Source organism: Cocleimonas sp. KMM 6892, from assembly GCF_035798195.1.
GTDB lineage: Bacteria > Pseudomonadota > Gammaproteobacteria > Thiotrichales > Thiotrichaceae > Cocleimonas > Cocleimonas flava.
Genome location: NZ_JAPFBV010000003.1, coordinates 230,686 through 288,356, shown reverse-complemented (window position 1 = coordinate 288,356; position 57,671 = coordinate 230,686). Strand labels below are relative to the sequence as shown.

The 57,671-nt window shown below is 39.6% G+C and carries 54 protein-coding genes (2 of these 54 only partly in view); 25 read left to right on the top strand and 29 right to left on the bottom strand.

Annotated elements, in window-relative coordinates:
* The 9 genes in view from OO007_RS10380 to modC are tightly spaced (at most 25 nt apart) and all read left to right on the top strand, a layout consistent with a single transcriptional unit that may run on beyond the window.
* A protein-coding gene (locus OO007_RS10380; protein WP_325808748.1) for an XdhC family protein crosses the window boundary here: on the top strand, positions 1-103 show its 3' end. 797 nt of this gene lie to the left of the window's left edge; the window shows 103 of its 900 coding nt (coding positions 798-900); its start codon lies beyond the left edge, outside the window; its stop codon occupies positions 101-103.
* Positions 100-735 carry a nucleotidyltransferase family protein gene (locus tag OO007_RS10375; RefSeq protein ID WP_131907531.1) on the top strand — a complete coding sequence of 212 codons (636 nt, stop codon included), beginning with the start codon at positions 100-102 and terminating at the stop codon, positions 733-735. Before OO007_RS10380 ends, OO007_RS10375 begins: the two co-directional genes overlap by 4 nt.
* A gap of 25 nt (positions 736-760) precedes the next feature.
* Positions 761-1,579 (top strand): XdhC family protein, encoded by an 819-nt coding sequence (locus tag OO007_RS10370; protein ID WP_131907530.1) that lies wholly within the window; start codon positions 761-763, stop codon positions 1,577-1,579.
* Between the two features lie 3 nt (positions 1,580-1,582).
* A complete protein-coding gene (locus tag OO007_RS10365) occupies positions 1,583-2,851 on the top strand; it encodes an aminotransferase class V-fold PLP-dependent enzyme (RefSeq protein WP_325808747.1) in 1,269 nt (422 codons plus the stop codon).
* A 10-nt stretch (positions 2,852-2,861) separates the two neighbouring features.
* Positions 2,862-3,284, top strand: coding sequence for a Fe-S cluster assembly sulfur transfer protein SufU (gene sufU, locus OO007_RS10360; RefSeq protein WP_325808746.1), 423 nt, complete (start codon positions 2,862-2,864; stop codon positions 3,282-3,284).
* Between the two features lie 7 nt (positions 3,285-3,291).
* Positions 3,292-3,960 carry a hypothetical protein gene (locus OO007_RS10355; RefSeq protein ID WP_325808745.1) on the top strand — a complete coding sequence of 223 codons (669 nt, stop codon included), beginning with the start codon at positions 3,292-3,294 and terminating at the stop codon, positions 3,958-3,960.
* Positions 3,961-3,978: 18 nt separating this feature from the next.
* The gene (gene modA / locus OO007_RS10350) at positions 3,979-4,761 is read left to right on the top strand and encodes a molybdate ABC transporter substrate-binding protein (RefSeq protein WP_325808744.1); all 783 of its coding nucleotides are present in this window, start codon (positions 3,979-3,981) and stop codon (positions 4,759-4,761) included.
* Positions 4,758-5,441 (top strand): molybdate ABC transporter permease subunit, encoded by a 684-nt coding sequence (gene modB, locus OO007_RS10345; protein WP_325808743.1) that lies wholly within the window; start codon positions 4,758-4,760, stop codon positions 5,439-5,441. The genes modA and modB overlap by 4 nt, the downstream gene beginning before the upstream one ends.
* Before the next feature lie 16 nt (positions 5,442-5,457).
* A complete protein-coding gene (gene modC / locus OO007_RS10340) occupies positions 5,458-6,525 on the top strand; it encodes a molybdenum ABC transporter ATP-binding protein (RefSeq protein ID WP_325808742.1) in 1,068 nt (355 codons plus the stop codon).
* Between the two features lie 228 nt (positions 6,526-6,753).
* On the opposite strand, the gene OO007_RS10335 is transcribed toward modC, so the two are convergent.
* On the bottom strand, positions 6,754-7,752 hold the full coding sequence (locus OO007_RS10335) for a LacI family DNA-binding transcriptional regulator (RefSeq protein ID WP_325808741.1): 999 nt from the start codon (positions 7,750-7,752) through the stop codon (positions 6,754-6,756).
* 130 nt (positions 7,753-7,882) lie between these two features.
* Between OO007_RS10335 and OO007_RS10330 the strand changes: the two genes are divergently transcribed.
* Positions 7,883-8,890 carry a phosphotransferase family protein gene (locus OO007_RS10330; protein ID WP_325808740.1) on the top strand — a complete coding sequence of 336 codons (1,008 nt, stop codon included), beginning with the start codon at positions 7,883-7,885 and terminating at the stop codon, positions 8,888-8,890.
* A complete protein-coding gene (eno, locus tag OO007_RS10325; RefSeq protein ID WP_325808739.1) occupies positions 8,887-10,182 on the top strand; it encodes a phosphopyruvate hydratase in 1,296 nt (431 codons plus the stop codon). Before OO007_RS10330 ends, eno begins: the two co-directional genes overlap by 4 nt.
* A 134-nt stretch (positions 10,183-10,316) precedes the next feature.
* On the opposite strand, the gene OO007_RS10320 is transcribed toward eno, so the two are convergent.
* Positions 10,317-11,201, bottom strand: coding sequence for a DMT family transporter (locus tag OO007_RS10320; RefSeq protein WP_325808738.1), 885 nt, complete (start codon positions 11,199-11,201; stop codon positions 10,317-10,319).
* Between the two features lie 286 nt (positions 11,202-11,487).
* Here OO007_RS10320 and OO007_RS10315 point away from each other — a divergent pair, with 286 nt between their 5' ends.
* Entirely contained in the window at positions 11,488-11,973 is a 486-nt protein-coding gene (locus OO007_RS10315) for an Rrf2 family transcriptional regulator (protein ID WP_325808737.1), read from the top strand.
* Between the two features lie 395 nt (positions 11,974-12,368).
* On the opposite strand, the gene OO007_RS10310 is transcribed toward OO007_RS10315, so the two are convergent.
* From OO007_RS10310 to OO007_RS10245, 14 genes are all read right to left on the bottom strand, one after another.
* Positions 12,369-13,667, bottom strand: coding sequence for a DASH family cryptochrome (locus tag OO007_RS10310; protein WP_325808736.1), 1,299 nt, complete (start codon positions 13,665-13,667; stop codon positions 12,369-12,371).
* Between the two features lie 101 nt (positions 13,668-13,768).
* Positions 13,769-14,389, bottom strand: coding sequence for an SGNH/GDSL hydrolase family protein (locus OO007_RS10305; RefSeq protein WP_325808735.1), 621 nt, complete (start codon positions 14,387-14,389; stop codon positions 13,769-13,771).
* A 154-nt stretch (positions 14,390-14,543) separates the two neighbouring features.
* A complete protein-coding gene (locus OO007_RS10300) occupies positions 14,544-15,218 on the bottom strand; it encodes a nuclease-related domain-containing protein (protein ID WP_325808734.1) in 675 nt (224 codons plus the stop codon).
* Between the two features lie 613 nt (positions 15,219-15,831).
* A complete protein-coding gene (locus OO007_RS10295; RefSeq protein WP_325808733.1) occupies positions 15,832-16,755 on the bottom strand; it encodes a patatin-like phospholipase family protein in 924 nt (307 codons plus the stop codon).
* Positions 16,756-16,765: 10 nt separating this feature from the next.
* Positions 16,766-17,677: a nucleotidyltransferase domain-containing protein gene (locus tag OO007_RS10290; protein ID WP_325808732.1), complete on the bottom strand. Its 912-nt coding sequence runs from the start codon at positions 17,675-17,677 to the stop codon at positions 16,766-16,768.
* 357 nt (positions 17,678-18,034) lie between these two features.
* The gene (locus OO007_RS10285; RefSeq protein ID WP_325808731.1) at positions 18,035-18,772 is read right to left on the bottom strand and encodes an ABC transporter ATP-binding protein; all 738 of its coding nucleotides are present in this window, start codon (positions 18,770-18,772) and stop codon (positions 18,035-18,037) included.
* On the bottom strand, positions 18,765-19,526 hold the full coding sequence (locus tag OO007_RS10280) for an ABC transporter ATP-binding protein (protein WP_325808730.1): 762 nt from the start codon (positions 19,524-19,526) through the stop codon (positions 18,765-18,767). The genes OO007_RS10285 and OO007_RS10280 overlap by 8 nt, the downstream gene beginning before the upstream one ends.
* Positions 19,527-19,538: 12 nt before the next feature.
* Complete coding sequence (locus tag OO007_RS10275; protein WP_325808729.1) at positions 19,539-20,528, bottom strand: branched-chain amino acid ABC transporter permease; 990 nt, start codon at positions 20,526-20,528, stop codon at positions 19,539-19,541.
* A 2-nt stretch (positions 20,529-20,530) separates the two neighbouring features.
* Positions 20,531-21,412 (bottom strand): branched-chain amino acid ABC transporter permease, encoded by an 882-nt coding sequence (locus tag OO007_RS10270; protein ID WP_325808728.1) that lies wholly within the window; start codon positions 21,410-21,412, stop codon positions 20,531-20,533.
* 62 nt (positions 21,413-21,474) lie between these two features.
* A complete protein-coding gene (locus OO007_RS10265; protein WP_325808727.1) occupies positions 21,475-22,638 on the bottom strand; it encodes an ABC transporter substrate-binding protein in 1,164 nt (387 codons plus the stop codon).
* 13 nt (positions 22,639-22,651) lie between these two features.
* A complete protein-coding gene (locus tag OO007_RS10260) occupies positions 22,652-23,455 on the bottom strand; it encodes an alpha/beta fold hydrolase (protein WP_325808726.1) in 804 nt (267 codons plus the stop codon).
* Positions 23,452-25,038: a benzoate-CoA ligase family protein gene (locus OO007_RS10255; protein ID WP_325808725.1), complete on the bottom strand. Its 1,587-nt coding sequence runs from the start codon at positions 25,036-25,038 to the stop codon at positions 23,452-23,454. The genes OO007_RS10260 and OO007_RS10255 overlap by 4 nt, the downstream gene beginning before the upstream one ends.
* Positions 25,039-25,134: 96 nt before the next feature.
* Positions 25,135-26,676: a 3,4-dehydroadipyl-CoA semialdehyde dehydrogenase gene (locus tag OO007_RS10250; protein WP_325808724.1), complete on the bottom strand. Its 1,542-nt coding sequence runs from the start codon at positions 26,674-26,676 to the stop codon at positions 25,135-25,137.
* A gap of 11 nt (positions 26,677-26,687) precedes the next feature.
* On the bottom strand, positions 26,688-27,152 hold the full coding sequence (locus tag OO007_RS10245; RefSeq protein WP_325808723.1) for a 4-hydroxylaminobenzoate lyase: 465 nt from the start codon (positions 27,150-27,152) through the stop codon (positions 26,688-26,690).
* A gap of 147 nt (positions 27,153-27,299) precedes the next feature.
* On the opposite strand from OO007_RS10245, the gene OO007_RS10240 reads away from it, so the two are divergent.
* From OO007_RS10240 to OO007_RS10185, 12 genes are all read left to right on the top strand, one after another.
* On the top strand, positions 27,300-28,208 hold the full coding sequence (locus OO007_RS10240) for a helix-turn-helix transcriptional regulator (RefSeq protein ID WP_325808722.1): 909 nt from the start codon (positions 27,300-27,302) through the stop codon (positions 28,206-28,208).
* Between the two features lie 100 nt (positions 28,209-28,308).
* Positions 28,309-29,583, top strand: coding sequence for a benzoyl-CoA 2,3-epoxidase subunit BoxA (gene boxA, locus OO007_RS10235; RefSeq protein WP_325808721.1), 1,275 nt, complete (start codon positions 28,309-28,311; stop codon positions 29,581-29,583).
* Positions 29,583-30,380 carry an enoyl-CoA hydratase-related protein gene (locus OO007_RS10230; RefSeq protein WP_325808720.1) on the top strand — a complete coding sequence of 266 codons (798 nt, stop codon included), beginning with the start codon at positions 29,583-29,585 and terminating at the stop codon, positions 30,378-30,380. Before boxA ends, OO007_RS10230 begins: the two co-directional genes overlap by 1 nt.
* A gap of 4 nt (positions 30,381-30,384) precedes the next feature.
* On the top strand, positions 30,385-31,887 hold the full coding sequence (locus OO007_RS10225; RefSeq protein WP_325808719.1) for a 3-hydroxyacyl-CoA dehydrogenase: 1,503 nt from the start codon (positions 30,385-30,387) through the stop codon (positions 31,885-31,887).
* Positions 31,884-32,684 (top strand): enoyl-CoA hydratase/isomerase family protein, encoded by an 801-nt coding sequence (locus OO007_RS10220; RefSeq protein ID WP_325808718.1) that lies wholly within the window; start codon positions 31,884-31,886, stop codon positions 32,682-32,684. Before OO007_RS10225 ends, OO007_RS10220 begins: the two co-directional genes overlap by 4 nt.
* The gene (locus OO007_RS10215) at positions 32,681-33,115 is read left to right on the top strand and encodes a MaoC family dehydratase (protein ID WP_325808717.1); all 435 of its coding nucleotides are present in this window, start codon (positions 32,681-32,683) and stop codon (positions 33,113-33,115) included. Before OO007_RS10220 ends, OO007_RS10215 begins: the two co-directional genes overlap by 4 nt.
* 10 nt (positions 33,116-33,125) lie before the next feature.
* Positions 33,126-34,328 (top strand): 3-oxoadipyl-CoA thiolase, encoded by a 1,203-nt coding sequence (gene pcaF / locus OO007_RS10210; protein WP_325808716.1) that lies wholly within the window; start codon positions 33,126-33,128, stop codon positions 34,326-34,328.
* A 166-nt stretch (positions 34,329-34,494) separates the two neighbouring features.
* Positions 34,495-36,150 (top strand): 2,3-epoxybenzoyl-CoA dihydrolase, encoded by a 1,656-nt coding sequence (gene boxC, locus OO007_RS10205; RefSeq protein WP_325808715.1) that lies wholly within the window; start codon positions 34,495-34,497, stop codon positions 36,148-36,150.
* 26 nt (positions 36,151-36,176) lie between these two features.
* Positions 36,177-37,640, top strand: coding sequence for a benzoyl-CoA 2,3-epoxidase subunit BoxB (gene boxB / locus OO007_RS10200; RefSeq protein WP_325808714.1), 1,464 nt, complete (start codon positions 36,177-36,179; stop codon positions 37,638-37,640).
* Positions 37,641-37,731: 91 nt separating this feature from the next.
* Complete coding sequence (locus tag OO007_RS10195) at positions 37,732-38,397, top strand: nitroreductase (RefSeq protein ID WP_325808713.1); 666 nt, start codon at positions 37,732-37,734, stop codon at positions 38,395-38,397.
* A gap of 338 nt (positions 38,398-38,735) precedes the next feature.
* Complete coding sequence (locus OO007_RS10190; RefSeq protein WP_325808712.1) at positions 38,736-39,224, top strand: acyl-CoA thioesterase; 489 nt, start codon at positions 38,736-38,738, stop codon at positions 39,222-39,224.
* Positions 39,225-39,786: 562 nt separating this feature from the next.
* On the top strand, positions 39,787-40,053 hold the full coding sequence (locus OO007_RS10185) for a hypothetical protein (protein WP_325808711.1): 267 nt from the start codon (positions 39,787-39,789) through the stop codon (positions 40,051-40,053).
* A gap of 18 nt (positions 40,054-40,071) precedes the next feature.
* On the opposite strand, the gene OO007_RS10180 is transcribed toward OO007_RS10185, so the two are convergent.
* The 13 genes from OO007_RS10180 to OO007_RS10120 form a co-directional block, all read right to left on the bottom strand.
* Positions 40,072-42,204: a TniQ family protein gene (locus OO007_RS10180; RefSeq protein ID WP_325808710.1), complete on the bottom strand. Its 2,133-nt coding sequence runs from the start codon at positions 42,202-42,204 to the stop codon at positions 40,072-40,074.
* Positions 42,197-43,171 (bottom strand): TniB family NTP-binding protein, encoded by a 975-nt coding sequence (locus OO007_RS10175; protein ID WP_325808709.1) that lies wholly within the window; start codon positions 43,169-43,171, stop codon positions 42,197-42,199. Before OO007_RS10175 ends, OO007_RS10180 begins: the two co-directional genes overlap by 8 nt.
* A gap of 4 nt (positions 43,172-43,175) precedes the next feature.
* Entirely contained in the window at positions 43,176-45,113 is a 1,938-nt protein-coding gene (locus OO007_RS10170; protein WP_325808708.1) for a Mu transposase C-terminal domain-containing protein, read from the bottom strand.
* A complete protein-coding gene (locus tag OO007_RS10165) occupies positions 45,110-45,823 on the bottom strand; it encodes a Tn7 transposase TnsA N-terminal domain-containing protein (RefSeq protein WP_325808707.1) in 714 nt (237 codons plus the stop codon). Before OO007_RS10165 ends, OO007_RS10170 begins: the two co-directional genes overlap by 4 nt.
* A gap of 172 nt (positions 45,824-45,995) precedes the next feature.
* Entirely contained in the window at positions 45,996-46,199 is a 204-nt protein-coding gene (locus OO007_RS10160; RefSeq protein ID WP_325808706.1) for a DNA-binding protein, read from the bottom strand.
* 594 nt (positions 46,200-46,793) lie between these two features.
* Positions 46,794-46,943, bottom strand: a complete 150-nt coding sequence (locus tag OO007_RS10155; RefSeq protein ID WP_325808705.1) for a hypothetical protein — start codon at positions 46,941-46,943, stop codon at positions 46,794-46,796.
* Between the two features lie 34 nt (positions 46,944-46,977).
* Positions 46,978-47,436, bottom strand: coding sequence for a DUF6527 family protein (locus tag OO007_RS10150; RefSeq protein ID WP_325808704.1), 459 nt, complete (start codon positions 47,434-47,436; stop codon positions 46,978-46,980).
* Positions 47,433-48,608 carry a ThiF family adenylyltransferase gene (locus tag OO007_RS10145; protein WP_325808703.1) on the bottom strand — a complete coding sequence of 392 codons (1,176 nt, stop codon included), beginning with the start codon at positions 48,606-48,608 and terminating at the stop codon, positions 47,433-47,435. The genes OO007_RS10150 and OO007_RS10145 overlap by 4 nt, the downstream gene beginning before the upstream one ends.
* Positions 48,583-49,278 (bottom strand): multiubiquitin domain-containing protein, encoded by a 696-nt coding sequence (locus OO007_RS10140; RefSeq protein WP_325808702.1) that lies wholly within the window; start codon positions 49,276-49,278, stop codon positions 48,583-48,585. The genes OO007_RS10145 and OO007_RS10140 overlap by 26 nt, the downstream gene beginning before the upstream one ends.
* Positions 49,279-49,395: 117 nt before the next feature.
* Complete coding sequence (locus OO007_RS10135) at positions 49,396-49,947, bottom strand: DNA-binding protein (protein WP_325808701.1); 552 nt, start codon at positions 49,945-49,947, stop codon at positions 49,396-49,398.
* Positions 49,948-49,956: 9 nt separating this feature from the next.
* Positions 49,957-51,090, bottom strand: a complete 1,134-nt coding sequence (locus OO007_RS10130; RefSeq protein ID WP_325808700.1) for an ATP-binding protein — start codon at positions 51,088-51,090, stop codon at positions 49,957-49,959.
* Positions 51,091-51,275: 185 nt separating this feature from the next.
* Positions 51,276-52,589 (bottom strand): ribonucleotide-diphosphate reductase subunit beta, encoded by a 1,314-nt coding sequence (locus OO007_RS10125; protein WP_325808699.1) that lies wholly within the window; start codon positions 52,587-52,589, stop codon positions 51,276-51,278.
* A gap of 514 nt (positions 52,590-53,103) precedes the next feature.
* Positions 53,104-56,022 carry a ribonucleoside-diphosphate reductase subunit alpha gene (locus tag OO007_RS10120; RefSeq protein ID WP_131907510.1) on the bottom strand — a complete coding sequence of 973 codons (2,919 nt, stop codon included), beginning with the start codon at positions 56,020-56,022 and terminating at the stop codon, positions 53,104-53,106.
* 737 nt (positions 56,023-56,759) lie between these two features.
* Between OO007_RS10120 and OO007_RS10115 the strand changes: the two genes are divergently transcribed.
* Positions 56,760-57,671, top strand: the 5' portion of a protein-coding gene (locus tag OO007_RS10115) for a CDP-6-deoxy-delta-3,4-glucoseen reductase (protein ID WP_325808698.1). Its footprint extends 111 nt past the window's final position; only the first 912 of its 1,023 coding nucleotides appear in the window; the start codon lies at positions 56,760-56,762; its stop codon lies beyond the right edge, outside the window.

The following is a 57,671-nucleotide window of genomic DNA, read 5'->3' as shown; positions in this document are numbered from 1 at the left end:
AGTAGAAGAGGTTATAGCAGAGGAAAAGGCAACAGTAGAGGAAAAAACAGCCGAAGAAGCACCAAGCTGTTGTGGAAGTATGGGAAAAGATACCGTCTCATGAAATCTGTTTCTGCAATTTTGCTCGCTGCAGGTGAGTCTCGACGGATGGGTAAACCAAACAAATTAGAGTTGGATGCGAATGGCATCTCACTATTACGCCGAACAGCAAAAATTCTACTCGAATCTGAATTACAGGAGGTAGTCGTGGTAGTCGGTCATGAAGCCGATAAGACAAAATCACTGATATCCGGTCTGCCGCTAAAGATTGTGATGAATGATGACTATCAAAAAGGACAAATGAGTTCAGTGCATAAAGGCTTAGAGTCCTTAACTCAGGAAAGCGATGGTGTCATGATTTGTCTTTCAGATCAGCCGTTATTAGAATCATCAGACATAAACATCATTATAGAAGCATTTGAAAATCGCAGCAGTGGCTCAGTGCTTGTACCGACTTATCAAGGTCAACGAGGAAACCCGATAATTCTTGCACAAGAGCAAAGATCAGCGATCTTAAATGGTCAAAAAAACCTTGGCTGCAGACGGCTTATAGAAAAAAATCCAGAACTCGTGACATCCTTTGAGATGGATAACAATCACGTCGTTTTTGATCTGGATACCCCCGAAGATTACGCCGCTTTTCAACAAAACTCGAACCAGAAAAGCGATCAAAATAAACAGGCTAATAATAAATAATAACGCGCGATAGAGGATTAACGAAATGGCAAAAGAGATACTAGACGTATTAATAGAAATGAAAGCGAAAGGTGAACCTTATGCGGTTGCCACGGTAGTAGAAACCATAGGTTCAGTCTCCGCCAAGACAGGTTCAAAAGCAGTCATTGATCATGAAGGCGTTGTTGTGGGTGGATGGGTTGGCGGAGGTTGTGCCGAATCCACAAGCTGTGAAGCTGCCTTAGAAAGCATAAAAACCGGTCAAACAGCGGTTATTGATATTGATCTGGATGATGAAATCCTCGGTGCAGGCATGCCATGCGGCGGACACATGAGAGTTTATGTGGAACCTGTGATGTTAAAGCCTACGTTATGGATTATGGGTCATGGTCGGGTTGCCGAATGCTTATGTCATCTGGGAGATTTGGTAGGACTGAATGTTGTCGTCAATGACCCAATCGCAGATGAGGAACATTTTCCCGATGCAACCCAATTAATTACCGATGACATTATGTATGATCAATTGGCTCCTTTGCCAGATGACTATGTTGTTATAGCCACGCAGCATAAGGGTGATCACGAATCGATGACTCGGGCACTACAATCACAAGCTGAATATATCGCACTCATCGCGAGTCGAAAACGGTCTCGACTAGTATTGGACTATATCCGTAAAGAAGGCTTTTCTGAACACGATATAGGGCGCGTAATGGCACCATCAGGTTTAGATTTAGGTGCAAAAACACCAGAGGAAATTGCCTTATGCGTGATCTCTGAGTTAGTCATGGTACGTCGTCAAGGGACTGGTATGCGTATGCGCGATAAACTGGCAATGGAATCTCAAGAGCTGGCGGTAGCAGGATAAAGGATGAGCACTAATCCTTACATCAAACAAACGTTCAACACTCAAAAGCAGAGCGAGCTTATTCGTAAGGATTTTCCGTTATTGAATTTATACTCTGGAGATAATCAACTTCACTATTTGGATAACGCCGCTACTAGCCAAAAACCACAGCAGGTAATCGATGCTATTAGTGATTGCTATCAACGAGTCAATGCACCTGTGCATAGAGGGCTGTATGCGCTGGCTGACGAATCCACTACGACTTATGAAAAATCACGAAAGAAAGTAGCGCAGTTCATCGGTGCGCCACAATCAGAGCAACTGATTTTTACGCTTTCCGCAACCGAATCAATAAACATGGTCGCTCAAGGGTGGTTAAAACATCATTTGAATGCTGGCGATAAAGTATGGGTAACAGGCATGGAACACCATGCCAACTTAGTACCCTGGCAAAGAGTCTGTAAAGAAACAGGGGCTGAATTGTGCTTCATCGAGCTAACAGAAGATGGCAGTCTCGATTTATACAATGCGACAGAGTTGTACGGCGAAAAAACACGTTTCATTGCAATGTCTCACGTGTCAAATGTACTCGGTGTGATAAACCCAGTTAAAGAAGTAACCCAACGTGCTGCTCAAGCAGGTATTCCGGTATTGATCGATGCGACTCAGTCAGTCGGGCATATCCCTGTTGATGTGGTCGAACTAGATTGTGACTTTCTCGCATTTTCCGCACATAAAATGTACGGCCCTACAGGCATAGGAGCGCTCTACGGAAAGGCTGACAAACTGGCAACGATGGAACCCATGTTGCTCGGTGGCGGCATGGTCGATGAAGTGGGTGACTATGAAAGTAGCTGGGCTTCGCTTCCATCAAAACTTGAAGCTGGGTCTCCAAACCTTGCCGGTGCGATTGGCTTTGCGAGCGCCGTGGATTATATAGAAAGTATAGGCTTACAAACCATAGAATCCATTGTTTCTGAGCTCACCGAAAAAGCACTATCTGCGTTATCAAATATCAACGGAATTAAAATATACGGTCCATTAGATCTTGAGCGACGTGAAGGAATCATTTCATTCAATCTCGATGGGATACACCCTCACGATATAGCCCAGATTGCGGGTGAGAGTAATGTCGCCATCCGTTCAGGGCATCATTGTTGTCAGCCGTTGATGAGACGTCTGGGTGAAGTTGCAACGGTGCGTGCCAGTTTCGCACCCTATAATATTGAAGAAGAAATCAATGCTTTGCTCGAAGTTATCGACACCGCTCAAAGCATTTTCATGCCGCGTTGATGGAGGTCCTATGACTACAAATACAGTTTATAAAGAAGTATTGATGGATCATTATCGTAACCCTCGAAATTTTTCTGACGTGAGTCAATCAGAAGCGGTTCATCGCGGCAGTAACCCTCGTTGCGGTGATGATATAAAAATCGGTGTAGATTTTGATGGTGATAACATCGGTAAAATTGTCTTTCAAGGTCGAGGTTGTTCTGTTTGTATGGCATCAGCATCAATGATGACGGAGTCGGTGACAGGCGCTTCAAAAAATGACGTGCTAGAACTTACCGAACAATTACGAGAGTGGTTTGATGAAAAACAAGGCGATACGCCAGCACCGCTAGAGACACTTTTTGCACTCGATGCTTTACGACAATATCCTGCACGCCGACGCTGCGTGTTACTCGCATGGGATGCACTTGAAAGTATTATTCAGGTGGAATGAGAGGACTATGGATAAGCACTTCAAAGTAGGAATAGTGATGCTGCTGGTACTATTGCAAGTTTTTATGTTTTGTAAAGTACTGATGCTTAATACAAGCGCAAGCGTATCTGTTTATACCTTCTTTGGAATACCATTGGCTCTGGCTTGTGCAGCATTGCTTATTTATAAACCACATTTAAAATACCTGGATATGACCATGTCTATGTTTGCAGCAGGTGGTTTGGGAATGTTTATTGGCTATGCGGTCGATATAGATAACCTTGGCCTGAATGGTCCATTCGGCCTAATGTCGATATGTCGTTCTGCCCCTGAAGCACCTCTAAGCGTTGAATCTTTATGGTTTATGCTTGAATCAACACCCTGGATGTATTTAGGGATGTTTGCGGGAGGCAATGCAGGAATGCTTTTATTTATAAGACTGCGACAAGGCTGGAAGTTTAGCCAAAAACAATGCGTCGAATTTGCACTTTGCAATATAGGAATGCTGCTAGGAATGTTATCTGCGCATATACTCTCGATGACCTTAACGAAAAAGCTAGAACTGTTTTGGGGCAATGCGATCATGATATCGTTTATGCTTATAGGCATGATAATAGGTATGCTATCGCTTTTGTATTTATCAACATACGTAAAGAAAGTATTTCAGTTGGCTTATGGCAAACAACAAATAGCTTAAAACGACTTTAAAAGGTAAATGAGACGGATTGAACTAACGATGATGCAGCTGAATATAAAAAACTTACTTTTCACCGTGCTGGTAGTATTAATAACAAGCTCGGCATCAGCCAAAGCAGATGAAATTCTTATTGCGGTAGCTAGTAATTTTAAAAGCCCTATCGCAGAAATTGCCAGAAAATTTGAAGAAGAAACCAATCACAAAGTCACACTCATTTATGGCTCGACTGGAAGGCATTATGCGCAAATAAAAAATGGCGCCCCATTTGATGCATTTTTCTCTGCCGACAGTCACCGCCCAGAATTGTTAGAAAAAGAAGGTTTAATCGTCCCTGGTAGCCGCTTCACCTATGCTTTGGGAAAAGTCGTTTTATGGAGCCCACAAGATGACCTGATAGATCAAAACGGAAGTGTATTGAGCCATGGCAGATTTAAACGTATAGCAATGGCTCACCCCAAGCTTGCCCCTTATGGCAAAGCCGCTTATGAAGTATTGGCAAACAAAGGCGTCTGGGATGCGGTAAAAACAAAAGTGGTGCGCGGTGAGAACATTGGGCAAACCTTCCAGTTCGTTAAAAGTGCCAATGCGCAACTAGGTTTTGTGGCGTACTCTCAATTAAAACAAATGAATGACACCATCACAGGTACCTACTGGGATATCCCGCAGTCGCTGTATTCTCAAATCACCCAGCAAGCTGTGATCCTAAAAAATAATCAGGCGACACGAGATTTCATCCGCATGATGAAGTCAGCATCATCGCATTCCATCATTCACCGCTTTGGCTATGGTACCGAACCATGACATTGAGTGACGCTGATTTAACCGCACTCATAATCACACTTAAACTCGCTTGCACCACTACCGCCATCTTATTACTGTTAGGTACACCGCTTGCATGGTGGCTGGCACGTACGCGCTGGCGATTTAAATTTTTAATCGAGGCGATGGTGGCACTGCCTTTAGTGTTACCGCCTACCGTACTCGGCTTTTATTTACTCATAACACTAGGGCCGCATGGTGCTATTGGTGGGTTAATGGATTGGTTGGGCATGAAGCCCTTAGCATTCACCTTTAGTGGTTTGGTGATTGGCTCCGTTATTTACAGCCTGCCTTTCGTGGTGCAACCCTTGCAAGGTGCTTTTGCCTCAATCGGAACGCGCTCATTAGAGGTCGCATCTACCCTCAGGGCATCACCTATTGATCGTTTTTTTACGGTTGAAATACCACTCGCACGATCTGGCTTTCTTACCGCGGCGGTACTCGGTTTTGCCCACACGGTAGGAGAATTTGGCGTAGTCTTAATGATTGGTGGAAATATTCCCGGTCAAACTCAAGTCGTTTCAATCGCCATTTATGATCATGTCGAAGTACTCGAATACAGCCAGGCGCATTGGCTATCCGGCGGACTATTACTGGCTTCTTTTCTGATGCTAATGATAGTTTATGCGCTTAATCGACGTTTTCTGGTCGCGCAACCATAATGAAAGTTAACTGCAAATGAGTATAGAAGCGCGTTTTCGAATTGATCGTAAGGACTTCGTTCTGGATGTTGACCTGACCTTGCCCGATAAAGGTGTGAGTGTTATTTTCGGTCCATCGGGTTGCGGTAAAACGACCTTATTGAGATCAATCAGCGGTCTGGAACATAGCCCGGAAGGATACTTGCGTGTCGGAGATTCAGTATGGCAAGACAGTCAGCAATTTGTCCCAACCCATAAACGCCCGCTTGCTTATGTGTTTCAGGAAGCCAGCTTATTTGCCCACCTCGACGTTCAAGCCAATCTTGAATATGGTATGAAGCGCGTTCCGAAAGCGGACCGCAAAGTATCCCTGGAGACCGCGGTAGAATTACTCGGCATTGGTGCATTATTAAAGCGTAAGGCAAATCAACTCTCAGGCGGAGAACGCCAGCGGGTCTCAATTGCCAGAGCCTTAGCAGTAAGCCCCGAGCTGTTACTGATGGATGAGCCACTAGCATCGCTCAATCTAGAGCGTAAGCAGGAAATTATGCAATACCTTCAATCCCTGCATAATGAGCTCGATATCCCTATCATTTACGTCAGTCATTCCTTGGGTGAAGTCGCAAGGCTGGCTGATCACATGGTGCTATTGGATGACGGTCGCGTAACCGCTTCAGGCAATGTCACCGAGTTATTTTCGCGGCTTGATTTACCGATAGCGCAAAGTCATAAAGCCGCCGCTTTTATACAGGCAACGGTTGCCGAACACGATGAAGCGTTTGGATTAACCTACCTTGATTTTGCAGGGGGGCGTTTATCCGTATTGCAAAGTAATCTGGCAATCGGGAGTACGGTAAAATTAAGGATAGTGGCGCGTGATGTAAGTTTAACGCTCAAGCATCAAACCGAAACCAGCATCTTGAATATATTCCCTGTCATTGTTGACGAAATCATATCCGAAAACCATTCGCAGGTGATGGTGAAGTTAATGGCAAACGGCGTCCCCATTTTATCGAGGCTTAGTTTGAAGTCAGCAACAGTGATGGATTTAAAGCCTGGCAAACAGGTTTATGCACAAGTTAAAACGGTTGCTTTACTGTCTTGAATATATGCCTGGTTTTGCTTAATCATGAATAAATCGAATAAAGCTAACAAATAAGTTAAGCTTAAAAAAACCGCCTCAAAGTAGGGGGGTGATTGTTTAGAATATAGCTTTTTCTACTTTAGTTAGAAATTGAGAGATAAAATTTTGTATACCCGGTATGTCCTCTCGATTTAAGCATTAGAAACACCCAGTTTGGTAAAACTAAGTAAATGATCAACTGGACCTGAACTATTTAGTTAGTGAACCACGGTTTAGAAAATGAGCATCGAATAGGTAAGTCTCGTCGTTATGGCTGGAATTAGTTTCGTCATGCAATATATCTACCGCCTTATGAGCCAGCCTTTTGACTGGTACATGTACGGTTGAAATGCCTCCATTGACCCAAGCATAGAAAGAAGGATCGCCGTATCCTATAAAATCACAGTCTATATCCAGACGTACATGCTGCTGCATGAAAGCATTGAGAATCCCATTCGAAATTTCTACACCACCACTGATAATAGCCCCTGCATCACCACGTTCGAATATCTTGTGTGCATAGTGAGAACCCATGTCAAAAGAAGGTGTGTCAGTGAAATATAGTTCAGGTCGAATTTCCAGTCCTGCTTCAGCTAATCCCTGTTTAAATGCTTTGAGGCGGGAACGTCCTGTGGATAGTGCTTCGTCAGCACCGATATACACGATACGTTTATGTCCTTTTTCTGCAAGATGCGCTACAGCCTTAATAATGGCGTCAGAGTCGGCAACACCCACTGAGGCAAACGGGACTTGCATCGGTTGTTGACGAATTAGCTGAATCACTTTCATATCTTGCAAATGCGTGGAGTTCAAATGAGAGTTTTCTGGCGTGGGAACCATAACGACAGACATTGCTTGTACTTCCCTCAGTCGTTGGATAGCTTTGTGTTCCAGTAGAGAGTCGTCATTGGTGAGATGAATGATTAAGTTATATGAATGTTCTTCACAGGCTAATGCCATTTCATTGGCGAAGAGTGCGTAAAACTCATTAACTATATTTGGCAGTAAAAGGCCAACAATTTTTGTGCTATCACCACGCATGGCAGTGGCAGCAGCACTTTTCACATAGCCAAGTTCTTCGGCTCTTTTAATGATTTTTTCACGGGTTTTATTGCTGACATTAGGGTGCTTTGACAAAGCACGAGAAACCGTCATATGGGAAATCCCCAGGTCCTGCGCAATAGATTTTATGGTTACAGATTTTGCCAAAATATAGTGTTGTCATGTTGAGTCAAGGTGCTGTTATAACACAATGAACAGAGTTTCGTCTTGACATCTTTAGGCTGAAACTAATAATATGTTCACGTGAACATTTATGATAAATAATGAGTAGCCACAGATGGAATTATCAACAAATTGCAAAAAACTGATGTACGAATTGGGTTTGGCTAAGGAAAATAGTCCATTGGATGTGAGCCCATTAACAGGAGGCGTTTCCTCAGATATAGCTCGTGTCGAAGTGGATGGTCGTGTCTATTGCGCTAAATTCGCGTTATCAAAATTAAAGGTTAAAGAAGACTGGAATGCCCCCGTTCACAGGAACAAAGCGGAGTATGAATGGTTGAAGATTGCCGCTGCGATAGCACCTGAATCCACAATGAAATTATTTGGTCGCTCTGAAACCTTGCATGGCTTTGCTATGGAATTTTTATCAGGGGATGACATCTATCTTTGGAAAACAGCCTTGCTTGAAGAAACATCAAATTGGGATGAATCTGTCAAAGTAGGTGAGTTGATCGGCCGCATTCATTCAGAGTCAGCTCTTAAGGGGTTTGATAAGAGTCAGTTTTATCATCGCGATGACTTTTATGCACTGCGTATTGAGCCTTACTTGGTCTTTACATCAGAGAGCCATCCAGAGGTTTCTGTGATCTTAAAACGTCTGGCAGATCAGCTCTATGAGGCTGAGAATGTATTGGTACATGGTGATGTGAGCCCAAAAAATATTCTATTTCGCGATGGCAAGGCGATCATTCTCGATGCAGAGTGCGCTACGATGGGAGACCCTGCATTTGATGTTGCCTTCGCTTTGAATCACTTATTACTCAAAGCTATTCACATTCCAACATCCACATCGCGATTGTTGGAATCAGTACTCGATTTCTGGTCTGCATATCACCCTTCCATCCATTGGGAGACCAGCGCAGATCTAGAAGAGAGAATCTGCCAGTTATTACCCGCTTTAATGCTGGCACGTGTCGATGGTAAATCGCCAGTGGAGTATCTCTCAGAACACAATAGAAAACGGGTCAGAATGATGTCCCTTAATTTGATTCAACAACCCGTACAAACATTGAAACAGTTTGTACGCACAATCGCCCAACAACTTGAGGAAAAACAAACGTGAGTTCTATTAAAACCATAAAAAGTCGCCGAGTCTGGGACTCAAGAGGAAATCCTACAGTTGAGGTCGATGTCATACTTGATTCAGGTGAAATGGGCCGAGCAATTGCACCCGCTGGAGCTTCGCGTGGAATGCGAGAAGCTATCGATTTACGAGATGGTGGCGATCACTTGCGTGGTATGGATGTTTCCAAAGCGCTAGATAATGTTAATCGCATAATAGCGCCCGCGTTAATAGGTCAAAATGTGGAAGATCAGGAAGCGGTAGACAACATCATACTTTCTCTCGATGATTCAAAATTGAAGTCAACCCTAGGCGGTAATGCCACCGTGGCGACTTCACTAGCTGTATTGCACGCGGCTGCTGCAGCTGCGAAAAAACCACTGTGGCGTCATATTGCTGATCACTACGATTGTACTCCTTCGATTCCATTGCCAGAAATTCAAATTTTTGGTGGTGGAGCCCACGCTTCTGGCAGAGTCGATATTCAGGACTTTATGATCATGGTGCCAGGAGCGGATTCATTTGACGAAGTTATGGAAGTCACCAGCGCAGTCTATTTTGCAGCGGGTGAAATCATGGAGTCACGCGGAAAACTTGCGGGTATTGCTGATGAAGGTGGCTGGTGGCCGTTGTTTGATAGCAACGAAGAAGCATTAGAAACACTAGTGCAAGCGATAGAAAAAGCGGGTGAAAAACCAGGCGATCGTGTGGTGATCTCACTTGATATTGCGGCCTCGGAATTCGGCACAAACGATAACTACCGACTTGCTCTAGATGAGCATCAAATGAACAGCGAAGAGCTGATCGATATGCTCGGCGGATGGATAGATAAATACCCGATTGCATCCATTGAGGATCCGGTAGGAGAAGATGATACGGAGGCCATGCAAGAATTCACGCGTCGTTTTGGTGATCATGTACAAATAATAGGCGATGACTATTTAGTCACTAATGCAGATTTGGTCGAACAAGCGGTTAAAGATAAAGCTTGTAACTCGGTTTTGGTAAAGGTCAATCAAGCAGGAACTGTCAGCGAATCGATACAGACTTTTCGTGCTGCCCAAAAAGCAGGTTGGGGAGCTGTGGTGTCTGCGCGTTCTGGAGAAACGGAAGATATTACAATCAGTCATCTGGCCATTGGCTTGGGTTCTGAACAGCTCAAAGTGGGTTCATTCAATCGCTCAGATCGTATGGCGAAATGGAATGAATGTTTACGTATTCAGGATGAATTAGGTGCAGATACCTTTGTCGGTGGCAGACCAATGCAATCTACGTGGTGGGGGAGAAGCTAAGTTATTCTAAGGCAAGCACGCCCTTACTTTTAAGTGACTAGAAAAACTACCTAAAAGTAGGGGGGTGATTGTTATAATAATCAGAGAATAAATCTTACTCTGACAACTAATCTATTTATTGACCCATATCCCTATCACCCTCGACGAATAATAAACAAACCCGCAACGATCAATGCCAGTGAGACCAATACATTCAGCGATAAGTGTTCTCCCAAAAATATGACGCCTAGCACAACACCAAACACCGGAATCAAATTCAATCCGGTCGCAAAAGCAGACATCCCGATTGTTTGAATCAAGTGATAGCGCAAGATATAACCCAGCGCAGTAGGGAAAATACCGAGGTAAAGTAAACCTATCCACGTATCTCGTGCAAAAGAAACGACTGGCATACCGACCATTAAACCGGTAACAAAGAGTAAGCTGACTGAGGCTAAACCCAGTATAAAAGCGGAAAGTTGAATCGGTGGGAAACGATTTAATCGACGAATAAGTAAGCCCGAAGTCACATAACAGGCAGCCCCCAGAATTGCAGCACCCTGTCCCAGTAAATTATCACCCAGCCCCTTCACAGAACTCCAGCCCACCAGAACCAAAATGCCAGAAAATCCCAGTATCGCGCCTATCAGCTTATTACGGGAAAGCCGATCATCCTGCGTTGTAAGGTGACTTCCCAGCAACGCCATAAAGGGCCCGACACCCATTAACATCGAAGCCATGCCCGCATCAATTTTAGTCTCAGCCCAGGAGATCAGGAAAAAAGGGATCACCACATTTAACGCCGCTACTAACAGCACCAGACGCCATTCCCGCAGAGTGTTCGGCCAGATAAAGCCTTTGTACATGGCAAAGGGAAGTAACACCATAAACGCCACCACAACCCGAATGGTAGCCAGCCACAACGGTCCGGTATCAACAACCGCAACCTTGATAACAAGAAATGAAGACGCCCACATCATGGCTAATAAAATTAATAAACCAAGGTCTGCGCTTGTGGGTTTTCGGATAGTCGCTTGCATAAAAATACCAATGTAATGTGTGCGCAGCTGAGTGTCATCTGCTACTTCAACGAGTGTAGTTAATCACTAAAAAAGTGCTCAAAAGTAGGGGGGTGCCATAGTAACAAGTAAACAGTGGGAATGTATTTAACCGCATACTCAAATCATCGATAAAATCAGCAAAAATCTATCGTATTATATTTGTACAGTTTTAATAGAGTATTTGTATGATTTTCACAAATATTTTACATATACCCTTGTATCCTAGTTAAAAAATGACGAGATGAATTAAAACGAGGATATAAAAATGAAGATATCAACAAAAGGACAATACGCTGTAAAAGCCATGATTAACTTGGCAATAAACTTCAATAACCCAGTATCGTTAGTCGAGCTTTCTAATTCTCAAGCTATTTCAGTATCCTATTTAGAACAACTCTTCTCAGTACTCAGACGAGCAGAGCTAGTGCAAGGCGTTCGTGGCCCGGGTGGCGGATATCGATTAGGCAGAGCGCCGGATCAAATCAGTGTTGCAGATATCATTACCGCGATTGAAGAGTCGGCGAATAATGCCAATCTCAAAAAACATTTGAATGCCAGACAAGGCCAAAATATTCTAGCGAATAACTTATGGAATGGTTTTAGCGCGCAGTTGACAGACTATTTAGGTTCGATTTCGTTAGCGGATATTCTTAAAGATGAAATCGTTGTGAAAGGTCAATATCAGCTGGATGAAACGACACGTCGGATTTCTACGATGTTTCCTGTGACTGCAAAAATGATAGCGGCGTGATAGTTGGCTTATGGCTGTTAATTAAAAAAGTGCCTATAAGTGGGGAGGTGGCTTTTCTAGGCTCACCAGGAGCCAGAAATGACACGTCAAATAATCGAATTATCCGTTTAAAAAACTAAACGGTAAGTTCGCTAAAGTCCGTCGTAGTTTCCGAAAGGAAACGTCGACGTACAGTGTTCGAACTTGGGATGATATTAACTATTAGATCTGAGAAGGTTTTCGAATTCGCTTGGCGCAAACAACGAAAACCTTAATCGATAATTTTCTACGTGGCTCGGCATATCTAAATGGGGTTTAACCAGTGCCAGATTCAAGTATGAGTGAAAGAAATCGTAAGCTCTTTATATAGACCAAATATAGACCAAAATACGAGATAGACCCAAACACGAGTTAGATCAAAACTCATTCAAATAGTGATTAATAAAATCTCTATCAGGGTCGTAAGTCTTTCTTTGTTTGTCGATATTAAATGCACGTCGTCCTCTAGGATCAACCCCTACGCCTGCCAGATATTGCCAATTGCCCCAGTTATTAGCGGGATCATAATCTATTAATTGTTGCTCAAACCATGCGGCACCATAACGCCAATCTAGTCCGAGTTGATTGATAAAATAACTAGCAACGATTTGACGTCCGCGATTCGACATCCAGCCAGTATGTTTGAGCTGAAGCATAAAAGCATTGACGAAATCATTGTCAGTAGAACCATCTTTCCATTGGTCAAAGGCTTTTTGATCAAACTTAAGTTGGGGGTCAATATCTTGAATGCCTCTTTCTAAATAAAGATCAGCGCCGTATTTTACTTGATGCCATTGATAAAACTCACGCCAAAGCAATTCAAAATATAACCAGTAAGTCGATTGATTAGCACCAAATTGATTTTCATACTCAACAACCGTTTGCATTACTTGTCTGGGTGATAAACACCCCTGTGCGAGATACGCTGACAATTTACTGGAAAAGTCCCAGCCATCTAGCCCGTTTCGCGTTTCTTTGTAATGACTGAGGTGTTGAGTTTGATGGCAGTAGTAAGCTAATTGCTGTCTGGCCGCTTGTTCGCCACCGTGGTGTTTCATGGATGGAATAGGATGAATGAAGTCATCTATAGTTGGTAAACTATCTGATGCAATTGCATTGATCGCAGCCGGAAAGATATTCGGTTTAGAAACCGTTTTATCTATGATTTTCTCTACCTTAATCGCTTTCTCAATATGTTTGCGAAAGGGGGTAAAACCATCGGGCATTTCATCTAAAATAAAAGGTAATTCAGCCTGATTAAACAGGGTGAACGATTCATCACGATGCCAATTCAGCCGACCTTTGAAAGCCTCATCTAATGATTGAATATCGCGTTTTTCATAAAACCCCGTTAAAGGCGTTACCCCAAATTCTGTAATGTCATGTTGATTGATGAGAGTTGATAGTACCTCAGTAGGTTTTCCCACTTTGATAATGAGTGTTTGCTGGTGGCTTTCTAACTGGTTATTTAAATCGAGCAAACTTTCATAAATAAACTGCCAACGTGGCGAACCGAGTCGTGATTGATCAAAGTGATTTTTCTCCAGTAAATTAGGGTCAAAAATATAGACAAACACAAGCTGATCGCACACATCAACAAGAGAGTTAAGTGCAGGGTTATCTTCTAATCTAAGATCATTTCTAAACCAGAAAAGACCTTTAACGTTATTTTTCATAAGTACAATAGTCGGATAGGGTTTGTGTGATTCTTTAGGTATGAAGCGCTAATGTACTTCAAAGTAGGAGCTGTTTTTTCAATAGAAAAGAGATGAGTTAACTAACGCTTTAATAATAGTTTTGCCATCTCCCGACCTAATAAACGGTGTGACTGCGCACTAAAGTGAACGCCATCGACTGGGCTCGATTCAATAACACTGCCAACATCGAAAAACTCACAGCCTAGTTCATCTGCTATTTGTGAATAACAGGCTGCGAAAGCACGCGACTTTTCATAACCGTTTTGCCGTAACCCCAGTCCATCTATGCCTTTTTCTGTCGGCGGTGGAGCCATCAAGATTACCTCAGGTGCTTTACCCTCTACTCCAGCATCACTTGCCTGAATCATCTGTACCAAGCGCCCCGCTGATTTTGCAATTTCCGCTGCTGAAACACAAAAACGATCTTTAAGATCATTGGTTCCCAACATCAGCAGCACTATATTCAGAGGCTTTTGTGAAAGCAGGCACGGCTTTAAATAAGAAAGACCACTCATTAATCCATCAACGGGATCATCCCAAACGGTCGTGCGACCATTCATTCCCTCTTCAACGATTTCATAATCTGCACCTAGTTCGCTTAACATCACTTGTGTCCAGCGGGTTTTGTTATCAAACCGTTGAGACGTTTCGGGATCATATCCCCAGGTATTAGAATCGCCAAAACAGAGTATTCTGATCATTGTTGTTTCCTCAAATGTCTTAGAAAGAAGGGGGAGGCTTTTTTAATTAGATTTTAGACGGATTTAGTTGTTTTGTGTTTGTTTGTTTTCTTTCTTTGGGGGAAGGGAAAGGGATTAAAAAAGTGCCTAAAAGTAGGGGGGTGACTTAAATTCATTAAAAACTAGGTTCTTTTCTGACTTTAGAATGGCTTTGTTTCAAGTGTTTCACATGTTCTCTATTCGTCTTATAACCTCTTTCATAACGATCAGATTCTATTTGTTCGATGACTTTCTCAACTTCGTTATCTGTAAATAAAATCGTATCCTTCGATTTAATATAATCTGTATATCCTCCACTCAATACATTCTCGGGCATTTTTGTTTTAAATGTGGAATCACCTATGAATACAACTATTGAATGAAATTTATCATTACTTAAATCGAGTAGATTTTCTAATGTCTTTATATGTTTGTAGTTTTGATGAAGAGGGTTTTGGAATTTATTTTTATTTTTATAAATACTTTGAGTCCATGTCTTCTGATTCTTGCCACCGAAAATCCAACCTTTCATGTTTTTGGTTTCAATCACGAAAATGCCAAATTTAGACACGATGATGTGATCAACTTGCGTTGTTCCATCCGGGGTTGGCAATGTCGCATCTTTGATTAAATGGTATTGCGTTTTATCTAACTTACGATTGATTGCTGAATTGACAAAAGCTTCACCCATTTTTCCTTTGAAGTAGCGCGACTTAAAGAAAGCTATGACAAAGAATAGCGGTATCAGATACCAGAGATTCATAAAGGCGTTAATGATGCCAGAGTTTAATTGTGAAGTGATATCAGGCATTTGATTATGGTTGTGGTTGTTTGCCTAATATTTTATGACACCCCCCTACTTTAAGGCGTTTTTTCTGATAATTGGTTATTTAAAAAAGTGCCTAAAAGTAGGGGGGTGGCTTTTCTAGGCTCACCAAGAGCCAGAAAAGTCTGTCGTAGATTCTGAAAGGAATCGTCGACATACAGTGTTCGCACTTGGGATGCTATTTACTATTAGAGCGGAGAGGTTTTCGCTGCCTCGTGGCTGTTTCATTTCCTCGGATTGAGGAGAAGGGCAACGAGATACCTTTTTGTCTACAGCAACAAAAATGTATCCGAAAAAATGCCGCCCAACAGATATGCCGCAAGCGGTTCCCTCACTACTCAAAAATTGTCGCGGTTTTCGAACTCGCTTTGCTCAAACAGCGAAAACCTTAATCGACAATTTTCTGCGTGGCTCGGCATATCTGAATGGGATTTAACAACAGCGCAAGATTTAACTAATGGAGAGGGATAAATGAAAAAGTGACTGAAAGTAGGGGGGTGACTTAAAACAATCAACAAAAATAAGATCAATCAAGTCTGACCCCTTTGATGTAATAAAAATCAGCGTGGATTAAAACAAATGAAAATACCGCGCAGTGTCATCCGAATAAAGAATCAATATCTTTTTCGTATTTAGCAAAAGATGTGCGACCAAGTTGGATTAATTTTTTTAATTTTTTATTATTAGTCTCAATCATATTAGTACCGTACTCAGGCTCAGAATAAGTATCACTTATTCTAAGAGATTTTAATTCAGAGAATAATAGCTTAGAAAGTAATACATTAGTGTTAGTGCTAGCAGTTATGACTCTCTCAATAAATTGTACTAAGTTAAGCTTTTTTAAAAATTTGGATTTCCATCCCATAGGCTTTTCAATATATTGACCTACACCAATATTCAATATCCTTATTTCTCTTTCTTCTATTTTGAGAGACTTATGCGCATCAATGAGAGCAAATAAAGTTGCATTATTAGCTATGAATCCACCATCTATAACTGTCAAAATACCTTTATTTGTCGTTTCAATTATTTTCTTATCAAAAACAGGATATGCTGAACAAGATGATTGGACAGCATCAGATATAGTACAACCAAACCCAGCTTCAAATGAGTGTTTCATTCCGTGGCTCTGGGCTATGTCTGATTTAAAAATTAGCGGCTCTTGCGTATCGTAATTTAATGAAACAATTCCAATATTGGTTTTAAATGAATCAAATTTTGTACTTTCCCCAAATACTTTATCGGCTTGGGTTTTCAAATTTTCACTCTTTTTTGATTTTGACTTTGGGCTCATTATTTCTGGAATTATATCCAAGTATAGACTTTGTATTGTTTTAATATCCCTTCCAAGTGCTATTAATGAACCAATTATAGCTCCTGTACTTGTGCCGTAAATCAAGTCGAAATGCTCGTGTAATCGTCCGCCTAATTTTAATTCTAGTTCTTGTAGAACACCTAAAGTATAAACACCTTTTGATCCTCCTCCATCTAGAACCAAAATATTGAAAGTATGTTTATCCATATATATTTAACTAATGATTGTTCCAGAGTTGTATCAAGCGAGCGACAAATACTGTTGCATCTCCAGTGTTCCATTGCTGGTTTCCATCACCAAAAAGTTTGCATTGTTCGTTTTGAACTAAGTAGTTATTAATTTCTCCAGAATTAACGTCCCTTGCAAGTTGATTAATAATATCTGTGATAATAGGTATGTATGTATTCTTTCTAAAATGATTGTTTTGAGCATTATAGATTAAACACTCCAAAAAATATGATGGTGCTAGATCGGAGTTAATTGCTCCATTATCTACCATCCTAGCTTTTAGATTTTTTAGTATTCTTACTATTTTTTTGTAATTCCCATATGTTTGAGGGTACTCGTTTTTTGTTACCCCATTATCAAAATGATTCTTTGGATAATTAATAATTTTCTCATTTGTTAATTCAGTTCTAAATGTGATTCCTTGAATATAATTAGAGGTTCCATCCTCGTTATATGATGTATATTTTCTGTATGGATTACAAACTACGACATCTGCATCCAGTCTTGATCCATTACCTTTAACTAAAATCGCTTTATTATTAACTTCGACTGCATCGTTTCCGTAACAAATTTTTAATCTTTCAATAATTGCAGTTTTGAAGCTTTTCAAAGTATAAGTTGCAGCTATTTTATCTCTTTGATAATAACTTTTTTGTAAAGGGTTTAAGTTTTCAGTTGAAGGCGTATATATGCTATTGAATTGCATAATAATATCCACATCACTGTTTCCGTAAATATTAGTTGAATTTCTATAAGACCCTTGTAAATAAATGTCATAGGAAACATCATCTTTCCAGTTCCCATGTTCAATGCATCCTTTAATACTTTGATATGTTGAGGCTGAGCTTTGTATAGGGCCTTGATGTGACCATGTTTCTAATTGATGCTCAGATATACTCATTTCTAATCTCTATTATTTACTTTTCTCATTCTAGCTAATCATTAGCGTGCTAAGTATTGATGGTTAAAAAAACCTGAATGTCTATCAGGTTTTCTTAACTTACTATTTTTATCTATATAAACGTGAGGCGACACATAAAGTGAGATTTTGAAACTTAGATATCAATAATTTAGAAAACATTAAGACACGTAAGTTGAGATTTTAGGACGAATATATTGAGATTTTCTCTCTTTTAAGACGCATATATTGAGATTTTCTCTCAGCGAGTTCTTATCAAAGAAGAAGAGAAATAACTCATAACGAATAAAGGTAAATGCGCTCGCTCGATTTGTGGATAATGTTTCATATATTTAGAACTTAAACACCCAGATATTCAGCTAAAGAATCACTGTTTTTTATGTCATTTGCATCACCAGAAAGAACTACTAGACCCTTTTGCATAACAATAGCTTGGTCGCTGTGTTTCAAAACTTTACGATAGTCTCTGTCGACTATTAAAGTTGCGATACCGCTTGATTTTATTTCTTTTATAACTTTCCAAATTTCTTCCACAATTAAAGGTGCGAGACCTTCTGTTGCTTCATCTAAAATTATCAATTCTGGATGTGTCATCAAAGCTCGTCCAATGGATAACATCTGTTGTTCGCCACCTGAAAGTTCTCCACCTAGGTTTTTAAGTCGTTCCTGTAAACGAGGAAAGGTTTCTAAAACACGTTCGTAAGACCATTCGTTACGACCATCTCGACCACGACGAGAAGCCATAACAAGGTTTTCGTAGACACTTAGATTGGTAAAAATGCCTCTGCCTTCAGGAACATACGCGACACGTCGTTGAGCTACTTCATGTGGTTTGCTCTTTGACATATCTTGACCAAATATCACAATATGACCTTCGCGTTTTTTTACATGACCGATTAGGGTACGGATGAGGGTACTTTTACCCATTCCATTACGACCGAGTAAACCTATGGTTTCACCACGATTAAATGTGAGATCGATACCTCTTAGGATATGGCTGGAATCGTACCAGGCATGGATGCCTTCAGCATCTAAGATAACGTCTTTTTCTGCTGTTTTTGTTCTCGCATTAGACATCTTGTCTATCTCCTAAGTAGGCGGTTTGAACATCAATGTTAGTGCGGATAGCATTTGGTGTATCAGTTGCGATAACTTGACCATTGACCATCACAGTTATTATATCCGCAATTCTAAATACCGCATCCATATCGTGCTCTACTAGAAGTATTGCGTGGGACTCTTTTAGTTCTGTTAACAGCGCTAACATACGGTCGGTTTCTTCAGCCCCCATTCCTGCTAATGGTTCGTCGAGTAACAGTATTTCTGGTTTGGTTGCTAAGCACATGGCAATTTCAAGTTGGCGCTTTTGGCCGTGAGACAACATGCTCGCGATACGATCTAAACTGTCATCTAAACCTGCTAAACTTGCTGCCTCATGAGCATCGGATAAACTTGCTTTGCAACGTTGTGCATTACACCAACAAGCCAATGGGTGTTGGTGTTTAGCTTGTGCTGCTAAACGGCAGTTTTCTAATACGGTAAATTGTGGATATATAGTGTTGCGTTGATAACTACGACCTAAACCCCCACGTGCACGTTTGGGTTGTGTCCATTTAGTAATATCATTCCCCAGCATATTAATTTTCCCACGAGAAGGAGGAAGTTCTCCAGAGAGAATATTAATCAGTGTTGATTTACCTGCACCGTTAGTACCAATCAGTGTATGAACAGCACCACGTTCTAATTGAATTGAGACATTATCAAGAGCTACCAGTCCACCCCATTCTTTGGTTATGCCTTGAGCATCCAATAGTATTTCATTGTTTTTCATTGGTTATGCCTCCTAATTAGCGTCATCGTCATTACGACTTGTTTGCGTACCTAACATTCGATCCCGAAGTTGCTTTGGGATTCCTACTAGGCCATTAGGGAGTAACGCTACACTTAAAATAATTGTTAAACCTAGTCCTAGATGCCAGTGTTTTGAAAATTCTTGAAAAATAGCATCAGATTTAAAGAACTCTTCTAATAAGGTAAAAGCAAATGCCCCAATTAGTGCTCCTCTTAGATGTCCTAATCCTCCAAGTATTATCATTACTAATACCGAGCCAGATAAATGCCAGCTCAACATTTCAGGATTTACAAAACCATCTTTTACTGCAAATAAGAAACCGGATAAGCCTGCAATACCTCCAGAAATAACGAAGGCCGCGAGTTTGTATGGGTATGTTGAAAATCCTGTGGCGCGCATTCTTTGTTCGTTAGCATGAATTCCCGCTAGAGCACGACCAAAACGTGAACGAAGGATAAATGCCAATAAAATAAATATTAAAATGAGACTAACCAGTATCAAGCCATATAAATCTAAAGATTCATTTAGATCTAAGCCTGAAATTTCAGGTCTAAAGTAGAGATAGGCACCATCAGTACCTCCTCCTACATCTGTATCATGCACTACGTAATAAGCCATCTGGGCAAAAGCCAGAGTTACCATAATAAAATAGACACCTTTTGTGCGTAAAGATAAGGCTCCTACAAAAAGGGCATATAAGGCAGCTAAGCCGATAGCTATTGGCATTGTCCAGAATAGTGAAGTAGCCTCCGATTCAGAAGAGAGTATAACTACTGAGTATGCGCCAATCCCAAAGAATGCAGCTTGACCAAAACAGATTAACCCTGTGCTACCTACTAATAATTCTAAGCTTAAAGCAAGGATGGCATAGATCATGATTTTAGAAACTAAATCTAAGCCGTAAGTACTGGAAAAAAAAGGATACAGTGCGAGTACGGTAAAGAAGGCACCAACAAAAAAGTATTTAGATGAATTTTTCATGGTTACCCCACCTTAAATAAGCCACTTGGCTTCCACAATAAAATAACCGCCATTAGTACATAGACCAATACGCCAGCGGCTTCAGGAAGAAGGACCTTGCCAAAGGTATCTACGATTCCAATTAATATAGCTGCTAAAAAAGCTCCTTTAATTGAACCAATTCCACCAATAACAACTACCACAAAACAAATGATTAGGACTTGGTTGCCCATGCCAGGATAAACTGAAGAAATAGGTGCGGCTACCATGCCTGCAATCACTGCCATCGCAACACCTGCTGCAAAAACTATACGGTAGAGTAATTTAATATCAATACCAAGCGACTGCACCATTTCGCGGTTGGTGCTACCAGCACGTATCATCATACCTAATCTTGTTTTTGTGAAAACTAGATACATTCCTAGGGCTAGAATTAGACAAACTGCAGAAACAAACAATCGATAAACTGGATATGTCATTACATCACCGAGTGGAATAGTGCCTGAGAGAATTTCTGGTACTTGGACGCCATAAACATCGTTACCAACGAGAATGCTACGAAGCTCTTCGAATACTAGAATCAAGCCATAGGTCATAAGGACTTGTTGTAAGTGTTCCCGATCATATAGAAAACTAAAAAAGGCCCATTCTAAAAAGTAACCAAGAAATATAGCTAAGATAAAACCAACTACTAAGGTTATAAAAAAACCACCACCTACTGCACTATCAACTATAGGAGCAAGTGCATAAGCCATGTAGGCTCCAATCATATAAAAACTGCCATGTGCTAGATTGATAACTCCCATGATTCCAAAAATCAAGGTTAGTCCCATGGCAACAAGAAAGAGCAGCAGGCCATACTGTAATGCGTTTAAGCATTGAATTAAAAAAATGGATGAATCCATATGAAGCCTCCTAGGTCCGCCACAAAAAATGTGGCGGATGACACAACTATTTTGATAAAGTATTATTTACGACGACAACCACGTGCAGGATCGGCAAGTGCTTTACTAGCCATGCCTATCACTAAATTTTCATTTCCAACGGCTTTTCTCAAATAGATGTCTTGTACTGGATTATGTGATTTAGATAGTTTGAATTCTCCACGCGGACTAACGATTGTGGCTGCCTCTAAGGCTACAGACATTTCATTCGTTTTAGATATATCACCTTTTACAGCGTCTAAACCTATGGCTAAAATTTGTGCCGCGTCATACCCTTGTACAGCATATACATCCGGCTCTAAGCCATCAAAAGTTGCTGTATAGCCTTTACGAAAAGATATATTAGTATCTGTATCAAGACCGTCAGCATAATGTAGGGTAGTTACGAGGCCCTCACCATCTCCACCTTGAGCTTTTAACGTGCCGTCTGTTAGGAATCCTGAGCCATATAATGGAATGCTGTCTTTTAGACCTGCTGCTGCATAATCTTTAACGAATTTAACCGCACCTCCACCAGCAAAAAAAGTGAAAACAGCATCGGGTTTTGTTGCTGCAATTTCGGTTAGTAAGGCCTGAAATTCTACACTTGGAAAAGGAACCTCAAGTTCTTTTACCACCTTTCCACCTGCTTTTTCAAATGACTCTTTGAAGCCATTCACAGACTCTTTTCCTGCTCCGTATTTCCAAGTAATAGTTACAACTTTTTTATGACCATCTTTAGCTACAGCCTTACCCATGGCATAACCGGGCTGCCACATAGTAAATGAGCTACGGTAGATGTTTGGTGCGCACATTGGACCGGTAATAGCTGCAGCACCAGCGTTAGGGACAATTAACATGGTGCCGGTTTCTTTTGCTACTTTTGCCATTGCCATTGCGACACCTGAATGGACCGTTCCAACAACTACATCAACTTTATCGCTGTTTATTAATTTCTTCATATTGTCTGTAGCTTTTGATGGGTCAGATGCGTCATCAAGTTCAATAATTTCAATAGGTCTATTACTCAACTTCCCTTCGTTCTCAGTTATATAAAGTTTGAAACCGTTAGTGATTGCATTTCCTAATTTTGCATAAGTTCCTGTCGAAGGTAACATTAAACCAACTTTAATTGGATCTTCCGCGGCAATTGCAATGGGGGATGAAAATATCGCTGTTGCGATTATGGCTTTTTTAAATATGTTCATATATGTTTTCCTCCTAGGAATAGTTATGGATAAAGTGATTAGTCGCTATGATTAACGCTTCTGGTTGGTCTCTATGAGGTGAGTGTCCACAATTGGATAACTCAAGTAGTTCTGTTTGCGGTAGCCGACGTTTTATGCCTTGAATCTGCTCCATTGTTCCATACTCATCATCAAAGCCCTGAACAGCCAAGAGTGGACAAGTAATCTTTGTAATTTCAGTTTCGATATTCCATTTTATAAAATCAGGGTTTAGCCAGATATCGTTCCACCCCCAAAATGCAGAATCCACATCATTATGATATTTGGCTAATTTTTCATGTAAGTTTGTGTTTTTATAAGCAGAACGTGCTTGTTTAATGTTGCTGATTGTTATGTTTTCAACCAAAATATGCGGAGCTAAAACAATTGCTCCAGCTAATAGGTCAGGATATTTTGATGCATATAAAAGTGCAATTGATGCACCATCGCTATGCCCAAACAACCAAGGTGGATTTTTTCTCGTATCAATGGACAACTCTGAGAGAAAATATGGTAATACCTCATACGCATGTTGGTGCATGAAATTAATATCCCACTTTTCATTAGAACGCCGTGGCGTAGATTGACCATAGGCAGGACGTGAATACACTAATCCTCTGCACTGGATTGCGTCACATAATTGTTGAGGAAATTTTTTCCACATAGAAAGTGAACCCAGACCTTCGTGTAAAAAAATTACAAGAGGGGTGTCAGATAATTCAGGATTCAGCCATTGATACTCTATTGTGGTTTCCAGACTGTTAGTAGACAGTGAAATGAACTGAGGGTGACTGCTCATTTTTGAGTTAAATTCTCAGTAGTTAAATTCTCAGTATCACGTAATCTAAATCTTTGTATTTTACCTGTTGCAGTTTTAGGTAGATCATCAACAAACTCAATAAAACGAGGGTATTTATATGGGGCTAAATGAGACTTTACAAATGCTTTTATTTCAGCTTCATCTGTAGTTTGACCTTCCTTTAATACGATAAAAGCTTTAGTTTTAATTAAGCCATCAACATCTTCTTTACCTATAACGGCAGACTCTAATATGGCTTGATGTAAAGCTAATGTTGCTTCTACTTCAAATGGAGATACATAAATCCCACTGACCTTGAGCATGTCATCACTACGACCAGAATATGTGTAAGTGCCATCATTATTTTTTATATATTTATCACCACTTTTAATCCATTCTCCTTGAAAGGTTTCGTTAGTTTTTTCGCGATTACGCCAATACATTATTGCGGCGCTTGGTCCACAAATGTACAAATCACCCGTCTCACCATCTGCAACTGGTTGTTTGTCTTCATCGAGTAATTTAACGTCATATCCTTCTACAGGCCATCCTGTAGTCCCGTAACGTACTTTACCGGGAATATTTGATAAGAATACATGCAGCATTTCAGTTGAACCAATTCCGTCGATAATCTCCACGCCATATTGTTCAGTAAATTGATTGCCAAGTTCTGCAGGCAAAGCTTCACCTGCAGATGAAGCAAGCCTTAGTGAAACTTGTTCTGGAATAGGGAGGTCAGGAGAGGCTAACATACCGGCAAAACCAGTAGGGGCACCAAAAAAGACAGTTACTTTATGGTTTATCCAACGCTCGAATACGGCTTGAGGAGTTGGTCTACCTGATAATAGTACAACTGTAGCACCGACGCTTAAAGGGAAGCTTAGAGCATTACCCAACCCATAAGCGAAGAACATTTTTGCTGCTGAAAAGCAAACATCATCAGAATTGATTTCTAGTGTTCGTTTACCGTAAAGCTCAGCAGTCCAGTATGGATTACCATGGGTGTGAACAGTTCCTTTTGGTTTGCCGGTAGAGCCCGATGAATATAACCAAAAACCGAAATCATCAGGTGAAGTTTTTGTCGCGTGTCTTAGAGGAACAGATCTGTCGATTAAGGCTTCTAATGAAAGGTTTGATTCTTTTAAAGTGTTATCAGGGTGAGAAACAATAATGTTTTTAACATCAGCATTACTTTCCTCGATTGCAGTTAGTAGTGTAGGCAGTATACTTCCAGAAACTAGAACGGTTTGCGCCCTGCTGTCGGTTAACATATGACTGTAATCATCAGCTGTTAGCAATGTATTTACAGCAACAGGAACTATACCCGCATACATTGCTCCTAGAAAACAAACAGGCCAATCATTACAATCTTGCATCAGTAGAAGTACACGTTCTTCCCGATGTACGCCAATTTCCTGAAGACCTGCTGCAACGCGCCTAATGCGTTCTTCTAATTCTCCATAGCTTAATTTTCCTGAATCATCAATATAGGCAGTTTTATTTGGGTGCCCTGTATTGCGATCTATAATATATTGAGCAAAATTAAACTCAGGTCCTATTTCTGGAACCGATTCTTGAGACATGAAGCTTTCTCCTTAAGTAATTTGTTTTTATTATTATTTTTTATGTAATTGATATGACTTATCTAAGTCTATTTGTTTAAAGGTTAGTTACGCGCACTATAAGTGTTCAAGTACAGAATGACTGGCCTGTATAGCGCTACATTGATGGTAAAAATGTAAGGCTCGTTCACTACCTAGTTCTTGTCCGCCGCCTGCTCGTCCGGGGCCACCATGTATTGATTGAGGCATAACATTACCGTGTCCTGTTTGTTCGGCAGCTATATCAGTTGAAATAACATGTACACGACCGTGATAACTTGCCAGTTCAATAGATAATGCGGTTAAAGTTTCATTAGTGTCACCATAAAGTGAAGTTACTAATGATCCTTTGCCACGCTTTATTAATTCCATAGCATGATCAATGTCACGATAGGGTATTAAAGTCGCCACTGGACCAAAAACTTCAACATCGTGAATAAGAGTATTTGTATCTGGAGTTTTAGTACCCAGTAATGTAGGTGCTAAACAGCAATGATTTGTTTCTACTGATATTAATTCACAATCAGAGCCATCATATAAAACATCGGTGCACTTTTTTAGGGTCTCTATGCCACTAACAACATCATCATATTGCGTACTATTAACAATAGCGCCCATTCGTACAGACTCGTCACGAGGGTTACCTACTATGGTTCTAGCTAAACGTGCACTGATTGCCGTAGCGGTTGAATCGTACATCTCCTCAGGGACGAAAATTCGTCTAATAGCAGTACATTTTTGTCCTGATTTAACTGTCATTTCACGGCAAACTTCTTTGACCATCAATTCAAAAGCAGAGCTTTTGACAGTCTCTTCTGGAAGCAAAAGTGCAGAGTTTAAGCTGTCAGCTTCAATGTTTGCACGAACAGATTGTTCGGTAATAGCAGGATGAGAGCGTATTATTGATGCTGTTTTTGCAGAGCCCGTAAAAGAAACAACATCAAAGGCTTCTAATTGATCCATTAATCCAGCTGAACTACCACAAATAACAGATAATGAACCGACGGGCAAAATACCTGAATCGATCACGTCTTTCACCATTCGTTGTGTTAACCAAGCAGTTGAAGAAGCGGGTTTAACAATTACTGGGACGCCGGATAATAAAGCAGGTGCAGCTTTTTCCCACAAACCCCAACATGGGAAATTAAATGCATTAATAAACAGAGCAAGTCCCGGTCTCGAAGTGAAAATATGTTGCGATTGAAATTCTGAGCTTCTGCTAAGATCAAGGGCTTCACCGTCTAAAAGATAGCTTTTATCACCAAGCGTATCCCCCATTTTTGCGTAATATCCTAAAGTAAATAATCCGCCTTCGATATCCACTGCAGAGTCATTTTTTACAGTACCGCTATTGGCAGTAGAAATTTCGTAGTATTCGTTTTTATTTTCTTTAAGGACTGTAAGGATATCTTTAAGTAATTGTCCGCGTTCGCGGTAAGTAAGAGCTTTTAGTTGTTTGCCACCACTTTCACGAGCAAATTGAAAGGCTTCTCCAAGATCATGTCCGGTAGCATCAATACGTACTAGTTCGGTTCCTAATACAGGATCGTAAAGTGATGTTCCTTTACCTGAACCTGTTTGCCATTGACCATTAAGAAAGTTTGGGAGTAATTTAGACATAGTTTTAGTGCTCATCGAGTGAATTCAATTTTTCCGTCAGGCAAAAGATAAAGAACTAATGCGCGGCCGTTTGTTACAGTTGGTTTATGGCTACTAGCTGGAGGATGAACTTTCCATCCGGCAGAGTGATTATCGAATAAAGCATTTCCTTCCAAAGGCATAATTAAATTAACTTCTCCATTTGGGTGAGTATGATGAGGACCAGCAATATCTTTCATATCTACCACGTCAACAGAAAATCCTGCTATATCATCACTAGGTTCAAAGACGCGACCGTAACGAATACCAGCACCTTCATATTGACAAAGCCAGCCATCAGTTACGCCTTGCTTACACTGGTTTTTTAGTTGTTGGTATGTATGACTATCTGTGCCATGCTCTAGATTTAGCCAGGTCTCGAGGTCGGTATCTATGGGCCTACCTTGAATCTGTTTAGTTAGACTGGCAATCTGTTGTTGAAAGTCTGCGACTGACATTCTTTGGGACTCCTCATCAAAGTTGTTAGTTTGGGAATAGTCAAAAGATGAATTATTGTGCATCTTTTGACTGATGATGCTGTCTAGTCCATAATCTGTCAAGCATTATATTGCTTGTTTGGAGTATTTAAAGATGAGGTATTCTCTATGTCTAAGGCTACAAAGCTAAAAAACATGTCTGAGGTCGGTGTGAAAAAAACAGAAAAGAATCTATTTCTGGTTTCATTAGGGCAACGCATTCGGTCATTAAGATCAAGGAGGGGGGTAACACGTAAAGCCCTCTCTGCCAGGGCGGGTGTTTCCGAACGTCATTTAGCTAACCTTGAAACAGGGGAGGGAAATGCATCTATTCTAGTCCTGTCACAAATTGCTAATGCCTTAAATTCATCGTTAGCTGAGCTAACTGGGGATATAACTACAAGCTCACCTGAATGGCTGTTAATAAGGTCTTTATTGAAAAATCAAGATGAAGCAAGTTTAAAGAACATTAGGACTAGTATTGGTAAAATGCTGAATTCTAATAATAACAGCAGTAAAAATACGCTTTGTATTGCACTAATTGGGTTGCGTGGTGCGGGTAAATCAACTCTCGGGAAAATGTTAGCGGATGAGTTGGACTTTCCTTTCATAGACTTAAGTAGTGAAATTGAAAAACTAGCTGGCTGTGAAGTGTCAGAAATTCAAAATTTATATGGATTAAATGCTTACCGACGTTATGAAAGGAGAGCGCTTGAAGAAGTAGTTCAGATACATCCTGAAGCCGTTATAGGTACTCCAGGGGGGTTGGTGTCTGAGCCAGATACATATAATTTTTTACTTACTCATTGTACTACGGTATGGCTACAAGCCAAGCCAGAGGACCACATGAACCGAGTCATTGAGCAAGGTGATATGCGCCCTATGGCAGGAAATCAAAAGCAAGCCATGGAAGACTTAAAGCAAATCTTGGCATCCAGAAAAGACTTTTACTCTAAGTCACAAATTACCATTGATACAAGTTCTCAGTCTTTGGAAGAAACATTCAAATTATTAAAAGATAAAATCCAAAATATATGAACTAAATTTCATTTAAATAATAATGAAATGAATTTTAGTGCTTGACCATAATTTAAAAAATGAACTATAGTGCACCCTAAGTTTTGTTAGAGGGTTTACTATGTCCACAGCTACAACCATTAAGCAGCATTTAATCGATCCTGAAATATGCATTCGTTGTAATACTTGTGAAGCAATTTGTCCTGTTGATGCAATTTCTCATGAAGATAATTATGTCGTTGATGCAAGTAAATGTGATTTGTGTATGGATTGTATTAATCCATGTCCGACGGGTTCTATAGACAACTGGCGAATTGTTGTTAGTAATCAGGCATACAGTGTAGATGAACAGCTGGAATGGGATGAATTGCCTAGTGAATTGAGCTCCGAAGAATTAGCAGAAGCTGCTGGGGGAGAAGTTTTTCTGGAAGAGCCTTTAGGTAAAATAGATCCTTCTGCTCTTTCGTCTAATGATGCAGAAGGTAAAGTGAATCATGCTCAATATGGTTCTATCTTGCCTCCTTGGTCTGCGGCTCATGCTTACACCAATCTATATTCTCTCAAATCTCAAGAGTCTTTTATTAAAGCAACTGTCGTAGGTAATGTACGTGTGACAGAAGTGGGGAAAGAATATGATACTCACCATATTGTATTGGATTTTGGTTCTAATACTTTCCCGGTTCTCGAAGGGCAATCAATTGGTATTCTACCGCCAGGAACTGATAGCAAGGGCAATCCCCATCATGCTAGGCAGTACTCTATAGCTAGTCCTCGTAATGGTGAACGTGCAGGTTATAACAATATTTCTTTAACTATAAAGCGTGTACTTGAAGATCAACAAGGTAATCCCGTTCGTGGTGTTTGTTCTAATTATATGTGTGACCTCAAAGCGGGTGATGAAATCAAAGTAATCGGCCCCTTCGGTTCTAGCTTTCTTATGCCTAATCATCCGCGTTCCAATATCGTAATGATTTGTACGGGTACTGGAAGTGCTCCAATGCGAGCAATGACGGAGTGGCGAAGACGTCTTCGTGCTTCAGGTAAGTTTGAGGGTGGTAAATTAATGCTGTTCTTCGGTGCTAGAAGCCGCGCTGAATTACCATATTTCGGCCCATTGCAGAATCTTCCTAAAGATTTTATTGACATCGAATTTGCTTTCTCCCGTGAAAAAAATCAAACCAAGGAATACGTGCAAGATCGTATGCGTGAAAGAGCATTCGATCTAGGAATACTTTTAGATAACCCTGATACCTATTTCTATATTTGCGGGTTGAGAAGTATGGAAGAAGGGGTGTTGCTCGCTTTGAGTGATATAGCCAAACAAGCTGGATTGAACTGGGAAGATGTCGGTTTAAACATGAAACAAAAAGGTCGTTTACATTTGGAGACTTATTAATGAGAAATTGGAAAACCTTAGTATTATCAAATAGATTGGCTGGAGTTGCGCAAATTACTATGTCTCGCCCAGATGTTTTTAATGCTTTTGATGATGTAATGATCAAAGAGCTGGGTGAAGCATTTACCGAAGCAGAAAATGACGACTCAGTACGAGTAATAGTTTTGTCAGGAGCTGGTAAACATTTCAGTGCAGGAGCTGACTTACAATGGATGCGACGTGCTAGCGAAGCCACCGAGGAGTGGAATCTCTCTGATGCGCGTATTTTTGCCAATGTTTTAGTAAATATTGAAAGATGCTCAAAACCTACCGTAGCTAGAATACAAGGTGCGGCTCTAGGTGGAGGTGTAGGTTTAGCCTGTGCTTGTGATATCGCAATTGCCACAGATGATTCCCGTTTTGCCGTCAGCGAGGCAAAATTTGGTATTTTACCTTCGGTTATTGCTCCTCATGTTATTAATGCAGTAGGAAAACGTCAGGCGAAACGTCTTGCTTTGACTACGACTCAAATTAGAGCTGAAGAGGCTTTACGTATCGGTTTGATACAGCAAACTGATACCCTCGATTATCTCGATGAAACTGTTGATAAAACACTAAAAGAGTTGCTTTCTGGTAGCCCGAATTCGCAACGAGAGATAAAAAAATTATTTGGACAATTGTCAGTAGGTCCGATTAATGACGAGGTTGTGGAGTTGACCGCTAAAACAATTAGTCGCGTTAGAGGAACAGATGAAGCCAAAGAGGGTTTTAATGCCTTCTTATTAAAGCGCCCTGCTAAGTGGATTCCAGAGGAATAAAAATATGAGTCAAACATCAAAAGAAATAGGGGTGCTGGTTGTTGGTGCAGGAATTATGGGCGCAGGTATTGTGCAAATTGCTGCTCAGGCAGGGCATCAGGTGTTGTTATATGATGTTGTTGAAGGAGCTGCGGCCAATGCTATTGAAAAACTAAGTGCTACCTTTGATAAATTAGTCGGAAAAGGGAAAATAACGGCAAAGTCTGCGGAGCAGAGTCTTGCTAACATTAGCATTGCAGATAGCATTCAAGAATCTGCTTCTGTGGGCTTGGTAGTAGAAGCTATTGTTGAAAATATTGCCATAAAGCAAAAACTGTTCTCTGAATTGGAGAGTGTTGTTTCAGAGCAATGTATTCTAGCAAGCAACACATCTTCTATCTCGATTACAGCAATTGCGAATGGCTTGAAAAAACCAGAGCGTTTAGTGGGTATGCATTTCTTTAACCCAGTGCCATTAATGAAACTTGTAGAAGTGGTTTCGGGTCTACAAACTTCTAAAGATGTCGCGCAGCAGGTTTTTGATATATCTAGTCAATGGGGAAAAGTTCCGGTTTTCGCTCGTTCTACTCCTGGTTTTATCGTTAATCGCATAGCTCGTCCTTTCTACGCCGAGACACTTGCACTTCTGCAAGAACAAGCCAGTACACCAGCAGTACTAGATGCTTGTATACGAGCGGCTGGTTTTAGAATGGGGCCATGTGAATTAACCGATTTAATAGGTCATGATACTAACTTTGCAGTGACTAAAAGCATCTATGAGGCTAATTTTTACGATAAGCGTTTTATGCCTTCATTGGTTCAACGTGACTTGGTTGATGGAGGCTTGCTGGGTAGAAAATCGAAGCATGGTTTTTATGACTATCAAGAGAATGCAATTAATGAATCATTAGAAGAGATCCCCCCATTAGTGCAATTGCCTATTGCAGAATCATTGAAAGTACATGGTAAAGGAGTAGTTTCTGATTATTTGAAGTCAGCTCTAACTAAACATGAATATAAATACGAATTCATTGCAGATAGTAGTTGGCAAGGTTTGTCTGTGGATGGTGCATCTCTTCGTCTATGTGATGGTCTTACTGCGACAGAGCTTGGTGAAGATGTTGCTGTTTTTGATTTGCCAGTGCGTTTTGAAGACAATCAAATAATGGCTTATGCCTGCTCTAAGCGAGCTTCAGAGTCATGGGTAAAAGCAGCACCAAGTTGGTTGCAAGTATTAGGTTTTTCTCCACAAGTTATTGCTGATGTTCCTGGGTTAGTGGTTGCTCGCACCATTGCGATGCTTATTAATGAAGGAGCAGATGCTGTTTATCAAGGTGTTTGTACTGAAAAAGGGGCTGATGATGCTATGAAGCTTGGAGTGAACTATCCAGCTGGACCTTTTGAATGGTTGTCTGTTTGGTCAGCTAGTGGGGTTGCGCAGCTCCTAACTAATTTGGATGATTTTTATGCTGGTGAGCGTTACCGCGTAAGCCCTTGGTTAAAGCAAAAACAATGGTGTGAATTATGATCAAAAGAATCGATTTTACAGAGAATATGCATGCAGAGATTCTTGATAACGGAGTCGCTGAATTAATTTTTGGACCTGAAAACCAAATGCCAATGACTGATGCAAAAGGGCATGAGGTATTAGGAGTAGTTTGGGGGGCTTTGGCTGCAGAAAAAGAAGTACGTTGTATTTTGGTGCGTAGTCTAGGTAAAGGTTTTTGTGCGGGTGGAACTCCTGAACTTGTTGAGTCCATGTTGAACGATGGCTCCGCTAGATTACGAGTTATGCAAGAAGGACGAGCTTTGGTTCAAGGTATGATTGAATGCGATCTGCCAATAGTATCCGCCATCAATGGAGCTGCTGTTGGAGCAGGAGCAGCTGTTGCTTTATTGGCGGACGTCTCAATTGCAGGTGAGCGAGCAAAAATTATCGATGGTCATACTAAAATTGGTGTAGCTGCAGGTGATCATGCTGCCATTATCTGGCCTTTATTGTGTGGTATGGCAAAAGCCAAGTATCACTTATTAATGTGTTCTGCCATAAATGGTACTGAAGCGGAGCGTATTGGTTTGGTTAGTTTGGTTGTTCCTGATGATGAATTATTGGAAAAATCACGAGAAGTGGCGCATACATTAGCTCAATCTAGTCCAAACGCGATTACCTTCACCAAGCGCAGCTTAAACCATTGGTTGCGAGCTGCATGGCCAGCATTCGAACATTCTTTAGCCTTAGAGATATTAGGTTTTGAGCATGCGGATGCTCATGAAGGAATGGCTGCTGCAAAAGAAAGACGCACTGCAGAGTTTAGTAAACGATGAAGTTCTCAGAATATAGCATAGGTCAAGTTCATACCTTTGGTGCATATCTTATAGAAGAAAATGAAATACTTGAGTTTGCTAATCACTATGATCCCCAGTGGTTTCACACTGATTTAGAAAAAGCAAAAACAAGTCCTTACGGAGCTTTAATTAGTAGCGGTTGGCAAACTTGTGCTATCGCAATGCGCTTAGTATTTGATGAATTTTTGAAAGACTCTGGAAGTATTGGTTCTCCGGGGTTGGCTTATGTCAAATGGCCTAAGCCTGTTTTCGCTGGCGATATACTATCCGCAAAAGTCACAATATTAAACTCTAGGCAGTCTCGTAGTCGTCCCAATATTGGTATTTTACGTTGGCAGTGGCAGTTATTAAATGCTCAGGGTGAAGAAGTACTTGATCTTGAAGCAACAAGCTTTTTCGATTTAACTTAAGGAATTATTTATGATTGACGCTTATATCTGCGATGCAATACGCACACCTTTTGGTCGTTATGGTGGCTCTTTGTCAACTGTTCGAGCTGATGATTTAGGTGCGATTCCCCTCAAAGCCCTAATGAAAAGAAATCCTAACGTTGATTGGTTAAAAGTCACTGATGTATTGTTAGGTTGTGCCAACCAGGCCGGAGAAGATAACCGTAATGTAGCCAGGATGTCCGCTCTGTTAGCAGGCTTACCCATAGACTTACCTGGAGGAACTATAAATCGTTTATGTGGTTCTGGCATGGATGCACTTGGCACCGCAGCACGTGCAATTAAAAGTGGTGATGCGCAAATGATGATTGCGGGTGGTGTTGAGAGTATGAGTCGCGCGCCTTTTGTTATGCCTAAAGCAGATGCACCATTTAGTCGTAACAATACAGTTTATGATACTACTATTGGTTGGCGCTTCGTAAATGCACTAATGAAGAATCAATTTGGTGTGGATTCAATGCCAGAAACTGCCGAAAATGTGGCAGAAGATTTTAATATTGAACGTGAAGCACAGGATAGGATGGCGCTTCGCTCACAGGAAAATACGGCTAAAGCACAAGCAAACGGTTTTTTTGATGCCGAGATTACTCCTGTAACTATTGAACAACGAAAAAAAGAACCCTTGATATTTAGTAAAGATGAACACCCTCGTGTCACTTCATTGGAAGTCTTGTCAGGGTTACGCAGCATTGTTCGTCCTGGTGGAACAATAACAGCGGGTAATGCTTCGGGAGTGAATGATGGTGCATGTGCGCTATTATTGGCAACAGAGGAAGCTGCAAAAGAAAATGGTTTAACTCCCAAAGCTCGTATTTTAGGAATGGCTACAGCTGGTGTCGCGCCTCGTATTATGGGGTTTGGCCCTGCGCCTGCTTGCCGTAAAGTTCTCGCTTTAACAGGTTTGGGTTTAGAACAAATGGATGTAATTGAATTAAATGAAGCATTCGCCGCACAAGGACTTGCAGTAATACGCGATCTTGGTCTTGAGGATGATGATCCAAGGGTCAATCCCAATGGTGGTGCCATTGCTTTAGGTCATCCACTAGGTGCTAGTGGTGCACGTTTAGTTACTACAGCTATGAATCAATTACATGCTAGTGAAGGTCGTTATGCTTTATGTACTATGTGTATCGGAGTTGGGCAAGGAATCGCTATGATTATTGAGCGTGTCTAGCTAAAAAATCCCCTTTTGTATTTAATTCCTAAAGGTTTATAAGGAATACTGCTCTCAATCAAAAAAATGCACTAAAATGCTTGTTAATGAATAATAAATGCACTATATTGCATCCATGAGCTCATGGAGCTCACTCATATAATTTAATAGTTAGGAGATTTATATAGTGATTAATTTTCAAACAAACCCAGCACACTACAAACATTGGAATTTATCTTTTGACGGTTCAGTTGCACGGTTAGAAATGGATGTAAATCCAAATGAAACGTTGGCAGAAGGCTATGAACTAAAGCTGAACTCATATGATTTAGGTGTTGATATAGAACTATATGATGCGGTTCAACGATTACGTTTTGAGCATCCTGAAGTTAAAACAGTAATTTTCGCATCAGGAAATGACAAAATTTTCTGCGCAGGGGCCAATATTAAAATGTTAGGGGTGTCTTCTCATGCCCATAAAGTTAATTTCTGCAAATTTACAAATGAAACTCGTAATTCTATAGAAGATGCTAGTGAGTTTTCTAAGCAGCGTTATTTATGTGCGGTAAAAGGAGTAGCAGCGGGTGGTGGTTATGAATTAGCACTTGCTACAGATTACATTATGCTTGCTGATGATGGTAACTCAGCAGTATCACTTCCTGAAGTTCCGTTATTAGCCGTATTACCTGGCACAGGTGGTTTAACACGAGTATCTGATAAACGTAAAGTTCGCCGAGATCACGCAGACGTATTCTGTTCAATTGAAGAAGGTGTTCGTGGGCCAAGAGCAGTTGATTGGCGCTTAGTTGATGAAGTTATTCCAGGATCAAAATTTGAACAGGCTGTTAAAGATAGAGCAGTAGAATTCACGACAGCTTCAGATCGTCCAGATGATGAAAAAGGTGTTATTTTCACTGAATTAAATCGTGAGTTTGTGAGTGATACAGTGACTTATGACTTTGTTAATATCTCAATTGATAGAAAACTTCGCGCGGCAACTGTCATGTTAAAGTCACCAGCAGAGTCAACTGAGTCTGGTTTAACGATTGACGAAGCTGTAACACTTGGGGCTGAGTTCTGGCCGCTAGCCTTATGTCGTCAACTTGATGATGCAATCCTACACTTACGCACTAACGAAACAGATATTGGTACGATCATTTTCAAAACAGAAGGTGAATTAAATACGGTTGAATTCTATGATGACTTTATTCAGAAAAATGGTAACAACTGGTTTATGCGTGAAGTGTCTTTGTACTGGAGACGCACTCTGAAGCGTATTGATTTAACTTCTCGTACAACTTTTGCTTTTATCGAGCAGGGTAGTTGTTTTGCTGGCATGTTAGCTGAGCTATTGTTCTCAGTTGATCGTAGCTATATGTTAGAAGATCCTATGGAAGGAGATGAGCGTCCAGCTCCTAGAATTCGTCTTACTGAATCTAATTTCGGTGCATTCAATATGTCGAATGGTATTACTCGTTTAGAGACTCGATTCTTGGGTACTCCAGAGCAGGTGACGAAGTGCAAAGCAAAAGTAGGTCAAGATCTAAATGTAGAAGCTTGTGATTCACTGGGTCTAGTCACTTACGTCATAGATTCATTCGACTGGAATGATGAATTACGTGTGGTATTGGAAGAACGTGCTAGTTTCTCACCTGATTGTTTAACAGGCATGGAAGCGAATCTTCGTTTCGCTGGACCAGAAACCATGGAAACTAAAATATTTGGTCGATTGACAGCTTGGCAGAATTGGATTTTCCAACGGCCGAATGCAGTCGGAGAAGGTGGCGCATTAAAATTATATGGCACTGGAGTTCGAGCAGAATATGACATGAATCGTGTATAAGACTATATTGAATTGAGGTAATAAAAATGAGTAATGAAACAGCAAATGATGTAGTGGTACAAGTAAACTACGACGAGTTAATTCCTAATAATGTTGATTTAGCAACTGATGCTCAATTAAAGAAAGCACTAGAAAAATGGCAGCCTAAATATATAGACTGGTGGAATGATGCAGGCCCAGACCAGACAAAGGATTTTGATGTTTATTTACGAACAGCTGTAGGTGTTGATCCAAAAGGATGGGCGCAATTCGGTCACGTAAAAATGCCTGAGTACCGTTGGGGTATTTTACTTGCACCTAAAGAAGAAGGTCGAACTATCCCATTTGGTAAACACAAAGGTGAGCCAGTATGGCAAGAAGTTCCAGGAGAGTATCGTGCATTATTACGTCGTTTAATCGTGATACAAGGTGATACTGAGCCTGCGTCAGTTGAGCAACAACGTCTGTTAAGTGCCACGGCTCCATCGCTTTACGATATGCGTAATTTGTTCCAAATTAATGTAGAAGAAGGTCGTCATTTATGGGCAATGGTTTACTTGCTTGTAAAATACTTTGGTCGCGATGGCCGTGAAGAAGCAGAAACATTACTTGAGCGTCGTTCTGCTCACGAAGATAAACCACGTATTTTGGGGGCGTTTAATGAAGAAACAGGTGATTGGCTAACGTTCTTTATGTTTACCTACTTTACTGATCGTGATGGAAAAATGCAGTTGGAATCTTTAGCCCAATCAGGTTTTGATCCATTAGCACGCAGTTGTCGTTTCATGTTAACTGAAGAAGCTCATCATATGTTTGTAGGTGAAACTGGCATCGGTCGTGTGATCCAACGAACTTGTGAAGCAATGACAGAAGCAGGCATTACCGATCCAAATGATGTTGAAGCTGTTCGTGCTTTAGGTGTTATCGACTTGCCAACACTTCAGAAGAAAATTAATTTCCACGTATCCGTAACTTCCGATTTGTTTGGTGCAGAAGTATCAACTAACGGAGCCGCAGCATTTATTGCAGGAATCAAAGGTCGCTACAACGAAACTAAGATTGATGACGATCACCAATTAAATGATGATACATACCCAGTAAGTCAAGTTGTTGATGGAAAATTAGTAGATGTAGAAGAAACAGCACACAGCTCGATTAATTCACGTTTATTAGATGAATATCACAAAGACGCAGCGGGCGGACTTAAGCGCTGGAATAAGGCAATTGAAAAAGCGGGTTTTGATTTTACTTTCGAACTTCCATTCAAAGGCTTCTCGCGTAAAGTGGGAGTCTTTGCAGAAGACTTCATAACACCTGATGGGCAAGTCGTCACAGAAGAAGAGTGGAGTGCAAAACGTGACGATTGGTTGTGTACCGATGAAGATGACGCATACATCAAGTCATTAATGATTCCTTGTAAGGAAAAGGGTCAATACGCCAACTGGATCGCTCCGCCTCGTGTAGGAATCAACCAACAACCTGAAGACTATGAATACGTTAAGTTGCATTGATCTGACAAGTTGTTGAAGCTTGTGATTATTTGATTGGAAGCTCTGCCTAGAGTTGGCAGGGCTTTTTTACGAATGAAATTTAAAGAAATCTATGAATATTCTTGATACGTTGAAAGCTCGGAAGTCTGTACGTGGTTATATTGATAAACCTGTCGAAAGAGAACAAATTATATCATTGCTGAATGCTGCACGCTTGGCTCCTTCCGGGAGTAACATTCAGCCTTGGCAGGTTGTAGTTTTGACGGATGAGAAGAAGAATCACCTCCAACAAAAATTGGAAACAGCTTTCCGTAAAAATACTCCGATTCAACAGGACTATATTTATTATCCGGTTATCTGGAAGGAACCTTATAAAGGTAGACGAAAAGATTGTGGTCTTCAGCTTTATCAATCCCTGAATATTACCCAGGATGACAAACAACGTCGTATGATGCAGTGGATTGCAAATTACCATTCTTTTGATGCTCCAGTATTACTGCTGTTTTTCATGGATAAGGAAATGGAAACTGGGTCCTACATTGATTACGGAATGTTTATGCAGTCGCTAATGTTGGCTGCTGTGGAGCAAGGACTTGCTACCTGTGCTCAGGCCGCATTGTGCGACTATTCCGACATAATCCGCGAGTTTCTTGGTTTTGATAATGATAAAGTGCTTATTTGTGGTATGGCACTAGGGTATGAGAATCAGGACGCTGCTGTAAATCAATATCGTACTCCACGTGAGGATGTGGAAGTCTTTACTTTGTTTGTTGAGTAAATAACAACGATCAATAACGGTGTATTAAATTCTTCAAGAAATATAGATAGATGCAAGGAAATCTCATATTTAGATATACCCTCATAAGTACTTATTCTTCTCCCTCAGTTCACTCAATCACTATCAACGAATTATAAGTGCAGTCCTTAGGTAGTCTATCAAAAAGCAGTATGTTAGCAATTAGCAATCTAGGAAGGGTTGCCTGTAAATCAAACATACTTCACTCATATAAACAGTGTATCAAGGTCTTTTAGTTACAACCACCATGTTTTATTTATTGAACAACAGACATAAAAATCAAGGCAAAAAATAATCTTCGTAAAAACAGAGAAATTATAATGGAACAACTCAACAGTAAATTCTTAGATGATCATCGGCAAATGGAACAGTGTGATTTTCGTTTTTTCTTTAAAGAAAAAACACGCTGGGGAGATGCTGATACGTTGGGTCATATAAATAATGTCATGTATGCTCGTTATTATGAGTCTACGAGAGTTGCATATTTTGAACAGTTATTAGGTTTGCAATTTGTGAGTAAAATGCCAGTTGGAGTGATAACGGCAGATATGGGGATTTCTTACTTAGAACAGTTACATTATCCCGCAGAGATGATTATTGGGGCACGCGTGAGCCGTATAGGTAAAAGTAGCTTTTCTTTTGATTCAGCGATATTTGTCGGAGAAAACACAAAACCAGTAAGTACTTCGCGAACAACACAAGTCTGGTTTGATTTTGAGCAGAATCAGAGTAAAGAGATTCCATGTGAAGTTAGAACTAAAATGATTGAATATGAAATCATTGCGCCATTACAAAGTCAGAAAACTTAGCTCGGGTTAACTGCTAGATTTTATTCAATATAAATTCACATAAGTCTAAATTATGCGCATAGCATTGGTTAATTATTTTAAATATGTATTCTTTCTCTATATTAAGGCCTCTGGAACTATACGTTAATGAAGGGTCAACATAATCCCATCGCTGTTTGAACTCAGAATAAACAACCATTTTTGGTTTGTATGAGGGCGGGTCATCAAATGTTGAGCATTGGAAAAAATTCAGAATGGTTTGACGTTTTTCATCACATGACTATCAAAATTACTACAACAAAAGCTATTTACAGTATTTTCGTCATCTTATAATGATTCATAGAATGACACATCGTCCTTAATCACAGTAAGGTTTGTTTTTACAATAAATTAATTTGAATGCATTGTTTCAGTGAATTTTTAAAAAGTCTGCAATAAGAGTTTATTGAAAATACAGATCTAACTTGAGTTAATATTTAATCGATTTATTAGCATAACCACAAGTATTAATATTTTATTAAAATATTCTCTCAATTAAGATCTATACTTAACTTTAAACACTGCGAAGTAATAACATAAACAAATGTTTTATCTCACAATTAATCAATATATTGAGTCTAGTAATACTAATCTAACCAATTACTATGATTTTGAAACTGAATCATTGTTTCTTGAAGAATATAATGCAACAACATGTATGGGGGCTTTGAAATCGATTAGAAAAGCTTGTAATAACTACTTTATAAAAGCTTCTTTTAACAAGTATAACGATTACGATTATTGTTATTTGATTCAAGCAACAGCCAAACAGAAAAAAGAAAGAGTATCTGCTCAAAAAAGTAGAGGATAAATATTTAATACAACTAACCTATCGGGTTAATCGTTTTTTTAAAGCAACTATTTCACTCCGACTATAGAAAGAAATTTTACGTGATCCAAGACTTAGTTTCTTAACTGGTTTTATTTTGTTGGTTCTTTTCAAATTGTTTAAATATGAGCTATTCACTTCAAGTAGCTTTCCCGCTTCTTTTGAGGTTATGCATAGCTCATTAAAACTTTTTGCTTTGTTAAATTCTTTTTCAGAAAGATAGAGGCCTCTACCTGTCTGTATTGATTTTACAAGTTTTGTACTGATGTAACGTAATGTGAATTCTCTTTCTGTTTGATTAAGTGCTTGAGCTGCAGCAAAAAGAGTTTTTGAGTTTGGGTTACTTAAGATATCAAAAATACGATGAAATGATTCGTACGTAACTGACTTCCTTCGATATTTGTCTTCGTATTCAATTAGGCACCCTTTTTGAATTAATTGTGAGGCTTTCTGGGTACTAATATCTAGCATATTAGCTGCAGATGCTAATGATATCGAGTAATCAACATTTGAACTGTTTGTTTTACTTTTACGTCCTGTGTTGGTGGGATACTTTCTAAGTGCATCAACTTTCTTAAGGTTTATACGGTTAATTTCCTCTCTACGAAACAAATAGGTTAGTCCACCATCAATTTTAGGGCCTGAAACCGGCCTTATTCCGCTTGCTATGAGCTTTTCTGCTAGTGTCCTAGAGTTACACACATGTTTCAAGGCAAGAGCGCCAGAGAAAACGTATAACTGATTAAATTCATAGGCTTCTTTTTTTTCAATAAAAATCTGTGTACCTTTAGTTTTTCTACAATCTACTCGATTTAATACTCCACATTTAATTGCAAAACGAATATTTTCATAGTGTACATTACATATTTGAGCCGTTTCCAAAATTGAAAAATACGTACTATTTTCTTCAAGCCGTTCTTTCACTGGTCTTCTTATCAGTGATATTCCCATTATTCCTCTAGAGGTTAATTGATCAACAGAATACTTTGTTTCTCCTGATAGAAATTTAGGGATAACATCGTATATCTTTTCATTAAAGCCTCTGGGAAAACTAGTTAAAAGATCCGAAGTTTCTTTTTCACCACCTAATGTAAGCTTATTTAAAAAATTATTAATTGTTTCTAAAGTTATTCTTGAGGGAAGGATTTTTCCGTCAATCTTTTCACTGTATCTGTCTTTATGGAAAATTGTTTTGGTTGCATGATCAGTTGCTCCTAGGATGGCTGAAGCCATTGTTATATGTATACTTCCTCTAGGTGTAGAACTTTTTGTAGGAACTTCGTGTCTTTTCAAACTTTCAAGTATTTTATTTACGTTACTTAATATTATTTTGTTTTTAGAGAGAAGGAATGGGCCAAGTGTAACTCTTGGATGAAGGGCATGAGACTTGATATATTTCTTAATATAAAAATACAGGGTTTCTTGCATATATTTATTATTTTCGGCTGAAAAAGCTGACATAGTTGCAATTAAATGATCATCGATAGGCTCATCTAGTAGCTTTAGAAATTCTTTGTAGATTTCTGCATATTGGCAAAGTAGTGAAATGTTACTGCAGTCTTTATTTTCTAGGAAATGCTCGATACATGCTGTTCCCTCGTTATCAATAGTTTCTGTTGGACTATCTTCTAAGTTGTAACTGCAATCACAGAACGATATTTTTTTTCGATTCCATCCTATTACCTTTTTACAACTTGGGCATGAATTGATTAATTTAACGCTATGCTTTGAACATGTTGTTATTAATTTAAAATCCCAAATACGCTTTTGGTAGTGTGATTCACTGATACATTTAGGGCAGATAGCTGGTGCCTTTAAACGTAGCATTTTCCAGGGTATGACTACTTTCATAAAAGCTACGTTAGATCTTTTGGATATTCCACTTCTCCAGTAACAGTTGCATAAATACGCATTATTTTGCTTGTTGTATAATTTCCATAAGTTGATCCATTTTTCTTTATCACAGAAAATACTTTCAAGGTTTAATGCTGACCTATTTGAATACTGATATTTTAGTGTTGTAAGTAAAGCAGAAGAAGATTTCCATCCATTGTATTCAGTTGTTCGAAGTAAAAGGCTGCCAGGTGACTCATCATCATACGGAATGGGAAGGTGTAATAACCTTCTATCCACTATTACCTGCCTTGATACTGTTGATAACAACAGTGTCTAACTCTTCTGGATTTAGAATAAATGGATTAATTCTTTTTTTTACCGAACCTAAACTTAGAGAGTTTGGTAATACCAACTCACTATAAGCTAATTCGAAATCGATCAGTTCTAGCATTTCCTTTTTTTCTTCTAGTGCATTTAAGGCTGCGGTTTTAAATAGTCTTGTAGTATCTGCAGGGTTCCCACCTGTGGCTGCATAAATGATTAAACTATTTTGTCGATTCTTGAAGTCAGGGACACTTTGTAGTTTTAATTCATGAGTAAATGTTAAAGCTAATTGCTCAACAAATTTTCTAAAATCTCCTTTCCTTTCATTTCCGAATTCCAGATTGTTGAGATTAAACCGGTTGGTAAACCGTCGAGCTAATTGGCTGTCAGTATTTATGATATCAATGCACTCAGGGGTTCCAACAATTACTATTGGAACTTTAAATTCATTGATTATAGATTTAAGCCAGTCTTTAACATTGTGATTATTGCCGTAGCTATCATGCTTCAAAAGATGCTGTAACTCATCGAGTATGATGACTTTTGTTTCACATCTACGTAATAACTCTTCGAGTCTATATGTTAACTCCAGCGAAGTTCCTCTAGTCGGATTACTATCTCCTAAAGACCGAAGAAGGGCAGAAGCAACTCCTTTTGTTGTTACTGGACTAGGAATTAGTGAATAGAAAGCAGGAATGATTGTGACTTCACAATTATTTCGAACTTCAAAGCTTCTTTTATGTTTAGAGACAACAGCATTACATGCTGTTGTCTTTCCAGTACCCGCATGCCCTGTTAAAAGTACATTTACAGGTTCTTCAGAGCCTTCTGATATTAAAATACTCTTTTCAATTCCATTTATGGCACTTTTTATCGAGGTATGCGGAATAAATCCAGAGTCAACTGTGTTGACTCTGAAAATGATTTCTCTACTCAACATGACCTTAAAATCTCTCAAATGTAAAAGAGTCAGTATCATCAGAGCCATTCTTATTCGAATTAACTGTAAGCTTAGATTGTATATGAGAATTCTGATCTGGCTCTGAGATCTTATTTAGATTATTTATAGTTTTGAGTTGCTCAATCTTGGTTTTGAGGAGTTTTGCCTCCTTAAGCTTTTTATTGGTATCCTTTATTCGTGCAATCTGTTTTCTAGAATATTCCTTTCGATGAGAACCAATATCTTCATATAATTTCCAACGAGTAACTTCTAAATATTGTTCACCATAAGAAGCTTGATCTTCTTTACCTTTTTCTTTTAGCTTTTCCTTTATTATCTTGTGCTCATAAAGGCTGAGTCCATCAGCGTAGTCTGGGAATACTGAATCAGCTTGAATAAAGACAGAGCTCTCTCTTGGGTCTCGAATATAGACTTTTCCAAGGTCTATTGAATCTACATAAACATCTACCTGCGCAGGTATCCCTTTGTTCTTATAATCTTGCTCAAGCGTTGCTAGTGCATGTGAAAACCATTGTAGATTGTGAACAGTGACCCGTCCTTTATTAATTCGTCTTTGATAAACCTCTCTTGCAATGGTATCTAGGTCTTCGATGGGGTACGTTGTGATTGGATAGTCTTTAATACTATCTCTCCATAACATCTCTGGTGCTCTACCATGCCCACGATGTATTGTTTTATGATAAATAGTTTCAAGCCATTGTTCGATAAATCTATTTAAGTCTTCTAACGTAAGGCAAGCATACTTTTCAGACTTATAATCCCCTTTATCGATCGGATTAGAAAATGTTGTGCCAGGTAAACTATGGACGAGTTGTTTGTTGAGAGTGCCAAAAAAACGTTCAACATGAGGTTTAGAATTAGGATCACGTGGCGCACCGTGCTCGATTCGTATCCCAGTATGATTGCAAAAGTTACGAACCGAGCTACTAATGTAATCTGATCCATTATCAACAATCATTGTTTCAAATAACCCGCCATGTTTTTCATTGTTTCCACTGATTGCTATTTTTAAAGCTTTCAATAAAGTAGCGGAAGAAAAAGGAATCATGGTTATTACGAAAGAAATAATGCAACGTGAGTATTTGTCGATGAGACATGTACCGTATGGTCGGCCCATAACCTCTCCGGTTTCATCATCAACAATCAAGACATCTAGAATATTTCCATCTGCTTCAATGGTTTCCAGTATTCTAGTAGCGATAGTTCCTTGTCCTGCTGCTTTAAATGTTTTGATCGCTTCATAGTTACCATGTCTTTCTTTTTTAAGTTTATGAGGGTCAATTTCATCAATTCTACGGTTTATAGTTCTTTCTGAAGGAATATATTCAATTCCAAACATTTTATGAACATCATTGTGGATCAAAACATATACTGCTCTAGCAGATAATCTTTGCTTATTGAGATAACTTTGTTGAATATGCTTTTTTATTATTTTTTCAATACGTAGATCTAATAATTTTCCTTTGTTACCACGGTTTCTTATATTAGGAGCAAGAGACATCGGGTTTCTATCAGAATTAACATAAATTTTGATCCATCTTGCGACAGTAGAAAAGCTGGGCGGTGATTTATCTTCAATTTCCTTTGATACTTCAATGATCAAAGGTAAAACATGTTGTTTAGATGCCCAAAAATTACTAAATTGTATTACTGTTCTAACATAGTGGAGTTTGCGGGATAGTTCTTTAGTCTCTTCTTCAGTAATGTTACTCGGGAGTTTTTCTTTGATATGACATTGTTTGATAAGTGAGATACTTTTCTCTTCTATTAAGGTTCTATACTTATCTAAAGGTAGGTGATGTATTTTTCCACCTGATACACTCATGTACCTTATTTGATTGGAATTAATTGCGGAAATCTCATACTTAACTCCACATTTAGAAAATCTATCACCGATATGAATATTCTTGTATGAACTCATGCTTCACCTCCTGCTATCCAAATCTGGGAATTGGGTGAAAGAACCTGATTTTCATCATAGTCAAGAAGTCTAAGAAACAATAGTGTGTCGGCAATAAGGGGGGGTAGATGGCATCTATTACATTTGTGGCGAAAACCGTTTAGGCTTCGTGGAATAGGTAGCTTGTCAAATAATTCCAGAGCAGAGTTAATTTGCATCTCATCAAATTTCTGATGAGAACATCGGTATAGAAATTTATAATTTCTATTTTTTGCAGGAAGTTGTAGACTTTTTTCAGTCAGTATTTGAAATGTTATATTTTGTTTAGAAAATAAATTTCTAAGATAATCTAGCCTGTCACGTAACTCTTCTTTTTCAAGCGCGCCAGAGAATTTTACTTCTCTTGCAACAAGGTTGCCAAGTTTGTCGAGATGGATAGAATCTGGTGTATAAGATTGCTTACGGCTTAAATCTATCGTGAAAGGTTGGGTTCGGTATGAAATTACAGATGTATCAAATTCTAAATCTAGACAGTTATCTGCTTCTAACCTGCTTTCACAGGGCATCAGTGCTTTATTTTTCTTACTAGGAAAGAAAACAACTCGTTTTCCTGAAAGCCCCTTTGTGAGTTTTCGTTTTCCCTGCAAAACTCCATTAATTGGAATGCTACTAAGTGATTCGTGTAACGATTTGTTGAGTGATTCATAACAAGTTTTTGAATGTATAGACATGGTGTCTCCATTTATTAGCCCAGCTATGCCTTTTCCTAGGAACACTAGTTCCTTGGACTATTTGACAAAGTCTTAAGAAATTGAGAGACTTTTAAGCGCGACCTTGAGTCTCTCAGAGATTTATGGTGACGGGGAATGCCTTCTGGCGTTCCCCGTTTTTATTTGTATTTCTTCATTTTTCCTCCGTTTGCTTTTTAACATCTGGTTTTAATCCTAGACGTACAGCTATTTTATGTGCTTCGCCTCTTATTCCACGACTTCTTCCTGAGATAACGGCATATACATTTCTTTTATCAAAACCTTCTCGTTCAGCCCATTCTGAAATTGTTTCTCCACGTTGTTCAAATTCTGTCTTTAATTTTTTTAATTTGTTCATGATATTTGAATAAGCTTTTATAAAGTTTAAAAAGTATATTAAGTGAAGGGGTAGGTCAATGATTAATTTCTCTAAGTTATTGATTAATTTACATATTTGTGTCTTATTTACCTTGTGTGTGGTAAATAAGACACGTCTATTTAAAGAAATGAGAATAAAATTACTGTTAAAAGAAAGGTATATTAAGAAAAAAATCTTTATTTGTCTTAGGGTTACTTAGGTTATTTATAGTAAATACATTGTAAGGAAATACATGTTCTGTGAACTTCTATCTTTTTATTTAGTTACCTAATTTAATGTTGTTATTTTTCTAATGACTATGAGTAAATAATCCCTCGAATTAACTATTTTGTTATCCTAAATAAATCATGAACAAAAAAGTCAATAGAAAACATCTTAGTTCTTTAGATATTTTGTTTTCGATATTCTATTTTTAGGTCGCCGGCACATATGAGCATTATTTTTTTTCTGTAACTTTTTCATCTGCTCCAAACCACAATACCAAGTAGACTCCTTCCTATAATTTTCATTATTTTTAATGAAAGAGGGTTTACACGTTTACATATTGGATTTTTCATCTTTTACATTTTTGTTTTATTTGTCACCAGCCATATTGTCAAAATTATTTCCTTTGGCACCATCTGGATTAGTTCTTAAGTGAGTCTTTGTACCTTTTCTTCTAACTGCATGTGTGATGTCACCATCGCTATTAGCTTTTGCATCTATAATTGTTTTCTTAGCCATAATGTTAATCCTTCAAAATATGTGGTTTTGTAAGTTATTTGCAGATAGAGTTGATCGAATTCCAAAGTCGCTTAAATATTGATGGTTGTTCGGTTGTTTCTTTTGGAATTGGTTGAGATATTGGAATCTCAAGTTTTTGGGATTGAGACTTTTTCACATATTGCTTTTCTTTAGCAACTCTATCTTGCATTCGTATTTCTTTGATTCTGCTTGAAGACATGTCACTTGCCCAATTCACACTGTTTCGTGTAATCCAGTAATGTGAGCGGCAAGGAAAGCTCCAATTTCCAATTGATGGAGATAAAGAAACGGAATCACCGTTGAAGTTTAGTTCCCAATCTGTAGATGAAAACGGAGTTACTACTTCTAAACCACAACCACAGCAGCATAAATGCACTGCCGTGGTGTATGGGATAGATATATAGAGAATACCGTCATCAATTACTTCTGGGATATTCTCAACAAACTCATGGGTTAGGGCTTTAAGCTTCATGAGGTTTCATCGCTAGTCATTTGATTGACGTTGGTTGAATAGGTCGAGTTATGCTCATTCTCAATATCTTGATAGAACCCACAAATCTTCTTCCACTTTATTACTGCCATCGCTGCGTTCAACATATTCATATCAGCAATTTGTATATTTTGGCTATACGCATCGTCTTCTAATGGTGCCGCAAATGATATTCGATCGTTTAAGTGGTCAGATTTTTCATTTGAAATACTGGTTACCCGACATGTACCTAGTAATTCATTGTCAACTAAGTGCAATCCCATGCCAACGTCAATAAATGGAATGTTATTTTTCATCATGTATTCAATGATTGGCTTTTTTGCCAAGCCATTGTCGATACAAAGAAAAATAAAATTGAAATCAACTAACTGCAGAAGATCCGATTCATTCAAATACACGTGATGAGCAATAATTCCTTTATGCATGTGTGAATATTGTTCTTTCAGATAATCTACCTTACTTAGTTTTCTCTTAAGGTTTTCTAATGTTGCTGCACCTGGTGATCGAAAGGCATTGTGTTGTTGATATTCATCACCATCGAATAAATGAATTTCTCTGATTGGAGTTTTCGCCAATAGATCCAGTATATAAGAGCCTGTCCCACCTAAACCGATGACTGCTATTTTGTTAACAGCAAGCTTTTCTGATAGAGCACTTATCCCAGCTCTACTAGAGGCTGTATCTTCATAAGCAAAAGGAGAATCATCATTTTTAGGTTGAATTACCTTAAAAGTACAGGCTGTAATCTTAGGATCTATTGCTTTTGCAGGAGCACTAATAATTTCAATATAACGAGTTATTTTCTCATGATAATCTTTGTACCCGGTTGGTGGTTTATTTGAAAAAGAATGGTTTGTAGTAATTTCTGGTGTAAGTTTTTTTATTGCAGAAGAATGACTTATTGCCATAATTATTGCACCACCCTTATCACAAGGGTGGTCTCCAATAAAATGAATTACATGAGTTGCTGGTCTTGTGGTGATATCACCACTTAAACTTAGATCAGATACCAATGTTCCAATTGCTATTTCACTTTTCGAATTAACATAAGGAACAGAATTAACAATTAGATGGCCTGATGTAATTTCAATTTCATAACCTTCATTTTGTAAGCGCTGGAGGTCTGGGCTATGATTTATCAGTAGCTGTGACATTGAACACTCCTCCATCTTTAATGCATACACTTTCGCCTTTAACTAAACTTCCTTCCGGGCTACAGTCGCATCCGCGTTTGTAGGTAATTGTATAAGCTGTATTCGGATTTGTCGGTTGATTTGGAAAAGCTAGTTCTACAAGTTCAGAGAACGATAATTCACTAGAGTCTACGGTTTTGGTTTTACCATTTATGATGATTTTCACTGATGATTGTTTGGAATAGATTTTTTCAAGACCAGAATCATCCAGATTAACGCAGATGTCACCGTTTATTTCAATATCTGCCTCTGAACGTTTCTCAAGCCATAAGTTATGATTTTCAGGAATGTTTCCTATCATTTGTAAAGCTTGTTTGTTTATAGTATTGCTACCCCAAGGGTATCTTCGGCCATTTAATTCTAAGTTAAATGTACGGTCATTTTTAAAGAGGTAGAAACTGTGATCGTTTGTAGATATATCGACTAATTCACGCAGGTTGATTTCTTCTAGCATTCCGTCTTGCTGGATGTGTAAAAGAATATATTCCTCTGGTTGAAGTTTTCCAGTTTTTTCTATTATTTGCTCACCAGTGAGTTTGAAATCAGTTGTGGTTAATTGTTGAAGTTTGAATTGCTGGTTAATGATTGTGAGTGAAAAAGGTTCATCACATTGGCTGTTGTTAGAGTGCATATAATTATTTCCGTTTAATTTAATCTGATTAATCAGATTGGTTAAAAAACACACTTCTGTGTGGTTAATGAAATTATAGCACATTAATTCTGATTAATTCAATCCAATTAATCAGAATTAATTAATTGGTTGATAAACGAACTCTTTGCCTCCTGTTTCGGATGATTCTTCTGTTCGAATTATAAAACCTTGATTAAAGAACTTTTTCAATTTTGCACTGGCGTTTTGAACTGATATTTTCAAATCATGAGCGACTTGTGAGGTAGTTACTTTCTCTCTTTCATAAATATATGAAATTAATGGCTGTGTTGAATCTTTTAATTTTGGACCAATAAATTCAAATTTATTGTCATTCCAAATAACAAGAGGTTGATCTTTAACATCAGCTGCATAATTCCAATTATCAATTAAATCTCTATTCTTTAAATCTGAAAGGAAAAACCATTTTTCGCCACGATAATGTTTTGCTACCGATACAACACTTTCACGGGGAAAAGAAGCATCAGTGGCAACAATACCTTCTAAAGAGATACGAAAAACACTTATTGTAGGATTGTTATCTATATAATCCACAAGCTTTCTAAATGCTTCTTTACCTTCTTCGCTACCAATAGGGCGTGGTTCTTCAGTGACTTCGAGAAGTTTTATTACGTTTTTATTCTGTTTCATGATGTTAATTTAAGGAGAATAAGTGTCATTAGTCAAGCTGAAATCAAAACAAATATGAGTTCCTCTGATCAAAGGCATACCAAATTTACATGTGTTTTCTATTATTTTCTTGCTTGAATATTTAAATGTAAGTTCAAAATTATCCTGTCTAACTGTTATTTGAGCTCTATTATCTTTAGCAAAATTAGAAGCTACTTTAGCAGCACTTTCGCTACTTCGGTGAAGACCTGATCCATCGCCTTTACCATTTCTGGAAATTTTACCATTTTTGAAAGCCTCAATAACAAGAAACGCTCTATCCTTGCTTTTAGTCAAATCATATTTTGCCGCTAGTTCTGGGTATTTCTCGCTAAGAATAGGTTCTAATGTTCCTGCAATCCCTTTTCCACTATCTGAAATGACAGCTTGGATTCTAGGATTGTTCTTATCGTAAATTTGAAGAGCGGCAAAACCTGGTATTGGAGACTCAGAATGTTTATTCACATTCCCAATTAACTCACCTAAAATAGTAAACATTAAAACTTCATCACCATTTTTTATATTCTCGAGATAATTTTTGTTAAGTTGGCGAGTGATTTCTTCACATGAAGATTTATGGTTTATTTCACGAAATTCAACAAGTCTTTTATTTCCACCCATATATTTCTTTGATCTGGAGTCTTTGGGTCTTTCTGGAAATACCTCTACATTCGCATTTAGTAAGTGAAAAAAACCAGCTCTATCTAGGTAACTAAACACTTGAGGATCTTCAATTCTTAAGGCGATTGATTTGTTTTCATATGCAAGTTGATTTGTAAGAGCCAGTGTTTTTGATATTGCTTCTAAAAGGATTTTACTTTTTTTTGGAATTACTATGATTATATTATGCGCTTGAAGGAGGAGAGGAGAACCAATTTTTTTGAGGTTTCTTTCAAAAATCTCTGATGATATCCATCCAGATGTAGATAGTGTTAATTCTAAAGTCTTTATAATATTTGTAGGGTCTATTAGAGACCATTTATGTTCAGAGCACTGACTAAAAATATTATCTTCTTCTCTTAAGAAAACACTAATTTTAGATCTTAGGAAACCAGTATGTTTAGCTATCTCTCTTGCTTTTAGTCCAGGTTTGATTGTAAGAAGCTTGGTTATTTCATTTAACATATGGAGGATGTCAGGCTTAATTGTTTTATTAATATTTTAGCTATTATTTTTATTTAGATGATGGTTTCAATTAAACGAGATGGTAACTGAATAATAATTGTTATCTCAATAAATGTGTCGCAAGAATCTCACCTTATGTGGCGAGATTCTCACTTTATGTGTCGCTCCACGATAAAATTTTTAAATCAACCCCAATCAAGCGCCCCACCAGTCTGATACTCAGTAACCCGAGTTTCAAAGAAGTTCTTTTCCTTCTTCATATTCGCTTGCTCGTCTAACCATGCTGAGCGATTTTGTGCGCCTGGGAAAGGCTCTTCCATGCCTAGCTGGCGTGCGCGACGATTCGCAATAAAGCGGAATTGCTCGATGTGGTCTTCTGCTGTGTAGCCTAGGATTGGGTTCTTTAAGATGTAATGCGAGTAGGCTTGTTCTGCCGCTTCTGATTCATCCCACATTTCACGTATCGCTTTTGGGTCTAGTGTTACGTTGTTTTCTAGCATGATCTGCTTTACAACGCGGATACCGAATGACGCATGCATGACTTCGTCACGCATGATGTATTGCAACTGCTCTGATGTACCTTTCATTAAGCCACGACGTTGTAGCGAGAAGATTGGTGTAAAGCCGTTGTAGAACCATGTGCCTTCGAATATACCTGCGAAGAAGGTGTATGCCATAACAAATTCATTAAGGTCGTCAGGATTCTTTAGGTTCATGTCTGAACGCATGACTGAATCTAGACGACGGTTAGCGAGTTGGATTTTGCCATTGATCGCTGGTACGACTCTGTAGCGATTGTAGATTTCGCTTTGGTCAAGACCGATGGTTTCGATACAGTGCTGGTATGTCCATGTGTGTAGTGCTTCTTCGTATACCTGACGTGCCTGATAAATTTGTAGCTCTGGCGCTGTCATTTTTTCCATCACGGCCAGACCGATATTACGCATGGCGAGAATATCTGAAGTCGTTAAGTAGGCGAGTACGTTTTCGTAGACGTGTTTTTCAGCATCGTTTAGTTTGTGCTGGTAGTCTTGTACGTCTTGCGCCATGTTGATGTCTAATGGCGTCCAGTGGTTTTTGTTTGCGTTTAGGAAGTATTCCCACGCCCACGGGTATTTGAACGGTGCTAGCTGGTTTACGTCTGCTTCGCCATTGATTACTCGCTTGTCGCTCGCTTTAACGGGCGCAAGTGAGTCTGCGATTTCTACCTGATCGCGCTCGATGCCTTCAATCGCTTGTTCTGCTAATTTAGCATCAGCTGGCGATGGTGCAGCCGCTTCTGCAACTGAACCGGGAAGCACAACACCTTTTTCTTCTAGTGAAGAGCCGTCAAAGTCCATACCGCCTAGTACACTGCTAGTTGCATAAGATGCTGCTAGTGATTGTGGCTCAGCCTGTACTTCTGTTGCCTGAGCGTCAGCTGTTAATGTATCAGCTGAAGGTGGTACCGCTGCCGTTGTTGGTGTCGACGTGCTTAGTGGATCGTCCCAATTGAGCATTATATGTTCTCCGTTTCTGACGTGCGTTGTTAGCTCGCGCTTTGTTAGCCCGTAATGTTGTTGTTTTTGTAGGGCGGTGTGATTTTGACTTAGTCATAAAAAGTTACCGCTTCCTTCGTTGTTATTGCAGCTAACTAATGCGCCTTTCACCCATCTGCTGCGTAGTCCTGCGATTTCCGTTGCTCACGTATTCAATGTACGCTGCGCTCCGGTTTCTCAGACGCCTTGCTTATGGGCGAAAATCACATCATTTAGATGCAGTAAAGTTAAAATGTCGCTTCTCGATTAAAGGGGAGAAGCATTCCCTTCGATGTTCTATTTGTTTCTAATTTGTTTCTTTTCAAAAAACAGCCCCAAAGTAGGGGGGTGCCTTTTGATACGTACTGCTTCTGGCGCCTGAATTTGTATTGGTAGCTAGGCGCAAGGTTCTCGAAAGCTGGGAGCATACAATGTGTATGTGACCAGTTTGAGAGGTCCTTGCAACAACGCTAACGATGCAAAGGCAGGTGCCAGATCACTGGCATGCGTCGCAATCTGGATCTAGTATCGAACACGCCGCTGGCGCTGCAGACCCTACCGACTCAGGCGCTTCTGGTGCAACATTCTCACGAACATTACTGCTGCTTTCCTGTGTCTTCTCCATTGCTGTGGCACCCATCGAACGTAAGTAGTAAGTGGTTTTAAGACCACGTACCCATGCTAATTTGTAGAGGTTGTCGAGTTTAGCGCCCGATGGCTCTTGCATGTATAGGTTCAATGACTGACCCTGGTCAATCCATTTCTGGCGACGACTTCCTGCTTCAATCAACCAGCGCGAATCAACTTCAAACGCGGTTGCGTATTTCGCTTTAAGGTTCTCTGGAATACGGTCAATCTGTTGTACGCTGCCGTCGAAGTATTTAAGATCGTTGATCATTACTTCGTCCCAAAGACCTAGATCTTTAAGCTCGTTAACCATGTATGGGTTAATCACGGTGAACTCGCCAGAGAGGTTCGATTTAACAAACATGTTCTGGTAAGTCGGCTCGATTGACTGGCTAACGCCACAAATATTCGAGATAGTCGCTGTCGGTGCAATTGCCATGGTGTTTGAGTTACGCATGCCGTGCTCTTTTACATGCTCGCGTAGTGTGCTCCAATCCAGACTAGTTGATTTGTCTACCTGGTAGTATTCGCCACGTTGCTCTTCCATTAGCTCGATTGAGTCAATCGGCAAGATGCCCTGGCTCCATAAAGAACCGTCGTAGCTTGGGTAAGTACCGCGCTCTTTTGCAAGCTCAGATGAGGTCTGGATAGCGTAGTAAGAAACCGCTTCCATACTGCGATCAGCAAACTCTACCGCTTGTTGTGATGCGTAAGGAATGTCTTGCTTGTATAGCGCATCCTGGAATCCCATCAAACCTAATCCAACTGGACGATGCTGCATATTAGAGTTACGCGCTTGCGGTACACTGTAGTAGTTGTACTCGATAACGTTATCTAGCATGCGCATTGCAGTAGTAATGGTTTTCTCAAGCATTGGCATGTCGATGCCATTCTCGGTTGTGTGAGCTGCAATGTTGACTGAGCCCAGGTTACATACCGCGATTTCGTCATCGTTGGTGTGTAGCATGATTTCAGTACAAAGATTTGAGCTGTGCACTACGCCAACATGCTGGTTGCTGTAACGGATGTTACAAGGATCTTTAAAGGTGATCCAAGGGTGTCCTGTTTCGAACAACATGCCTAGCATTTTGCGCCATAGGTCGACTGCTTTGATTTTCTTGAATAGGCTCATGTCACCGCGAGCGGCTTTTTCTTCATAAGCTTCGTACGCTTCTTTGAAAGCTTTACCTGAAAGGTCGTGTAGGTCTGGCACTTCTTCTGGTGAGAACAGTGTCCATTCGCCTTCTTCTGCGACACGTTGCATAAATAGATCAGGAATCCAGTTTGCTGAGTTCATGTCGTGGGTACGACGACGCTCATCACCGGTGTTTTTACGTAGCTCGATAAACTCTTCGATGTCTACGTGCCATGTTTCTAGGTATGCACAGATTGCGCCTTTGCGCTTGCCACCCTGATTAACTGCAACTGCAGTATCATTGGTAACTTTCAAGAAAGGTACAACCCCCTGTGATTTCCCGTTTGTGCCTTTGATATGAGACCCTAGACCACGCACACGCGTCCAGTCATTCCCTAAACCACCGGCGTACTTGGAGAGCAATGCATCATCTTTAATAGAACTATAAATTCCATCGAGACTATCAGGCACGGTAGTAAGGTAACAGGAGGAGAGCTGAGGACGACGCGTTCCTGAATTAAACAGGGTCGGCGTGCTACTCATAAAGTTAAAACTGGAAAGGAGGTTGTAAAACTCGATTGCACGTTCTTCGCGGTTGACTTCATTGATCGCCAAGCCCATTGAAACGCGCATAAAAAATATTTGAGGTAATTCAAAACGCACGTCGTTATCGGTGTGAATAAAGTAACGATCGTAAAGTGTTTGAAGGCCTAGGTAAGTGAACTGATGATCACGTTCTGGTTTAAGCGCAGCACCAAGCTTCGTTAAGTCGTAACGTGTTAGTTCTTCGTCGAGTAGTTCTAATTCAACCGCTTGTTTAATGTATTTTTTCAAGGTTGCAGGGTAGCGTTTAGCCATCTCTGCCTGTGTTGCTTCTGTATGACGACCGTTTAGGTAGGTCAGTGCTTCAGTACGCAAATTGTCTAGTAACAAGCGCGCAGCCACCATCGAATAGTTTGAATCTTTATCGATGTTGACGCGCGTTGCCATTACTAACGCAGAACCGACATCCTCTTCCGGGATGCCATCAAATAAATTCCGCAATGCCTCTTTTTCGACAGTTTCCTGATCAACGCCGTGTAAGCCCGAAACGGCTTCTGCGATTACTTTGCGCAGACGGTTTCTATCGAGTGGCTTGGTGTCCCCATTTGATGTGGTGATATTTATAGACTCTTTCTTAGAGGTCTTTTTCGGTGCAGTTTGTTCTGCTTTTTCGGCACGCGCGTGGGCGCGATCTTCGCGGTAGATAACGTATGCACGTGCTACTTTACGTTCACCAGAACGCATCAGTGCAAGTTCTACCTGGTCTTGAATATCTTCGATATGGACAACACCGCCATCAGGCATGCGACGGAATAGGTTGTCATTAACTTGTTGTGCCATCACTCTAACGGTGTCGTGAATACGTGATGATGCGGCTGCTACGCCACCTTCGACACCAAGGAATGCTTTAGTCAGTGCAACTTCGATTTTGCTGCGATCGAAAGGCGTTACCTTGCCATTACGACGGACTACTTTGTAAACGGCGTCTTCCTGTGCAGAGGTTCTTTGCATCGTTTCGTCGATAGCATCAGTTAAGACAGATTTGTTTTGTGGGTCTTGAGAATCATCGATGACGGTATTCGCGAAATTATCGTTAGAGCCTGATTGCATGCTTTATCCTTTATTTGTGCTTTGGTGCCTTATGAGGACACTAGTAATGACGAGGTTAAAAAATTCTGTTATTGCAGATGCTGTTGCAGAGTTTTTGTCCTTGTTAATAAATGTTTCTGTCTATTTTTTGGGTAATACTTATTGCGCTCAAAATTCACGCCCTGTTAAGGTCGTGCAATCAGTCTTTTAGTTCATCTTTAAAGCGTCTATTTGTGAGTAATTTTTTAGCAAAAATATTTCCTTATTTTTATTGAGGCAACGGTTTAATGTGTGATCATTTTATTTAAAAATTACTGATCAGGAAATTTACTAACAGTCTGTAAATTAGAACTTCAATAAAAAGTAGCAATACTATAGAGTGTGGTATGGGTTATCGTCAAGCACAACATATTGTGTTTAAGCTTGTGGAAAGGTGTATATAATCTGTGGATAAGTTGGGTAAAAGTCCGTATCGTCAGCACAGACGCCTAGTGCTGGCGGAGTAGTCCTTTAAATAAAAATAAAATTTATTTTTTTTGCGTTAGAATTCATTCTTTATATCGTCAAATAACGCGATTTAACGGCGTAAAAATAACGAAATAAAAGTCAGTGAAATTATACGCTTTTTCTATAAAAATGAGAGGAATAGCTTAGCTTATTCATCGAGTTTTTAGTTAAAAACTGACGGGTTTAAGGTTTTCTTGAAAGCCGAAATTATTTTTCGACGTTAAGTCTAAAACACAGGAATAATGGTAATTATGTCATATAAGGTTACTTTGCAACCGAGCGAACACACGTTTGAAGTTGAAGAAAATGAATTGATTTTAGATGCGGCTTTACGTCAGGGAGTTGGTTTTCCTTATGGTTGTCGAAGTGGCTCATGCGGTACCTGCCTGGGTAAAGTTGTTTCGGGTGAAATTGAATATCCACAAGGTTTGCCATTAACCGTTATGGAGCATGAACACGAGCAGGGCAAAGCGGTATTTTGTGTGTCTATCGCCAAATCTGATCTGGTACTTGAAGTTAAAGAAGTGAGCAGTTCTAGCGATATAGAAATCAAATTGTTGCCGGCACGCGTTATTTCATTAAGAAAATTAGCAGACGATGTGATGGAAATGCAATTGAAACTGCCAGAGTCGGAGCGTTTGCCTTTCCGTGCCGGTCAGTACATTGAATTCATTATGCGTGATAAATCACGACGTGCTTTTTCTATCGCCAATTCTCCATCTAATGATGAATACCTCGAATTACATTTGCGCCATGTGCCAGATGGTAAATTTACCGATCACGTATTCAGCGAGATGAAAGAGAAAGCATTGGTAAGAATAGAAGGCCCATACGGAAGCTTCCATGTGCGTGAAAATTCTAATAGACCGTTGATTCTGGTTGCAGGTGGCACTGGCTTTGCTCCGATAAAAGCAATGATCGAACAATTGATCGAGCAAGCCGATACGCGCCCGATACACTTATATTGGGGCGCAAGAGCCAAAGCCGATTTATACCGCGCTGATCTGGCCGAGAAATGGGCGTTTCAATACCCGCACATTGAATATATTCCGGTGTTATCTGATCTTGAGGAAGGCAGTGACTGGGAAGGTAAAACAGGCTACGTGCATGATACTGTCGCGGAAGACTTTGCCGACTTATCGGGCCATGATGTGTATTTAGCT

Excerpts from the sequence above, each read along its gene's own strand:
- boxB (WP_325808714.1), top strand. The coding sequence starts at position 36,177 with ATGAGTAATGAAACAGCAAATGATGTAGTGGTACAAGTAAACTACGAC.
- OO007_RS10225 (WP_325808719.1), top strand. The coding sequence starts at position 30,385 with ATGAGTCAAACATCAAAAGAAATAGGGGTGCTGGTTGTTGGTGCAGGA.
- OO007_RS10125 (WP_325808699.1), bottom strand. The coding sequence starts at position 52,589 with ATGCTCAATTGGGACGATCCACTAAGCACGTCGACACCAACAACGGCA.
- modC (WP_325808742.1), top strand. The coding sequence starts at position 5,458 with ATGAGTATAGAAGCGCGTTTTCGAATTGATCGTAAGGACTTCGTTCTG.
- OO007_RS10120 (WP_131907510.1), bottom strand. The coding sequence starts at position 56,022 with ATGCAATCAGGCTCTAACGATAATTTCGCGAATACCGTCATCGATGAT.
- OO007_RS10245 (WP_325808723.1), bottom strand. The coding sequence starts at position 27,152 with ATGTCAGTCGCAGACTTTCAACAACAGATTGCCAGTCTAACTAAACAG.
- OO007_RS10275 (WP_325808729.1), bottom strand. The coding sequence starts at position 20,528 with ATGAAAAATTCATCTAAATACTTTTTTGTTGGTGCCTTCTTTACCGTA.
- OO007_RS10330 (WP_325808740.1), top strand. The coding sequence starts at position 7,883 with ATGGAATTATCAACAAATTGCAAAAAACTGATGTACGAATTGGGTTTG.
- OO007_RS10375 (WP_131907531.1), top strand. The coding sequence starts at position 100 with ATGAAATCTGTTTCTGCAATTTTGCTCGCTGCAGGTGAGTCTCGACGG.
- OO007_RS10365 (WP_325808747.1), top strand. The coding sequence starts at position 1,583 with ATGAGCACTAATCCTTACATCAAACAAACGTTCAACACTCAAAAGCAG.
- OO007_RS10290 (WP_325808732.1), bottom strand. The coding sequence starts at position 17,677 with ATGAGTATATCTGAGCATCAATTAGAAACATGGTCACATCAAGGCCCT.
- OO007_RS10280 (WP_325808730.1), bottom strand. The coding sequence starts at position 19,526 with ATGAAAAACAATGAAATACTATTGGATGCTCAAGGCATAACCAAAGAA.
- OO007_RS10320 (WP_325808738.1), bottom strand. The coding sequence starts at position 11,201 with ATGCAAGCGACTATCCGAAAACCCACAAGCGCAGACCTTGGTTTATTA.
- sufU (WP_325808746.1), top strand. The coding sequence starts at position 2,862 with ATGACTACAAATACAGTTTATAAAGAAGTATTGATGGATCATTATCGT.
- OO007_RS10315 (WP_325808737.1), top strand. The coding sequence starts at position 11,488 with ATGAAGATATCAACAAAAGGACAATACGCTGTAAAAGCCATGATTAAC.
- OO007_RS10215 (WP_325808717.1), top strand. The coding sequence starts at position 32,681 with ATGAAGTTCTCAGAATATAGCATAGGTCAAGTTCATACCTTTGGTGCA.
- OO007_RS10140 (WP_325808702.1), bottom strand. The coding sequence starts at position 49,278 with ATGCACTCTAACAACAGCCAATGTGATGAACCTTTTTCACTCACAATC.
- OO007_RS10150 (WP_325808704.1), bottom strand. The coding sequence starts at position 47,436 with ATGAAGCTTAAAGCCCTAACCCATGAGTTTGTTGAGAATATCCCAGAA.
- OO007_RS10265 (WP_325808727.1), bottom strand. The coding sequence starts at position 22,638 with ATGAACATATTTAAAAAAGCCATAATCGCAACAGCGATATTTTCATCC.
- OO007_RS10255 (WP_325808725.1), bottom strand. The coding sequence starts at position 25,038 with ATGTCTCAAGAATCGGTTCCAGAAATAGGACCTGAGTTTAATTTTGCT.
- OO007_RS10190 (WP_325808712.1), top strand. The coding sequence starts at position 38,736 with ATGGAACAACTCAACAGTAAATTCTTAGATGATCATCGGCAAATGGAA.
- OO007_RS10270 (WP_325808728.1), bottom strand. The coding sequence starts at position 21,412 with ATGGATTCATCCATTTTTTTAATTCAATGCTTAAACGCATTACAGTAT.
- modB (WP_325808743.1), top strand. The coding sequence starts at position 4,758 with ATGACATTGAGTGACGCTGATTTAACCGCACTCATAATCACACTTAAA.
- OO007_RS10170 (WP_325808708.1), bottom strand. The coding sequence starts at position 45,113 with ATGAGTTCATACAAGAATATTCATATCGGTGATAGATTTTCTAAATGT.
- modA (WP_325808744.1), top strand. The coding sequence starts at position 3,979 with ATGAGACGGATTGAACTAACGATGATGCAGCTGAATATAAAAAACTTA.
- pcaF (WP_325808716.1), top strand. The coding sequence starts at position 33,126 with ATGATTGACGCTTATATCTGCGATGCAATACGCACACCTTTTGGTCGT.
- OO007_RS10155 (WP_325808705.1), bottom strand. The coding sequence starts at position 46,943 with ATGGCTAAGAAAACAATTATAGATGCAAAAGCTAATAGCGATGGTGAC.
- OO007_RS10165 (WP_325808707.1), bottom strand. The coding sequence starts at position 45,823 with ATGTCTATACATTCAAAAACTTGTTATGAATCACTCAACAAATCGTTA.
- OO007_RS10250 (WP_325808724.1), bottom strand. The coding sequence starts at position 26,676 with ATGTCTAAATTACTCCCAAACTTTCTTAATGGTCAATGGCAAACAGGT.
- OO007_RS10130 (WP_325808700.1), bottom strand. The coding sequence starts at position 51,090 with ATGTTAAATGAAATAACCAAGCTTCTTACAATCAAACCTGGACTAAAA.
- OO007_RS10160 (WP_325808706.1), bottom strand. The coding sequence starts at position 46,199 with ATGAACAAATTAAAAAAATTAAAGACAGAATTTGAACAACGTGGAGAA.
- OO007_RS10145 (WP_325808703.1), bottom strand. The coding sequence starts at position 48,608 with ATGTCACAGCTACTGATAAATCATAGCCCAGACCTCCAGCGCTTACAA.
- OO007_RS10175 (WP_325808709.1), bottom strand. The coding sequence starts at position 43,171 with ATGTTGAGTAGAGAAATCATTTTCAGAGTCAACACAGTTGACTCTGGA.
- OO007_RS10305 (WP_325808735.1), bottom strand. The coding sequence starts at position 14,389 with ATGATCAGAATACTCTGTTTTGGCGATTCTAATACCTGGGGATATGAT.
- OO007_RS10195 (WP_325808713.1), top strand. The coding sequence starts at position 37,732 with ATGAATATTCTTGATACGTTGAAAGCTCGGAAGTCTGTACGTGGTTAT.
- OO007_RS10260 (WP_325808726.1), bottom strand. The coding sequence starts at position 23,455 with ATGAGCAGTCACCCTCAGTTCATTTCACTGTCTACTAACAGTCTGGAA.
- OO007_RS10310 (WP_325808736.1), bottom strand. The coding sequence starts at position 13,667 with ATGAAAAATAACGTTAAAGGTCTTTTCTGGTTTAGAAATGATCTTAGA.
- OO007_RS10220 (WP_325808718.1), top strand. The coding sequence starts at position 31,884 with ATGATCAAAAGAATCGATTTTACAGAGAATATGCATGCAGAGATTCTT.
- OO007_RS10355 (WP_325808745.1), top strand. The coding sequence starts at position 3,292 with ATGGATAAGCACTTCAAAGTAGGAATAGTGATGCTGCTGGTACTATTG.
- OO007_RS10285 (WP_325808731.1), bottom strand. The coding sequence starts at position 18,772 with ATGTCTAATGCGAGAACAAAAACAGCAGAAAAAGACGTTATCTTAGAT.
- OO007_RS10295 (WP_325808733.1), bottom strand. The coding sequence starts at position 16,755 with ATGGATAAACATACTTTCAATATTTTGGTTCTAGATGGAGGAGGATCA.
- OO007_RS10300 (WP_325808734.1), bottom strand. The coding sequence starts at position 15,218 with ATGCCTGATATCACTTCACAATTAAACTCTGGCATCATTAACGCCTTT.
- OO007_RS10370 (WP_131907530.1), top strand. The coding sequence starts at position 761 with ATGGCAAAAGAGATACTAGACGTATTAATAGAAATGAAAGCGAAAGGT.
- boxA (WP_325808721.1), top strand. The coding sequence starts at position 28,309 with ATGTCCACAGCTACAACCATTAAGCAGCATTTAATCGATCCTGAAATA.
- OO007_RS10135 (WP_325808701.1), bottom strand. The coding sequence starts at position 49,947 with ATGAAACAGAATAAAAACGTAATAAAACTTCTCGAAGTCACTGAAGAA.
- OO007_RS10240 (WP_325808722.1), top strand. The coding sequence starts at position 27,300 with ATGTCTAAGGCTACAAAGCTAAAAAACATGTCTGAGGTCGGTGTGAAA.
- OO007_RS10230 (WP_325808720.1), top strand. The coding sequence starts at position 29,583 with ATGAGAAATTGGAAAACCTTAGTATTATCAAATAGATTGGCTGGAGTT.
- OO007_RS10185 (WP_325808711.1), top strand. The coding sequence starts at position 39,787 with ATGTTTTATCTCACAATTAATCAATATATTGAGTCTAGTAATACTAAT.